This is a genomic window from Candidatus Brocadiaceae bacterium, from assembly GCA_012728835.1.
In the GTDB taxonomy this organism is placed as follows: Bacteria; Planctomycetota; Brocadiia; order SM23-32; family SM23-32; genus JAAYEJ01.
Genome location: JAAYEJ010000061.1, coordinates 1 through 57,671, shown reverse-complemented (window position 1 = coordinate 57,671; position 57,671 = coordinate 1). Strand labels below are relative to the sequence as shown.

Genomic DNA, 57,671 nt, shown 5'->3' with positions numbered 1-57,671 from the left:
GGAGATCGCCCGGCGGCTCGGCCTGCCGGACGAGGTCCTGTCGGCCGCCCGCGAGCTGCTCAACGCGCAGTCCGCCGGGGAGTACGGCACCATCCTCGAGGAGGTCCGGCTGGTGCGGCAGGATGCCGAGGAGCGCCGCGAGCGCGTCCTGTATCTGGAGCAGCAGGCCGCCCGCCTGAAGGCGGACTACGAGGAGACCCTCCGCCGACTCCGAGCCCAGGAGGACCGCCAGAGCGCCGACTTCGGCCTGCGCATGCAGGAGACGCTTCGCGAGCTGCACGAGGAGGCGGACCGCCTGGCCGAGGACCTGCGCCACAGCCACAAGGCCGTTTCCAGGCGCGTGCGGACGGTGCGCGACGGCCTGCGGGGATGCCTGGACGACCTGGCCGAACTGCTCCGGGGCCATCGCATCGAACGGCCCCTGCAGGCGGGCGACGACGTCTACGTCATTCGCCTCCATCGGTGGGGTACCGTCGAGCGCGTCCACACCCGCTCCGGCAGCGCCCGGGTGCGCGTCGGCGACGCACAGGTCGAGGTGCCCGTCGAGGACCTGCAGCCCTGGGGCCGGCACGCCGACCAGCCCTGAGGCGCCGGCCGCTACCGGTCCTCCCGCACCGGCAGCGCGTAGACCGGCTCGGCATACAGGACGCGGCCGTCCTCGTCCGAGGCCGGCAGCGGTTCCAGGCGCCTGAGGACCTCCACCGGCGGCACCTCGTCCGGCACCGCCGTCATGCCCGGCTCCGGCGCCAGCAGCCCGACGACCCGCTGCAGCGTGTGGCGCGCCTGCAGGTGCGCGTGCAGCGCCTGGTAGTAGTTGCCCTGCGCGGTCGTCAGCGCCGACCGGGCGTCCAGCACCTCCAGCTCCGTGTTCACCCCCTCCCTGACGCCGATGGCCACCAGGCGCAGGGCCTCGGCGGCCAGTTCCAGGTTGAACTCCTGGGACCGGACCATCGCGTCCGCATCGGTCAGGTCGAACAGGGCGTTCTTGATCTCTTCGAACACGTGCTGCTCGGCGTCGGCAAGGTCGATCAGGCTCTGGCGCACGGTGGCCCGCTGCTGGATCACCTCGCCCTCCCGGCGCAGCCCGTCGAAGAGCGTCCACGCCAGGCGCAGCCCGCCCTGCCACTGCCCGGCCCAGTCGTTCCGCGAGGAGTCGTGCGGATCGGGGCGCCCCCTCTTGAAGATGCCCCAGGCCTCCAGCGACGGCAGGTACGCGGACATCGCCATCTCCAGCGCCGCCCGCTGCATCAGGATGGTCAGTTCGGACCGGTAGAGTTCGGGCCGGTGCAGCAGCGCCGTGCGGACGGTCGTCTCGAAGTCCGCATTCACGGGCACGTACGTCAGGTCGCTGACATAGGCGACCTCGCTCTTCTGCGAGACGCCCATGAGGCGCATCAGGGCCGTGCGCGCCCGGTTCAGACGGTTGCGCTCCTGGATCACCTGCGCCTCGACGTTGGCGACCTCCACGCGCGCACGCAGCCGGTCGAACGGGATGGCCACCCCCCGCTCCTCGCGCGCCGTGACGTCCCTCAGGTTGGCCTGTGCGAACTCCAGCGCCTCCGTCTGCACCTGCAGCAGCTTCTCGGCCAGGACGACCTCGTAGTACGTCGAGACCGTCTGATAGGCCACGTCCTGAACGGCCTGCCGGACGACCTCGTCGCTCAGAAGCTGGTAGTAGCGGGCGGCGTCCAGCCCGGCGGCGATGGCCCCACCCTTGTAGAGCGGCTGTGTCACGTTCACCTGGTACGAGTAGTTGTCCCTGGGGCCCCGCGCCCCCGTCGCCGTGTTGACCAGCGCCCCCTCGTCCAGGCGCGTGTAGCCGGCCTCGACACGCACCTGGGGCAGGCCGTCGGCCCTGGCGGTGTACAGGCGCCCGCGCGCCTTCTCCCGCTCCAGCATGGTGCTCTGAAGCGTCGGGTTGTGCTCCAGCGCCAGCCGGACCGCCTCCTCGACGCTCAGGTCCCCGTCCACGCGCACCAGGCAGTCGTCGGGGTCCGCCTCGTCGCGCCAGCGTGCGTAGGAGACGCGTCGGGACCACTGCAGCTCGGAGTAGATCTCGCCCCGAGGCCGCAGGCACCCCGCCGCCGTCAGCACCGCCAGGCCAAGCAGAAGCATTGCCCCCGACCAGGGAGCCCTCACGCCCATCATCGCCCGTCCTCCGCCAGTGCGCCGTCCCAGAATACCCGCCGCATCGCCCTGGAATCGACGGACGGCGACCGGCTCGCGCCGCAGAACCCACAGGGAATGGCCCGCTCGTACTGCCTCCGAGGCACAACACGGATGTCCGCGGGCCGTCCGGGATGAGCGGCCTGCCGGACCCCCGAAGGCATGTTTTCTACTGAATGTGCGTTCGCACGTCAAGTCCGGGCGCGCGCTTGACCGCCCCGCAGGCCCCTGATATCCTGCATGGCGGCTTGGACGCCGTCGCGCGTCCCCGGCACGGGGCCGATCCGCGCCATGCAGCCTTCCTCCCTCGCGGGGTTCCTCATCGCCATGAAGACCGACGACATACGCAAACGGTTCCTGGAGTACTTCCGGGCCCGCGACCACCGCATCGTGCCGCCCGACTCGCTGGTGCCCGCCCACGACCCCTCCCTGCTGTTCACCGGCGCCGGCATGAACCAGTTCAAGGACGAGTTCTATGGCCGGGGCGACCGTTCCCTCAAGCGCGCGGCCACCTGCCAGAAGTGCCTCCGCACCGGCGACATCGAGAACGTCGGCCGCACCGCTTCTCATCACACGTTCTTCGAGATGCTCGGCAACTTCTCCTTCGGCGACTACTTCAAACGCGAGGCGATCGAGTGGGGCTGGCGGTTCATGGTCGATGAGATGGGCCTGCCCGCGGAGTCTTTGGTCGTCACCGTCTACGAGGGCGACGACGAGGCCGAGCAGGTCTGGCGCGACGTGATCGGCATCCCGCCCGAGAGGATCTTCCGCTTCGGCGAAGGCGACAATTTCTGGCCGGAAAATGCGCGCTCCCAGGGCCCCGACGGCCCTTGCGGGCCCTGCAGCGAGATGCATTTCGACTCCGGCGGCGGCTGCGGCAAGCCCTCCTGCGACCCCTCCTGCGGCTGCGGGCGGTTCATCGAACTCTACAACCTCGTCTTCCAGCAGTACGACCGCCAGCCCGACGGAACGCTCGAACCCCTGCCCATGCGGAACATCGACACGGGCCTGGGCCTGGAGCGCATCGCGCGCGTCCTGCAGGGCGTGCCCACGAACTTCGACATCGACATCTTCCAGCCGATCATGCGCCAGGTCGCCGAGGTCTGCCGTCGGCCGGCCGACCCCGGTCCCGGCGCCGTCGCCGGGATGCGCCGCATCGCCCAGATGCGCCGCATCGCCCAGATGCGCCGAATCGCCGACCACGCCCGCGCGGTCGTCTTCTGCATCGCCGACGGCGTGCTGCCCAGCAACGAGGAACGCGGCTACGTGGTGCGGCGCCTGCTGCGCCGCGCCGTGCGCGACGGCGTGCAGCTCGGCGTCGACGGGCCGTTCCTGACGCAGTTGGTCCAGCCGGTCGTCGAGGCGTTTCGCGACCCCTACCCCGAACTGGCCGAGAGCCGCGGGCACATCGAGAACGTGATCGCCGAGGAGGAGAAGGCGTTCCAGAAGACCGTCGTGCGCGGGTCCCGGCTGCTCGCGCAGCACGTGTCCGAACTCCGGCGCCGGAACGTCACGGCGCTGCCCGGACGCGACGTCTTCGACCTGTACCAGACCTATGGCTTCCCGGTCGAAATGACCGAGTCCCTCCTGGCCGAGGAGGGCATGGAGGCCGACGTGGACGGCTTCCGCAAGGAGATGGAGGCCCACCAGCAGCTCTCCAAGCAGGGGTCCGCCTTCGGCGGCGCCGTCTTCGTCACCGGACCGCTCTCGCATCTGCAGGACCGCCACCCGGCCACCGAGTTCGTCGGCTACACCGCCCTGGAGGCCGCCGGGACGGTCATCGGCATCGTCCATGAGGACGCCCTGCTCGACTCCGTCGGCCCGGGCGAGACCGTCGCGCTGGTCCTGGACCGCACCCCCGCCTACGGCGAGGCCGGCGGGCAGGTCGGCGACTGCGGCGTGATCGTCGCGGAGGCCGGCGGCGAAGGCGAGTTCCGGTTCGATACCGTGCGGCGCGAGAAGGGCTTCTTCCTCCATGTCGGCCGCGTCGTCTCCGGCCGCCTGGAGCCCGGCACGGCGGTCGTCTGCCGCGTCGAAGAGTCGAACCGCATGGCCATCGCCCGCAATCACACGGCCACGCACCTCCTTCACAACGCCCTGCGCGAGGTGCTCGGCAAACACGCCCGGCAGGCGGGTTCGCACGTCTCCCCCGAGCGGCTGCGCTTCGACTTCTCGAACCCGACCGAACTCGGCCCCGACCGCCTCCGCCGCATCGAGGACATCGTCAACGGGCACATCCTGGCCGACGACCCCGTCGTCGGCACGCAGATGAGCCTGGCCGAGGCCCGCGGGAGCGGCGCCATCGCCCTGTTCGGCGAGACCTACGGCGAGGTCGTCCGCGTGATCCGCATCGGCGACTACAGCCGCGAACTCTGCGGCGGCACGCACTGCGAAAGCACCGGCCGGATCGGCCTCTGCCGCATCACGCGGGAGAGCAGCGTCGCCGGCGGCGTGCGCCGCATCGAGGCCGTCACGGGCCTGTGCGTCCTGGACCGGCTTCGCCAACGGGAGGGACTCATCGCCGAGGTCTGCCGCAACCTGAACACGCAGGAGGACGACCTGCTGCGGCGGTCGGCCGAGCTGCCCGCCGAGCTGCGCACCGTCCAGCGGGAGATCCAGCAGGAGCGCCGGCGCGCCGCCCGGCAGGCGGCCGGGGGCAGCCTGCTCGAGGCCGCCGAGACGATCGGCGACGTCCGCCTCGTGCTGGCGCCCTTCGACGGCGCCCCGGGCGAGTTGCGCAGCGCCGCCGACGTCCTGCGCAAGGAGAACGCCGGGCTCGTCTGCGTGCTCACCGCTGCGGACGCCGGCAAGGTGGCCCTGGTGGTCGGCGTCTCGGCCGACATGGTCCGGCGCGGCGTCAGCGCGCGCACGCTCGCCCGGGCGGCCGCCGACGTGCTCGGCGGCGGAGGCGGCGGGCGCGACGACCTGGCCCAGGCCGGCGGCCCCAACGCGGACCGCCTGGACGAGGCCCTCGACGCCGTCCGCAAGGCCGTGGCCCAACTCCACCCCGCCTGACCCGCAGGCGAGAGCGGCGCACGGGAGCGCGAGGTCCTGCCAGGCAGGCGTTCACCGGTTCCCCGGGAGTCTGACCTCCTTCTCCCGGCATCCTGCCGTGGAGGAACGGCTGATCGTCGAACAGGTCAGCCAACGAACGGATGGCCTCGAGCCGCTACTCCTGGTCGGGCTCGAACCGGCCTCCCTGTGAACGCAGCCTCCGGCCGCTCACGTGCGGGCCGGCAGGGGGCGAAAAGAAGACGGCGCAGGCCGTAACTCGCGCCTGCGCCGTGGTTTAGCATGGTGGGTGGAAGCGGAGTCGAACCGCTGACACCAGGATTTTCAGTCCTGTGCTCTACCAGCTGAGCTACCCACCCATCGAACGCCCCCGATTCTACGCGCCCTCCGCCCCCCTGTCAAGCTGATCGGGGCGCCGTCCGGTCGGCGCGTTCACCCTTTGAGCAGCCGGAGGGCTTCGGACAGGTTGCGCACGGCGTGCACCTGCGGCATGCAGCGGGCGGCGTCTTCGGCGTTGCCGCGCGGCACAACGGCCTGTCGGAACCCGAGCTTGGCCGCCTCGCGCAGCCGCTCCTCCGCGCGGGCCACGCCGCGCACCTCGCCCCCCAGGCCGACCTCGCCCACGGCCATGGCGTCGCCCGGGAACGCCCTGCCGCTGAAACTCGAGGCCAGCGCGAGCACCAGCGGCAGGTCGGCGGCCGGCTCGAGCACGCGCACGCCGCCCGGCACGTTCACGAACGCGTCGCAGCGGCCCAGCTCCAGCCCGGCCCGCCGCTCCAGCACGGACATCAGCATGCTGAACCGGCGGTAGTCGACCCCGCTCACTTTCCGCTCGGGGGTGCCGTAGGCGCCGGGGCCGACCAGCGCCTGCATCTCCACCAGCAGCGCGCGGGTGCCCTCCATGGCGGCGGTCACGACCGATCCGGTGGCCGTCGGGTCGCGCTCCGCCAGCAGAAGCTCGCTGGGGTTGGCCACCTCCTCCAGGCCCTGGGCGCCCATCTGGAAGACGCCGATCTCGTTGACGGTGCCGAACCGGTTCTTGGCCGCCCGCAGGATGCGCAACGCGTGGAAGCGCTCGCTTTCGAAGTAGAGCACCGTGTCCACCAGGTGCTCGAGCGCGCGCGGCCCGGCGATGAGCCCCTGCTTGGTGACGTGCCCGACCAGGAACAGCGCGCAGCCGGCCGCCTTGCACACCTCGGTCAGGGCGACCGCGCAGGCGCTGACCTGCCGCAGGCTGCCCGGGGGCGAGTCCAGGTCGGCCGCGTGCACGCGCTGGATGGAGTCCACGACGACCGCCTGCGGCCCCTCGGCCGCCAGGAGGGCCAGGACGGCCTCCAGGGACGTCTCCGACGAGACCGCCAGCGCCGATCCGCCCAGGCCCAGCCGCTCGGCGCGCATGCGCACCTGGGCCAGGGACTCCTCGCAGCTCACGTAGAGGCAGCGCGCGCCGGCGTCGGCCATGCGCCCGAGGGCCTGCAGGAGCAGCGTGGACTTGCCGATGCCCGGGTCGCCCCCCAGGAGCACCGCGGCGCCCGGCAGCACGCCGCCGCCCAGGACGCGGTCCAGTTCGGCCAGGCCGGACGGGATGCGCACGTGCGCGTGCACGGGCACGCTCGCGAGGGGCACGGACGGGCCGGCGCTCCCGGCCGCCCGGGCCTCGGGCACCGCCTGCGGACGGGCCTCCTGCAGGGTGTCCCACTGCTCGCAGTTCGGGCAGCGGCCGCTCCAGCGGTGGAAGCTGCCGCCGCATTCGCTGCAGACGTAGACGGTGCGGGCCTTCGCCATGGGCCTACTCCGCCGCCCCGGCCGAGGCGAGAAAGGCGCCGACCTCGTCGCCCCGCGGGATGCCGGCCCGCCCGCCGAGCTGCCGGCACTTGAGCGCCGCCGTGGCTGCGGCGAACGGCAGGATCCGCGCCAGTTCCCACCCCTGCGAAAGGCCGTAGGCGAACGCACCGTGGAAGACGTCGCCGCAGCCCGTCGTGTCGACGACCGGCACACGATACGCCGCCTGCCGCAGTTCCCCGCCCTTCCAGACGGCGAAGGAACCCTCGGCCCCGCCCGTGGCGACGGCCGCGGCCGCCCCGCACGGCGCAATCTCCTCCCACAGCGCCCGCGCGCCGTCCTCCAGCCCGGCTGTGCCGTAGCGGCGCCGGGCGAACTCCGCCGGCACGATCACGTGCGTGCCCAACGGCAGCAGTTCCTCGACGCCCCGGCCCAGCCCCTCCAGGTCCATGACGACCGGCACGCCCGCCTCGCGGGCCGTGCGCGCCGCGTGGACGGCGGCCTCGGGCTGGAAGTTGTCCACGTGCAGCACGCGCGCGGACCGGACCACCTCGGCGGGCACGTCCTCCGGCACGGCCACGGCCGCCTCGTCGCACGCGGCCAGGATCATGCGCGTGCCGCCGGCCGGGCAGGCGACGATCAGGGACGTGATGACGGACGCGCCCGGCACGCGGCGGATGAACCGCGTCTCCACGCCTTCGCGGTCGAAGTCGTCGACGCAGAACTGGGAGAACTGGTCGTCCCCGAGCGCACCCAGGTAGGCGCAGCGCCCGCCCAGGCGCGCGGCCGCCACGAGGCCGGTGGCCACCAGCCCGCCGCCCTGCGTGCGGAGCGCGCGCACGGGCACCTTGTCATCCGGTCCCGGGACCGCGTCCACCTCCGTGACGATATCGAAGGCACAGCACCCGACCCCGACGACGTCGAACCGGCTCCGGTTGGCCACTCGCACATCCTCCGCATCGCGATGGGGCGTGTATCATAACCGGGGCCGGCCGGCATGCCAAACGGTTGCGCCCACCGAGGCACGACGAACGGGCAGCCCCGGGCGGCCTCGCCCGGCGGCGGGGGGTGCTACTCGGGCTCGAGTTCGGCGCCTTCCAGGCGCAGGGTGAGCCCCTTGAGGAGATCGTTCTCGGAGATGCGGGCCACGGCCACGCCGTCGCGGTTCGTCACGTTCAGCACGGGCACGCGCATCGCCGCCCAGTCCGCCAGGGGCAGCAGGGGCACCGTCAGGGTCGAACGCACGGGCCGCAGCACCAGGTCCTTCTCCAGCCGGTTCAGTCCCAGGCCGGCAGCGCTCAGGGGCGCCCCGAAGACGGCGGCCCCGCGCGACGAGAACCGGCCGTCGTTCCCCTCCGTCGTGTCGCAGTAGGGGCTGGCGCTGCAGCTATCGCCCGCCGTGACCTGGTAGTCCCGGTAGCGCTCGACGTTGTGGAGCATGTCGATGCCGAGGTAGGCGGCCACGAAGTCCCGCCACATGTTCTGCGAGAACCACACGATGTCGTCGGGGCCGCTCGTGTGGCGGTCGCCGTAGGGCGTCGCGGTGGCAACGTGGGCGTTCTCGACGTCACGGCGCAGGCGGTTCATCTTCCAGCGCGGCATCTTGAGCGCGCTCAGGAACAGGTAGAGCAGGCCGTTGGTGGTGTAGACGGAGTATGCGTTCCACCCGGTCAGTTCGCCGGCCGGCAGCGGCTCGTCGGTGCGGGGGTCGGCCATGCCCTCGGTCGTGCGCGCCAGGGTCACGGCGTAGTGGTCGCCGACCCAGCCCTCGTCCTCGATGGTCTTGATGCCCTTGGAGGTGAAGGCGCGCCAGCGTTCGGCCTGCGAGCCCTTCAGGCCGCACTTCTGCTCCAGCTCCGCGAAGGCCCAGAGGGCGGCGTGGGACTTGAACGCCAGGTAGACCTGCTCCGGCCCGTACTGCAGCGCCGGGCCGGCGTCGTCGATCGCGTTGGCCACGGCCCGGTCGGGCACGCCGTTGCCGGAGGAGTCGCTTCGAAAGATGAACTCCGCCAGCCGACGCCCCAGGGCCACCTTGCCGGCCGCCTCCTCCAGGTTGCCGGTGAAGCCCGCCCAGGCGGTCAGCAGCAGCAGGTAGTCGGCGTTGGCCTCCACGCCCATGGGGCGGCTCTGCGTCGGGCGCCCGACCACGTGGCAGGCCCCCAGGTCGCGGCTGAGGAACGCGCTGCCCTTCCCGACCGCACCCAGCAGGGCGGATCCGTCCTTCTCGAGTTCCGCCCACTGGTCCAGCAGCATCTTCAGCAGATCGGGCCAGAGGGCGAAGTAGAGGAGCGCGTTGTTGTACTCGACGTCCACCGCGCTCTGGCGGCAGCCGGGGCCCTCGCACACGCTGAACCAGTCCCGGCCGTCCTTGCGGGTCGTCCACCAGGTGTCGGCCAGGAACGAATGGAACGCCAGGGCCGCCATGTCCGACATGCTGCCGCCCAGACTCCAGTCGGTGAACAGGCGGTCGAGGAAGTCGCACTTCGTCTCGACCTCCTCCCGCTCGACGCACGCCCACTTCAGCAGGTCCGCATGCGAGCCGAAGACGCTCCGGTACTTGAACGGCGTCTTCTCGCCGGCCACCTCCAGGACGGGCTCCGGCGCCCAGGCCGACCACGTCAGGGCCAGGCGGCCGGACGGCTCGGCCGTCAGGTCGAAGCGGCGGCGCAGCCCGGCCGCAGCGAACGGCTCGGCGTCGAGGCCCTGCACGCGGCACTCGGTCCGGGCGTCCAGCGGCGTGTCCGAGCAGCATCCGGGCGGGACGCTCGCGAACGAGTAGCCGAACCCATCCTCGGCGCGCACGGTCTCCAGCCCTTCGCCGCGGAGTTCGAAGACCAGTTCGCCGGCCGGCAGCGGCGAGTCCGCGCGCATGCGGCGGAATCGCTTCAGGGGCCGCACCTCCACGTCGACATAGTATACGGGCGCCGTCGAGATGCGCACCTCGCGCGGGTAGAAGGGCGCCCGGATGCGCATGCGCAGCTCGATCCAGAGGCCGGGGTGCACCGCCCGGTACTCGATGGTCGTCAGGGTGTCGAACTGCTCGACGAACGGGAAGTGGGGCGCCCGCGACGTGAACGGCAGCGCCCAGACCTCGCCCTCGGGGGTCTTCACGCCCACCGTCAGGTCCAGGGGCCGTTCGCGCCAGTCGCCGAAGGCATTCTGGTAGACGCAGTGGTCGTGCGGGTCGAGTATCAGGTTGAAGCGACCGCCGAACGTGGCGGCTGCGTCTGTGATCGGGTGCATGTGGGGCTCCTCGGCCCGGCGCGGTCGGCCGGGCTCAGTGGGAGGGCAATGACGGTCCGGAGGGGGCCGGCGCGGGCACTCGGCGGGCCACCCCGAGCGCTCCAATGTACACCATCGCGGGCCGGATTCAAAGCGGAAACGCGCCGGCCGGGCCGGCGCTGGACGCACCGCCTCAGGCTGCTATAATCGCGGCCGGCAGTCCTGCGAACGCGGTGCCGAAGGAGAGCGATTCGATGGCCGACCGGTTGAGGCTTGGGGTGCTGATCAGCGGCGGCGGGCGGAGCCTGCAGAACTTCATCGACCTGTCCGAGACCGGCCGGCTCCGGGCGCAGGTGGTCAAGGTCGTCAGCAGCCGGCCCGACGCCGGGGGTCTGGCGCGCGCCCGGCGTTGCGGGATTCCCGCCTGCGTCGTGCGCCGCCGGGACTTCGCCACGGCCCAGGCATTCGCCGACGCCGTCACCGCCGAACTGCGGGCCGAGGACGTGCACCTGGTCGCCCTGGCGGGATTCCTCAGCCTCTACCGCATCCCCGCCTGCTACGCCGGGCGGGTGATGAACGTCCACCCCGCCCTGCTGCCCTCCTTCGGCGGCCGCGGCTTCTACGGCGACCGCGTCCATCGGGCCGTGCTGGAGTGCGGCTGCAAGGTGAGCGGCTGCAGCGTGCACTTCGCCGACAACGAGTACGACCAGGGCCCCATCATCGTGCAGAGGGCCGTGCCCGTGCTCGAAGACGACGACGAACACACGCTGGCCGCACGCGTGTTCGAGCAGGAGAAGGCGGCCTACCCGGAGGCCGTCAACCTGTTCGCCGAAGGCCGCCTGAGGATCGAGGGCCGGCGCGTGCGCGTGCTGCCGGCAGGCGCTCAGGCATCCCCATAGCGCGCGCCCGGCCCTGCGTACGTCCGTGCCCGTCCGTGCGTGCGTCCGTGTGCGGCGGCGGGTATAATCCCGCCGTGGGAGTCTCGTGCCATTCATCCCCCGGGAGGCATCGATGGGCGGGCCGTTGCGAGCCGTGGTGTTCGACCTGGACGACACGTTGTACGACTGCACGGGCACGCTGGTGGAGGCCGCCCGCCGCAAGGCCGCGGCCGTGCTGGTCGAGGCCGGCCTGCCGATGAGCGAGACCGAGGCGGTCGCTCTGCAACGGAAGCTGGCCCTGATGCATGGGCCCCACTTCCTGGTCTTCGACGAGATCGCGCGGCAGTACGGCCTGGAACCGGACGCGGTCGACCGAGCCTACCGCGCCTACAACAGCGACGAGGTGGACCCGATCCAGCCGTTCCCGGGGGTCATGGAGACACTCGCGAAGCTGCGCGCATGCGACATCCGGCGCTTCCTGGTCACCAGCGGCACGCACCGGCGGCAGTCGGCCAAGGTGCGGCAACTGGGGCTGGAGGACGCCTTCGACGAGATCGTGATCAACGACGTGGACCGGGGCGCGCTGCTGAGCGAGAGCCTGCGCTACCTGCTCCGCCGACACCGGCTGCGGCCCGACGAAGTGCTGCTGGTAGGCGACCGGCCCCAGGAGGAGATCCGCGTGGCCAACGACCTGGGCATGACCACGGCCCAGGTGCTGCAGGGGCGGTTCAGCAACTTCGCCCCGCGCGACGAACACGAACGCCCGAACTACCGCGTCACGGGCGTCTTCCAGGTGCCCACGCTGCTGCGCCTGGCCAACATGAACAAGCCGCCGCACGTCCTGCGGATCGTGGCGATCGGCGGCGGCACCGGCCTGCCCATCGTCCTGGAAGGCTGCAAGACCTACTGCGCCCACCCCGTGGGCATCGTCACGGTGACCGACAGCGGGCGGTCCAGCGGCCAGTTGCGCACCGAGCTGGGCATGCTGCCGCCCGGCGACGCCCGCAACTGCCTGGTCGCCCTGAGCGAGCCCGGGGAGCGCGAGCGGCTGCTCAACCGCCTGTTCCAGTACCGCTTCCGCCAGGGCAGCTTCAACGGCATGAGCCTGGGCAACCTGCTGATCGCCGCCATGTCCGACCTGGAGGGCAGCTTCGAGCAGGGCATCCGCGAACTGAGCCGCCTGCTGAACATCCGGGGCCGCGTGCTGACCCCCACGCTGGAGGACTGCCAGCTCTGCGCCGAACTGACCGACGGCACAGTCGTCCAGGGCGAGGCGAACGTCCACTCGCCCCACCACGCGCCCGTCCGCCGCGTCCTGCTGAAGCCCCCGGCACCGGCGGCCTGCCAGGAAGCCATCGAGGAGATCCAGGAGGCCGACATCGTCGTCCTGGGCCCCGGCAGCCTGCTGACCAGCGTCGTCGCAAACCTCCTGGTGCCCGGCGTACGGGACGCCCTGGCCCGCACGAAGGCCACGCGCATCTACGTCGGCAACATCGTGACCCAGCCGGGCCAGACCGACGGACTGAACGCCCGTGCCCACCTGCAGACGTTCCTGGGGTACGTGGACGCCGGCAGCGTGGACGTCGCCCTGTTCAACGACCACTGCCCCGACCAGGAGGTCCTGGCGCGCTACCGGGCCGAGGGCGCAGAGATGGTCCTGGCCGACGACGACCTGCACACGCTGGGCGTGCCGGTGGTCACCGACAACCTGGTGGAAGACCTGGACGGAAGGCGGGTGCTCTGGGAGAAGAAGGACCTGCTGCGCCACCATCCGGACCGGCTGGCCAACGCCATCTGCCGCATCTACTGCGACCGGATGCACGCGTGATGCGTCAGTGAGTGGCCTGCCAGAGCGCGTCCCGCATCTCGGCCGCAGCGGCGCGCACGGCATCGCGCCAGGCACCCTCGCCGTGGCGCCCGGCATGCGGGCCGTGCCGCCAGGCGAAGATGATGCCGCGCGAGGAGTTCACGACCGCGCCCTCGCCGGCCGCGTCGAAGGCCGGCAGCACGTCGTCGATCCCGCCGCCCTGCGCGCCGTAGCCGGGCACCAGCAGCAGCGTGTGCGGCATGAGCGCGCGCAGCCGGGCCAGGTCGTCCGGGAACGTGGCACCCACAACGGCGCCGACCGGGCTGTAGCCGCCGGCCCCCGTGTGCGGCGCGCCCCAGACCTCCACGAGCGCCGCCACGTGCTCATGCAGGAGCGCCCCGCCGCAGCTCAGGTCCTGCAGCTCCACCGCCGACGGGTTGCTGGTCTTGACCAGCACGAACAGCCCGCGCCCCGTCGCTGCGGCGGCGTCGACGAACGGCCGCACGCCGTCGCTGCCCAGGTAGGGATTGACGGTCACGGCGTCGACCACGAAGTCGGCCGAGATGGCGGCCGAACCGCCCAGGTGCGCCGCCGCGTAGGCGGAGGCCGTGCCGGCGATGTCGCCGCGCTTGATGTCGCCGATGACGATCAGGCCCCGCTCGCGCGCACATCGGATCGTGGCGGCATAGGCCGCCATGCCGGCGCAACCGAGTTGCTCATAGAATGCGATCTGCAGTTTGACGGCCGCCGCGATGTCGGCCACGGCGTCGATCACGCCGCGGTTGAACGACTCCACGCACTGCGCCCGCCCCTCGCAGGTGGCGTCCGGCCGCAGCTCGGCCGGCAGCCGGTCCACGCGCGGGTCCAGCCCCACAACGACCTGGCTCCGCTTGCGGCGGCATGCGTCCAGCAACGCGTCCGCGAAATGACGCTCACTCACCGGCCTCCTCCCCTGCCTGCCGTCGAGATGCGGCGGAAGCAATGGATGGATTCTACGCGGGCCGGATCGACCTTTTCAACGGGAACGGGCCGGCGAGCCGAGCCGGCGAGCCGGGCCGGCGAGCACGGCACGGCCTTTGCACGGGCACAGGAGTCTCAACGTGCGACGCCGCGCAGAGGGCGTGCGCACGTGACCGGAGGATGCCGAATGCGCATGCTTGTCGCCTCGATCGTCGGGCTGGTCATGCTGGTCTGCCTGTTCGTCTATTGCCCGCCCCTGCGGAATCTGGCCGCAAGCTACGTCCACGCCGGGGACGACACGGCGCAGACGGCTCCCGTCGACGGCAACCAGCTCCAGGCGCCGGCGCCGGCGCCGGCGTCGGCCGCCGACCATCAGAAGCCGGGTTGATCGGCGTCCCGCCGCACGGCCGGGCACGCCGCAGGGAGTTCGGTCCCGGGGCCTCGCCGTTCCACATGGCCGGAGGGTCGATGTGCGTCGCCTGTTCGCCTTCGCACTGATCGCGGGTACCGTCTGCGCCGTCGTCTGGATGGCGCGCCTGCATGAACGCATCGACCTGTCCGCGATCGGCGGCCCTGCGGCGTCCCCCCGCGCCCACCCTCAGAGGCTCCCGCCCGCCGCGGCCGCCGCGGCCGCCGCGGCCGCCGCCGACGCCGCCGACGCCGCCCGGCCCGCAGCGCCGCCGGCCGGCACGGCCCCGGCCGCGGCTGGGGACCCGATCGTCCTGCCGCCCGTCCTGCGGCACGTTCAGTTCGGGATGCCCTCGGGACAGGTCCGGCGCGCCTACTCGGTGGGGTGGGAGCGCGTCCGGTCGGGTGAGCTGATGCTCGCCCACTACCCCGGGGAGGACCGCACGACCACGGTGCGGTTCCACTTCTCCGGGGACTCCCTCTACCGGGTGGAGCTGGGCGTGGCTCCGGCCGAGGGCCAGTCTCGCGGCGAACTCTATGACACGCTCCAGGCATTCTACGCGGCGCAGTATGCGCATGCCCGCGAACGCTCGGCGACCCGGTGGTCCGACGGAACGGTGATCGCGCAGATCGGCATGGCGGAGAACGCCGTGGAGGTCACGTTCACCTGCCCGGCCGCCCGCCGGTGACCGGGGCGGGTCAACGCCCCTCGGCGGCCGCCGCAGCGGCCTCGGCGGTCGTGTGAAGGCGGACCACCGCGGCCCTGTAGAGCCTCCCGCACATCGGTTCGCCCAGCGCGCCCGGCTGGTTCAGCACCCCGGTCGCCGCATCGTCCTCGCCGCCGGCGAAGAGGTAGAACCCCAGCAGCAGGTGCGCGCCGGCATCGGTCGGATCGCGCATGGTGTTCCGTTCAAGATCCTCAAGCAGCATGCGCGCCCGGAGCGGCCCCCCGAGGACCGTCGGCCAGTCCACGCGCATCCGTTGCAGGTCCTCCAGGCCCTCGACGCCGCGTCGGACCATCTCGACCGCCGCGCCGTAGTCCTCCAGCAGCATCAGGGGCACGGCACGGCCCAGCAGGAACACGGGCTCCTCGCCGAACTCCCGGGCCGCCTGCTCGAAGGCATCCGCCGCCTCGGCGTCCTTTCCCAGACGCAGCCTCGCCTCGCCCACGACGAAGGGCATGGGCACGCGCGCGGGCCCGCCGAGCGTCTGTGAGAGGCGCGAGACCAGCAGGCTCAACGCCTTGGGGACGGGCGGCGCCTCGGCCTCCGCCGCCTCGCCCGGCTCCTGGTCGGGCGCACCGTCCGGGGCATCCGGAGCCGCCGCGGCCGCGTCCGCGTCCGCCGCGGCCTCCGCCCCGGCGGCCTCACGCACGCGCACCTCCCACGCCATCTGCGCGGCGGCCCGCTCCAGCAGGGCCCTGTAGTGGGACACGTCGCCGATCGAGGCGTTCGGGATCACGTGGCAGACGACCCTCGGCGGGCCGCCGGCGGGGTCCTGCACGGTCAACTGAAGCATGCTGATTCCGGGGTAGTAGGCGACACCGCCTGCGGGATCGACGAAGAACGCCCCGGGGAGAGACGGCACCCAGAGGCGGTCCGGCGTGAGCACGCTCGGCGCCGGGGCCTCGGGCCCCGGAACGCGGCGTCGCGGAGGCCCCACGAGTCCCCGGCGCACGCCGTCCGGGTCCACCTGGGTCGGCGGGGCTTCCTCCTCGGGGGGCGGCTCGGCGGCCCCGTCCCCGTCGGCGCGCACACGGGCCGGCAGCAGGACGCAAAGGAACGCCCACACCGCCGCGCAGAGCCACACGCTACTCGTCCCGGGTCGCCTCATCGGCCGTCTCTCCGGCCGTCCGCCGTTGGGCCCGCATACGGCGTTCGGCAGCCAGCAGCAACCGCCCCACCGTCAGATCGCCTCCGGACGTGTCGTAGGCCACCCAGAGCACGTCCCTGGCCTCTTCGGCCCGACCCGCGATCAGGTACATGAACCCGAGCAACAGACGCGGTTCGGGCTCGACCGACGGCTTCACGGCGGCCTCGATGGCCGAGATGACCGCCGGAAGAACCTCCTCAGACCCGAACGCCTCAGCCGCGTCCAGCCGCAGTATCTCCATGGCGGGCAGCGCCTCCAGCCCGAACCGGACCATCCGGCCGGCGCCGGCGTAGTCGCCCTGCGCGGCCAGCGCCAGGCCCAGGGCGAGCCGCGGCGCGGGCGCACGCGGATCCTCGCGGATCGCCTGACGGAACGCCCTGGCGGCCGCCTCGAAGCGCCCGCCCTTCAGATCGAGTTCGCCCAGGGCGAAGCCCGCCCGGACGAAGTCCGTGCCGCCGAGCATGGGGGACAGGCCGGACGGGAACATCTCACCCCCGGCCGGCGCCGCCGGCTCGGGCACGGCGGGCGCCGCCGCCCCGGGGTCCGGCTCCGGAGCGGGCAGCGGGTCCAGGTACAGGTACTCCCGGTAGGCGTCGCCCCCCACGTACTCGTCGGAGTAGGGCCGATACGCCCCGTCATCCCAGTAGCCGTACGAATCGTAGTACCGGGTGTAGGGGTAGACGCTGTAGTAGCGGTACCGGCCCGAATGCGGCGGCAGGTAGACGCGCGGCGGCGGAAGGGGCGCGATGCCGTCGTTGTAGCCGTAGCGATGATGGTAACGGAACCAGTAGGGATAGGTGCCCAGCCGGTCGAGCGGCTCGGCGGGTGGGCGCCCGTGGCCCTGGCGAGGGATCGACGGCGGGTGCGTTCCGCCCACCACCACCCCGCCCCCTCGTCCCTGCCGCGCGTCCGGGCCCTCGTCTGAGGCCCGAACCTCCGAGGCCCCGAGCATCCACAGCACAGCCAGCACCAGAAGCGATGTCATCGCCGCACGCATGGACGTATCCCCCCAGTGTAGTGGGTTCCTCTCCCCGCATTGTACCCCATTCGAGGCGCGGGGGCTACCCCCTCGCCCCCCCGGGCAGCGGGTTGCGCGCCCCGGCGGCAACGGCTATAATCCGACCCGTCCGCGATCTTCGTGACCCGTTTCGAGCCGGCCGATGAACCATCTGGACGCCGCACGCGAGATCATCCGGCTGGAGATCAAGGCCCTGGAGATCATGTGCGGCCGGCTGGGGGAGGGCTTCGAGCGCGCCGTGGAACTGGTGGCCGCCTGCGGCGGCAGCGTCGTGGTCACCGGAGTCGGCAAGGCCGGGCTGATCGGGCGCAAGATCTCCGCCACGCTGGCCAGCACCGGCACGCCGAGCCACTGGATGCATGCCGTCGAGGCCCGCCACGGCGACCTGGGGCGCGTCCGGCCCGAGGACGTCGTCCTGGCCCTGAGCAACAGCGGCGAGACGGAGGTCGTGCAGCTCCTGCCCTCGCTCAAGAAGCTCCACGTGCCGCTGATCGCCCTGACGGGCCGCCCGGGGTCGACACTCGCCCGGCACGCTGAGGTCGTGCTGGACATCGGCGAGGTCGAGGAGGCCTGTCCGCTCGGCCTCGCCCCGAGTTCCAGCACGACGGCCATGCTCGTGCTGGGCGATGCGCTGGCGCTGACGCTGTTCCGTATGCGCAGGCTCCGGCCGGAGGACTACGCATTCTACCACCCCGGGGGCGAACTGGGGCGGCGCCTGATCAAGGTGCGCGAGGTCATGCGCAGGGGCGCTCGGAACCCCGTCGCCTCCGCCGACGTGACCGTGCGAGCGGCGCTGAAGGTCATGAGCGGAGAGGGCCGACCCGGCGCCGTCAGCCTCGTGGACGAAGCCGGGGTCCTGGTGGGGTTCTTCACGGACGGCGACCTGCGCCGCCTGCTGGAGGAGGACGGGGCGGAGGTGCTGGAACGGCGCGTCCGCGACGTCATGACGCCCGGGCCCAGGACGGTCTCCCAGGAGAGCCTGGTCGCCGAAGCCTACCGGATGCTGCGCGACTTCCGCATAGACCAGTTGCCCGTGGTGGACGGGGCCGGGCACCCCGTCGGCCTCATCGACGTGCAGGACTGGCTGGACATCGAACGCGGTGCCGCCATGCCGGACCACCCCCCTGTCTGAAGGACGCCGACCGTGCAACCCGATCCCGCAGGCCGCGCCCGCAAGGTACGGCTGCTCATAACCGACGTGGACGGCGTGCTCACCGATGGCCGCATCTTCCTGGGCCCGGACGGCCCGGAGGGCGCCTTCTTCTGCGTGCAGGACGGCACGGCGGTGAAGTACCTGCGCCGGGTCGGCATCGAGACGGCGTTCCTCAGCGGCCGCCGGAGCACGGCGGTCGCCGCCCGCGCGCGCATGCTGGGCATCCGGCTGATCGCCCAGGGCGCCCGGGTCAAGATGGAGGCATACCGGACGCTGCGCCGACGCGCGGGGGTGACCGACGAGCAGATCGCCTACGTCGGCGACGACCTGCCGGACGTGCCCGTGATGCGCCAGGTGGGCCTGGCCGTCGCCGTAGCCAACGCCGTGCCGGAGGTCCGCCAGGTCGCCCACGTGGTCACCGAACGTTGCGGCGGCGACGGCGCGCTACGCGAAGTCGCCGAGTTCGTGCTGAAATCCCAGGACCTCTGGCGCAGCATCCTCGCGCGCTACGGTCCCGAGTCACCTGAGAGCGGACAGGAGTCGTAGGAATGAGTCTCCGGAAGATCAGCAAGTGGATCGAGGCGCACGCCGAGGAGATGGTGCAGCTCCAGACCGAGCTGACGGCGATCCCCGCCCTGGGGCCCGAGAACGGCGGGACGGGCGAGTGGGCCAGGGCGCGCCTGCTGGAGGAGTACCTGCGCAGCCACGGCCTGGACGACATCGACCATTACGACTGCCCCGACCCGCGCGTGCCGGAGGGGTCGCGGCCGAACTTCGCCGTCTCGCTGCCGGACCCGCAGGACGGGCCGGCCCTCTGGCTGCTGACGCACATGGACATCGTGCCCCCCGGAGAGCGGCTGCCCGACGGCTCCTGGAAGGGCTGGGCCGGCGATCCGTACACGCTGCGACGCGCCGACGACCTGCTGATCGGCCGGGGGGTGGTGGACAACCAGCAGTCCCTGGTCGGGGCCGTCTTCGCCGCACGGGCGCTCCTCGAAACGGGCGTCGCCCCCGCGCGGCCGGTGCGGCTGCTCTTCGTCTCGGACGAGGAGACCGGCAGCCGCTACGGCCTCGGCTACGTGGTCCACACGGCCGACGAGCTGTTCCACACCGACGACCTGATCGTCGTGCCGGACTGGGGCAACCCGGAGGGCGACCAGGTCGAGATCGCCGAGAAGTCCCTCCTCTGGTTCGAATGCAGCGTCACCGGCCGCCAGGCCCACGCCTCGCAGCCCGGCCGGGCCGTCAACGCGTTCCGGGCCGCCGCCGAGCTGGTCTTCCTCATCGACCGGGCCCTGCACATGCGCTTCGACCGCGTCGACCACCTCTACGACACGCCCGCGTCGTCCTTCGAGCCCACGCGCCACGGCGCCAACGTGCCGAACATCAACACGATACCCGGCAATGAGACCTTCGCCTTCGACTGCCGGGTGCTGCCCTGCTACGAGCTGGACGCCGTGCTGGCGTGCGTCGAGGTCGAATGCCGGCGCGCGGACGCCATCCACAAGACGGAGACGAGGCTGATCGTGCAGGCGCGGCAGGACGCACCGCCGCCGACGTCGGCCGATTCGGAGGTCGTGCGCCGCCTGCAGACGGCCGTCGAGGCCGTGCATGGGTTCAAGCCCAAGCCCGTCGGCACCGGGGGCATGTCCGTCGCCTCGCCTCTGCGGGCGCGCGGGCTGCAGGTCGCCTGCTACGGCACGACGCTCAACACCGCGCACGGACCGGAGGAGAGCTGCTCGATCGCCGCCATGGTGGCCGACGCGCGCATCTTTGCCCACATGATGGCCACGTAGCCGGACGGAACACGGACCGACACGGACGGGCTGCCCGGGGAGGGGCGGCGGGCTACTGGGGGCGTCCGAAGCAGACCAGGGTGAGGTCGTCGCTCTGGGAGGCGGCGCCGGCGTGCTCGCGGATCGCTTTCTGGATGCTCTTGACGACCGACTCGGGGGTGGGGTCCGCTTCGGCCATGGCGCGGCTGAGCCGCTTGTAGCCGAACAACTCGCTGCTCTCGCTCATGGCCTCGATGATGCCGTCGCTGAAGGCGCAGATGACCTCGCCCGGCTGCACGTCGATGCCGGCCTCGGGGAACTCCGCCTCTTCGGTGATGCCGACGGGGAAGCCGGTGGCGCTCTCGACCCGCTCCACGGTGCCGTCGGCCCTGCGCACCATGGGATAGCAGTGGCCGGCGTTCGAGAGGCGGATCGTGTGGTTCTGCCAGTCGAGCAGCAGCAGCAGCACGGTGACGAACATGTCCTCGGCGGAGGCCAGGGCCACCTCGTTCAGCTTGCACAGGAGGGTGGGCGGGTCCGTCTGGCCGCCGGCGAAGAACCGCACGTTGCTGGCCATCTTGGCCATCATGAGGGCGGCCGTGATGCCCTTGCCGCTAACGTCGCCGACGACGACCATCACGCGGCCGTTGGGCAGCTCGACGAAGTCGTAGAAGTCGCCTCCCACCTCGAGGGCCGTCCCGTACCAGTCGACGAACTGATAGCCGTCGGCCTGGGGGGGCTCCTTGGGCAGGAAGCTGTTCTGGATCCTGCGGGCGTTGCGCAGGTCCTGTTCGAGGCGCTCGCGCTGGACCAGGCGGGAGTGCAGGCGGGCGTTGGCGATGGTCAGTGCGGCCTGATTGGCGATGCCGGCCAGCAGGGCCAGGCCCTCCTGGTCGTAGTTGGTGGCAATCCGCTGGGTATCGAGCAGGATGAAGCCGAGCACCTCCTCCTCGTACATGAGCGGCGCGCACATGACCGAGCGCATCTCGAAGTCCATGATGCTCTGGCTCTGGGGGAAGCGCTCGTCGTTCATCGCGTCGCGGGTCAGAACGGCTTCCTTCTTCTCGATCACCAGTTCGAGGATCGTGCCGCTGATCTGGAGGCGTTCCTCGTCGGACGCGCCGGGCTTGGCCATCTTCACGGCTCGCGGGGTCAGTTGCCCCGTCTCGGGATCGCGCAGGATGATGTAGCCGCGGGCCGTCTCCGGGAAGACCTCGAAAAGCTTCTCGAGTATCTTGTTGAGCAGTTCGTCCTCATCGAGCGCCGCGCCGATGGACTGGAATATCTCGATCAGCGTGCGAAGGCGGAAGTTGGCGGCGGCCAGTTCCTCGGCCGTCGTCTCGGCGCCCACCGTCGGACCGGCGGTGTCGTAGCCCACCCCGACCGAGGAGAGAACGGACGTGCTGGTGCGCTCGTCGTCCTCGATGTCGAACAGCGTGCTGTCGGAGACGTCGGCGTTCTCCTCCACCTTGATCTTATGGAAGACGAACACGCTGTTGCCGACGCGTATCTCGTCGCCGTGCTTCAGTGTGCGGGTGCTGCTCACCTGCACCTCGTTGAGGAAGGTGCCGTTGCTGCTGCCCAGATCCTCCAGGAAGAACTCGCCCCGCTCATTGCTGAGGATCCGAGCGTGCCGCTTCGACGCGGTCAGGTCGTCGAGCCGGATGTCCATGTCGATGCCCCGGCCCAGACACGTGACCTTCTTCAGGGCGACCTGACGGCCTGCGCCGTCGCCTTTGGCGATGATCAGATGAGCCATGGCGTTCTGAACGAGATCAGGAGCATAGAGAAGCCCGAAGCAGGCCGAACCCGTTTCGGCCCCCGAGACCCGGTGAATGCCCGAGCGAGCGACACCGTCGCGGGCGATTGTACCAGCGTATCGCGTCGATGCAAGCGCAAAACCGAGCGGCCGCCGGTCAGGGGCTCGTCTCCCCGTCCTCCGGCGCCGCCTCCTGCCCCTGCGCAGGCGCCAGAAGCGCGTCCAGCAGGATCACGGCCACACCCACGCAGATGGCGGCATCGGCCACGTTGAACGTGTGCCAGTGCAGCCGGTCCCGCCAGTGCAGGTCGATGAAGTCCCGCACGAATCCGTGCGAGACGCGGTCCACCAGGTTCCCCACGGCCCCGCCGGCCACAAGGCCCAGCGCCGCCATCAGGTGGGTCCGGCCCCTGTCCGTGGTGAACAGCAGGAACCCGATCACGCCGAGCGCCGCCAGCGACGCGCCGACGTAGAATACCGGCGTGCCCGGCCCCAGGCCGAGTACGCCGTGCAGGTTGCCCGGATGGCTGACGATGCGCAGGACCTGCGGGATCAGATCCAGATCCGCAAGGCCTTCATCCGGATGGTGCCAGAGCCATGCCTTGGTCAGTTGGTCGAGCAGGAAGGTGACGGCCGCGAGGATCCAGAACAGCCTTCGCCCCTTCAGGGCTGTGCACGATCGACTCACGAGGCTCCTTGCCCGGCCGAAACCGTTGGCTGGGGGCGACGCCTACAGGCCGCCGCCCTGCTCCTCCATCTCCTGCTGACACCCGATGCAGAGGCGCGCGAACGGGAGCGCCTTGAGGCGCTTGCGGCTGATCGAGCCCGCGCAGTGCTCGCAGAGGCCGTAGACGCCCCGGTCGATCTTGTCCAGCGCCAGGTTGACCTCGCAGAGTTCGGAGTCGCTGTTCTGGAGGATGCGGATCTTCAGGTCCCGCGCGAAGTTGTCGGATCCGCGCTCCGCCATGTGCTCCGCAGGGACGTCCGAGAGTTCCTCGGCGGCTTCGCCTCCGCTCTTCAACGCATCATTCTGCAGATGATCCACGCTGTCGGCCAGCTTCCCGCGCAACTCGAGAAGCACCCTGCGAAACTGGGCCAGCTCCTTCTTGTTCACGCGTTGCCCTCTTCTCTCTCGCCCCAGGCCGCACCGGCCCCTCACGTCCGCCGGAACGCTCAGTCTATCCGAACGGAAGAAGGCGCTTCAAGCGCGCTGCCGGCCCTACACACCTAACCCCCCCGCCAGCCACATGTTAGGCAGCAGCCACCGCCCGGCCTTCGCGGCCCGGCGGCGTTCACAGCCCCGGCAGGCCGACCTCCATGCCCGGCGGCGCCAGGCGGCGCGACCGCTCCATCGCCAGGGCCGCCGGCTCCGGCAGCCCGAAGGCATGGAACGCACCGGCCAGGAAGTACCACCCCTCGTAGTCCGTCGGCGCGGCCCGCACGGCCATCGCCGCGCTGCGGACGCTGAGCTCTGCCAGCCGGAGCCTCAGCAGACCGTCCAGGTCGTCGCGGGCCGCCCACTGGCCGCTCGTCAGGGACACGTCCCACAGGGCGTCCGCACTCGTGGGCGCAAACCGCTCCACGAGCCCCGCCTCGGCGATCCCATGCCGCACGATGGCCTCCGCCGTCGAGCGGTCCTCGACCTTCTCGACCATGGAACTCAGGTGCCAGAGCCGCGCAAAGGCCAGTTCGCCGCGCAGTTCGTCAATCTGCAGCATCATCAGAACCACCAGGCCCACCAGCACGACGACAGAGCCGAGGCGCAGGCCCGCCGCTGCCGGCATGCTCATCGGGGCCGACCGTTCCGGTTCCTCGGGCTCGTCGGCCCGGCGCCCGTTCCCGTTGAAGCGGGTCGTGGAGTCCGAACGTCCTCGCACGCAGACGGCGGCCACAGCGAGTGCGGCCACGGCCGCCAGCATGAAGGTGATCGCGGGCTTGTGGAGTCCGTAGTCGACCAGGCTGTGCAGCGCGATCGTGATCAGCGCCACCAACAGGCCGGCGGCCATGGCCCGGCGATGCGGGGCGCTGCGCCGCCACCGGCGGCGGACGGTGGCCAGGAGCGTCACGGCCGCCAGCAGAACCAGAACGGCCGCCGGAAGTCCGCCTTCAGCAAGCAGTTGCGCGTAATCGTTGTGGGCATGCGCCCAGCGGCCGAACTGGATGCCGCCGGTCTGGAAGATGGGGAAGACGTGCTGATACGCACCGAACCCGACGCCCGCCAGCGGAGCCGTGCGGAAGACCTCCAGCGTCGCCCGGGTGGCCTCCGTGCGGCTGTCGGCTGCCGGATCGAGTTCGGCCAGGGTGCCCATGCGGTCGAACACGGGACGCCAGCCGACCCAGACGAGGCCGCCGACGACCAGGAGCGCCACGGCGGCCATCAGGCGCGGCCGCCGGCCGCCCCGGGCCAGCAGCACGCCGGCGACGCCCGCCGCGCCGAACGCGACGATCAGGGAGCTGATTCCGCCCCGGGAGAGGGAGACCCACACGCTGGCCGTCATCACCAGCAGGGCGAAGCCGATCAGCACGACGCGGTTGGCCGCACGCGTCGAGAGCCAGGCGACACGCTCGCGCCAGGTCTGCGCGCCATGCATGCGCACCATCGAGGCGGCCATGAGCAGCCCGAGCGTGACCCCTACCATCAGGTTCATGAACGCGGCGTAGTGGTTGCGATTCGTGAAAGGGCCGAACAGCGAGCCGCCGAAGCGCGGCACGTGGAACCAGAGGAGCAGCCGGCTCCCGCTGAACTTGTGGGCCATCCCCACCGCTGCCATGATGAACCCGCTGACGGTCAGCGCAACGGCCGTCCGACGCAACTGAGCCGAGGACTGAATGCCATTGGCCAGGACCAGGAAGACGCAGACGTACGCCACCAGCAGGTAGAGGCTGCGCAGGGTCGCCCCGGGGGCGGCCGAGACGCCCGCCCACTCGGGCTGCTCGTCCGCACCGCCCAGAAGGTAGTCGTCTGCACCGGCCGTGCGCATGGCCTCGAACGTCTGCACACGGGCCTCCCGTGCCTGGGCGCCCAGGGGGTTGAGGCGCGCGGTCAGGCCGCCGGGAAGCGGGAGCATCTGGAACAGCACCAGGCCCACCAACAGCAGCAGGCTGACGGTCGTCAGGGGGGCCCGCAGACGCGCGGCCGGGCATCGGATGACGCTCAGCAGCCACAGGCAGGTGCCGGCTCCGACCAGGAGGCTGACCAACAGGTACGCCCAGGGTTCGGCAGCGCCGAAGAGCCATGGCGCAGCCACAACGGCGGCGATCACCGCGAAGAGCCCCGCGCCGGACAAACGGTCCTTTCTGTCGTCCACGAGTCCATCCCCCCTACCGCGAGAGAGAGTCATGTCCCGCCGAGCACATCTACTCGATCGGTTCCATCGGTTCGCCCCGCACAAGCCGGCCCGGATTCGCACAGAGGAGCTGTGCGGCGCGTTCCGGCCCCACCAGGGACGCCAGACGGTCGCGCACCGGGGCAAACGACGGGCTGCGGGGCCCGGATGCCGAGTGCGCGTCGCTGGCCACGACGTGCGCCAGTCCACCCGCCAGGAAACGTTCGGCCGCGCGACGGGCGGACCGGCCGAACTCCCCCAGCAGCGCCCCGGCCGTCACCTGCGCCAGACAGCCCCGCTCGACCAGCTCGGCCAGGTACTGCGGGCGGCGCACGAGGGGCGCGTGACGCTCCGGGTGGGTCACAACGGGCGTGATGCCCCGCACCTGAAGCTGGAAGACCAGATCGGCCAGGGGCGGCAGGCCCTGCTCGGGCAGTTCCAGGAGCAGGTAGACGCCGCCATCGGCGACGGTCATCAGGTTGCCGGAGTCGAGCATCGGCAGCAGATCCGGCTGCAGGTGCACGTCGCCTCCCGGCAGGATCGACAGCCCCAGACCGCGTCGGCGGGAGGCGTCCCGGAGTTCGGCCACCCTCTCCAGGATCAGGGGGCGCGGCACGTTGTAGACGGGGTGTGCCATGTGAGGCGTGGCCACGACGGTCTCGACGGACTCGGCCACGTAGGCCTCGCACATGCGCAACGACTCGTCGAGGGAGGCCGCCCCGTCATCCACCCCCCACAGCAGATGGCTGTGGACGTCCGTGATGCGCCCGACGTCGGTCGATTCCATAGGCCTCTCCGACCCGCCGGGCGTGCGCCCACGCCGTGCGGGTGGTCCTCAGCCGGCCAGCGGATCCCCGTCAATAGGCCTTCCGGTAATCGCCATAATAACGCGAATAGCCGTAGTAGGCGTAGTCCGAGTAGTAGTACCCGAGCCGCGCCAGGTGCACGTCGTTGAGCACCCCGCCGAGGATGCGGGCGCGCACGCTCTCCAACTGACCCCGCATGCGCCGCGCGGCCGCCCGGGTGCTGACGGCCGACTTCGCGACGACCACCACGCCGTCGCTCATCGACGCCGCAACGGAGGCGTCGGCAACGAACAGGACGGGCGGCGTGTCGATGACGATCCGGTCGTAGACGCCCCGCGCCCGGCCGAGCAGATCGCGCATCGCCTGGGAGTCCAGCAGTTCGGCGGGGTTCGGCGGCGTCGGGCCGGTCGTGAGCACGCTCAGATACTCGAGCGGCTTGCCGTCGACGTTGGCCTGCTGAACGACCTCCTCGAGCGGCTTGTCGCCCACGAGCACGTTGCTCAGCCCAACCTTGTTCTCCAGCGAGAAGGCCCGGTGCACCATGGGCTTGCGGAAGTCGGCGTCGATCAGGAGCACGCGCTTGGCGCCCAGGGCCATCACGACGGAGAGGTTGCAGGAGGTCGTCGTCTTGCCCTCGCCGGGCTGGGCGGACGTGACGGTGAGGACCTGGCTGTCCTCCGGCGGGGCGGCGAAGAAGAGGCTCGTGCGGATGCTGCGGTAGGCCTCGCTGGCGGAGGACATCGGGCGCAGGGCGGCGATCTGGCTGCGGAAGGCGAACGGCGGAACCTCTCCGTCCTCCTCCTCCAGCGTCGGCACGAAGCCGAGCGCCGGCACACCCGCATACTGCTCCAGATCCTCCGGCATCTTCAGCGTGTCGTCCAGGTGCTCCAGCAGGAGCGCCAGCCCGCCCCCCAGGAACGTGCCCAGGAAGATCGAGAGCAGGATGATACGCGCCCGCTGCGGCCGGATGGGCAGGCGCGGCACAACCGCCTCCTGCACGATCTCCACGTTGGTGCGCGCGTAGTCGCCGGTCAGGTCGACCTCCCGCATCCGCTCGACGAGCACGTCGAACAGCCGCTGATGCCGCTCCACCTCCCGGATCAGCCGGTTGCTTGTGGCCGATTCACGCGAGAGTTCCAGCGCGTTCCGGTTCTGTTCCTCATACTCGGCCAGCAGTTGATCTTCCTCGTGCTTCAGCATGTCGAGCTGCTTGGTGGCCGAGACCACGATGCTGTCCACCGCGGACCGCAGTTCCTCCGCCAGCAGGTCACGTTCGGCCAGGGCCGCCCGCAGTTGGGGATGCTCGGGGCCGTAGACGTCGCCCAGGCCCTGCACCTTCTGCTCGGCGGCCAGCAGCCGCTCGTGCAGAGACTGCACGCCTTCGTCAGCCCGCACGCCGGGCAGACTGAACACATGGCCGCCGAAACCGTCGTCGCCGCCGCCGGGCGCCTCCGCCAGCACCTCATCCCGGACCATCGCCTGGGCCTGCAGTTCGATCCGGCGAAGCTGGGTCTCGGTGAGGCGGTCGCTCAGACGCCCCAGACGCACGAGCACGGGGTTCTGGCGGTCGGACGTGTCCAGCGTCGGCAGGCGCACCTCCTCGCGGAACTCCTGGAGTGCCGCCTCGGCCTGGAGGAGCTTCTGCTCCTGTATGCTCTTCTGTTCTTCCAGGAAGGCGAACGCCTCGCTGCTGCTCCGCTGTCGGCGCTCGATGTGATACGCGGCGAACGCACGGGCTACGGCGTTGACCACCAGGGCGGTCTGCGCCGCATTCGTCCCCTCGGAAGAGATGCGGAGCAGCGACTCGGTGTCGCGATCCACCGACACCTGGGCCATGCCGCGCAGGCGCTCCCAGGGAGCGGGCGGCGAACTCGGCACCCCTCCCAGCAGCGCGGAGATGGTGTTTCGGACCTCGGTGATGAGCCCGCGCAGCCCACCGGGAGGCGCCTCTGTCGCCTCGCCGGCGCCCTCCAGCATCTCGCGGATTCCCGGCTGCTCCAGCGCCTTCTCCATCACGGCCTGGCTCCGCAGCATCTCGCGCTGCGTGGCATAGAAGTACCAGTCGCGCGAACCGCCCTGCGCCTGCGTGATGTCCTCGAAGCCCATCACCCGCGGCCCCTGCAGCTCGATCAGCACGGAGCCCTCCGCCCGGTAGATGGGCGTGGCGCGGAATGCATGGACGGTGCCCAGCGTGACCACGACAACCAGACTCGTGAGGATCACCCAAAACCGCCGGCGAACGATGCCCAGGTAGTGCCGCAGGTCCAGACCGTCGCCCAAGGGCTCCTGGGTCGCATAGACCGGCTCGGCGCCGGGTTGTGTTGCGTCCGACATAGCGCTCCGTGTCTCCTCGCAGGCCGCTACGGCACCACGCTGGCGCTCGCCGACATGCTGGTGTTCAGGCTCGGCCGCCAGATTTCCGATGCCTTGCCCCAGAAGTCCGTGCCGACCACCAGCACGTCGCCAGGCTGCAGATACAGGGGGGGCAGGTCGCCCTTGACCACCTTCTTCAGGTTGATCTTGAACGCCTCCTCGCCGGTCTCCCGCTTGCGCACCAAGTAGCAGTTGGCGGCCCGGCCCGTGTTGGTCAGGCCTCCCGCCATGGCCACGGCGCGCACGGCGTCCACCGTCCGCCCGCTCTCGACCTTGAACGCGCCGGCACTCCGCACGTAGCCGAGAACGTAGACGTACCTCTCCACGCGCGGCGGGACGGTTACGATGTCACCCGCACGCACGGGCAGGTTGACCAGGAGGTTGCCGCGGTCGATCAGCTCGCGCAGGTCGATGCGCGTGAGCTGCCCCCGGGTCCCCGGCTCCCGGGGACGCATCAGCACGACCTCATCGCCGGCGTCCCGGGCCAGCCCCCCCGCCTCCGCAAGGCACTCCAGCACGGTGCTGGGTCCGCGCTTCAGAGGGTAGACCCCGGCCTTCCCGACCGCCCCGGCGACCGTCACGTAGGCGCTCCGGTACTCGACGACCTCGAGGCTGACCTGCGGGTTGCGCAGGTAGCCTTCGGCGTAGGCCGCACGCACGCGGTCCTCCACCTGGCGCACCGTGCACCCCCCCACGTCGAGTGCACCGACATAGGGAAGCGCGATGGTGCCGTCTCCGGACACCGTCAACTGCAGACTGGTCGAACCGTCGGCGGTCTGAAGCCCGAAGATCTGGATCCTCAGCACGTCGCCGGCCCCCAGGCGATACTCCTGATCCCCCTCGGGCCTCTCCTCCTCCCACGCGGCCAGCACGGACGCCAGCTGGCGCAGGCGGCGGTCCTCCTCCACCCGCTCGACGGAGGCGCGCGCGTCGCTCCAAGGCTCGCCCTTGATGGTCGCACCCAGGTCCAACTGGCTGCAACCGGCGGCCACGAACGCCAAAACGGCCGTGCACAGCAGACGGGACCGCCCGAGAGGATTCATGGCAGACAAACACCCCCGGCGCTATTCACGAGTAACGCGACACGCGCCGGAAGGGCAACGTCCGGCGGAGAGGGCCGGCCCGGCGGGGCCGGCCCAGATACGGCCGTAACGACACGCGGTGTACCCTACGGGCTGACGCGGCGACGACGGTGGCGGTAGTAGGCGTAGCCGCCCGCCCCCGCACCGACACCGGCAACGATCAGAATCGGCGCCAGGATGTCGGAATCACTCTCGCCATCCTCTGCCGGGGCACCTTCTTCGCCGGCAGCCGCCAGAAGGGTCAGCGCCGCGACCTGCTGGGCGGGCGTCAGCCGGGCATACGTGCCCTGCCCGCGGGGGATGACGATCCGCGTCGGTTCGGCGGTCGCCTTCGCATCGCGGCTCACGTGCAGATCCACGCGCGCCCGGTCGTTCACCACCAGCACATAACGCCCCACGTCGAGCGCCGGCAGCTCGACCATGCCCGCCTCGGCCGTCCGCACGCTCGCCAGGAAGTCCTTCGCACCGACCTGCCAGACCCGGATGAATACGCCACTCCCGACGTTCGTCATGTCAGAGTACATCACCTGCGCCCGCAACGGCGACGGAGCCACAGTCACAACGCCCTCGGCAGCCGCCGCCCCACCGCTCAGAGCCGCCACCAATCCAAGAACCGCCAGCAAGCCTTTCACGCCACTCACCTCAACACCTCCACTTCTCCTGAACCTCAGACCGACGTCGCGCCCCCAATGCCACCGGCGCAGAGCGCCTCCCAACCATCAGCAGTCAGTCTACCCGTCCACTGCAGGCGTGTCAAGCACTGTCTGGCGGAATTTCCGCGCAGCGCGTGCAGCCGAACGGATGCTGTCACTCCGGCACCCGGGCGCAGGAAGTGCCCGGCTGCGGCGGCGGCTGAGCCCCGTGCCGTACGTCTGTCCCACGGGCGCTCGGGTCGCACTCCTGCGGAGCCCGCCACACGAATGGCGGACAAGCCCTGTCCTCCCGAGGGCATACAGAGGCTACCACGCAACGGGCGGCGACGTCCAGCGCCGGACCATCCCTGAACATGACCGTGCATTTGTGGCTGCGGCAACAACCGGACATTTCTATCTGCCGTGTATAGCGGACATTTCTATCTGCGGTTGACATTCGCGAGAATTCGACTTGACAAAACCGATCGGGCGCGGTAGATTCCTCTACTGCATACGCTTCGGCAGAGTTGGCAGCGGCCGGAGCGGCCGGTGGCCTCGGCGAGACGGATCTGCCGAGACTTGCACACGGGGGCGGCAAGCGGAACGGATCGCCTGAGGATATGGTGCGCGGGTCGCGCGGTCACAACATCGCGTGCGCCTGTGGAGGAGATGGGCAGGGAACCGGCTGCGCATTGGGATGAGCGCGCCCCCCTGTTCGTACGGAGGGGATGACGTGATCTACGCGGTGACGTTCGCTCTTGCCTTCGGCCTTGGGCTCGTCGGCACTCTGGGGGCGCGCGCAGCGGCGCCAAGACTGGGCATCGTCGATCGCCCGGACGGCTTCCGAAAGCTCCACGCCGCACCCATCCCCCTGCTTGGCGGTGCCGCCATCTTTGCCGCCTTCTTCCTGGCATTGCTGGCCGCCCGGCACCTCGGCCGGGCCACCCTGTGGACGCCCGTCTTCCGGGGCGACGGCCTGCTGACCCTCCTCGGCGGCGCGGCACTGGTCGTGCTCGTCGGCATCTGGGACGACATCCGCGACCTGCGCCCCGCCGTCCGCGTGCTCTTCATGACCGTCGCCGCCGCGCTCATGTACGCCCGCGGCTACAGCATCGCGTCCATCAGCAACCCCTTCGGGCCGGCCATCGAACTCGGCGCCTTCGCCCTGCCGCTCACCATCTTCTGGTTCCTCGGCTGCATGAACGCCCTGAACCTGATCGACGGCCTGGACGGCCTGGCCGGCGGCGTCGCACTGTTCACCACCGCCACCATCTGCCTGCTCGCCCTCATGCTCGGCAACACCCAGAGCGCGCTGCTCGCCCTGGCGCTGGCCGGCGCCGTGGCCGGGTTCCTGCCGTTCAACTTCCCCCCGGCCTCCATCTACCTCGGCAGCTCCGGCAGCCTGCTGCTCGGCTTCCTCATCGCCTGCTTCGGCGTCAGCGGCTCCCACAAGGGCGCCACCGCCGTCGCACTCCTCATCCCCGTCATCGCCCTCGGCCTGCCCGTCATGGACACCTCCCTGGCCATCCTCCGCCGATGGGCGCGCGCCCTGCCCGTCTCCTGCAGCGACCGGCAGCACATCCACCACAAGCTGCTCGACATGGGCCTGAGCCACCGCACCGCACTGCTCGTCATGTATGGCGGCTGCATCGTGCTCGGCCTCTTCGCACTGGCCATCGCCGTCAGCACCCACGCGCAGACCGGCGCCCTGCTGGTCGCCCTGGCCGCGTGCGTCGTCCTGGCCGTCCGCATCATCGGCCGGCACGAGGTCGCACTGGTCAAGACACGCATCGTCGACGCCGTCCACACGCGCCGCGAACGCCGCCGCTGCCTGACTGCCAGCCACGTCGCCGCCGGCCGCATCGCCCGCACCGCCGACGTCGACGACCTCTGGCAGCTCGTCGTCGACACCGCCCGCGCCCTGCAGCTCGACGCCGCCGAGATGGCCCTGCGGCTCAACGGCCGCCGCGTCCACCGCTCGTGGACGTTCGGCGACGACGCCGACTTCGAAGAGGCCGCCTGGGACGCCGCAGAGTCCGCCCACCACGGGCCCGGCGCCCTCTGGTCCGCCGTCTACCCGCTGACGGTCGACGGCCGGGCCGTCGGAAGCCTGCACGCGCGCAAGTCCACCAACGGACGCGCGCTCGGCCCGTCGGTGCCGCACGCGCTCGACATGCTCATCGCCGCCCTGCGCGCGCGCGTGGCCGAGCTGCACGCTGCCGGGCCCGCCGGCCCCTCCGCGGGGCACGCCGCCCCTCCGGGCGGTCCCCATGCCGGTGGGGACGCCGCCCCCGAGCCGCCCGTTCTGCAGCCCGTTGGCGATGCCGTCGATTCATAGTATACTGTCCCGCATCGCCCGTAGAAGCACCGGAAACGAACCCATAAGCGTCCCTTGCTGAAAGAGCCCGCACCCCCGTGACCGAGCCGCTGGACACCGCTGCCGTGCCCGCAACCGACGCCGCGGCGTCAACGGACGCCGTTGCGGCCTCAGGCACGGACGCGGCGCCGGCCGCCACGCCGCCGCCCGTTGGCGGCGCGCCCGTTGGCGGCGCGCCCGTCGGCGGCGCGCCCGTCGGCGGCGCGGCGCCGGTCGGCAGCGAACCGTCCCTCACGACCCGGGTCGTCAAGGGCGCCGGCTGGGTCTTCGCCGGCAAGCTCGCCCGCGGGTCTGTCGCAACGCCGCTGGAAGGCGCCTCTTTCGGGAAGCCATTGGGACGTATCTCGAAGGTGGGCCCGACATGAAGAAGGTCTCCGTCATCTTCGGCACCCGCCCCGAGGCCATCAAGCTGGCCCCGGTCATACTCCGCCTGAGGCGGGAGGCTGGCTTCCAGGTCAACGTCTGCGTCACCGGGCAGCATCGCGACATGCTCGACCAAGTCCTTGACGTCTTCGAAGTCGAACCCGACGCCGACCTGAACCTGATGCGCCCGGACCAGGGCCTTGCCGCGCTCACCGCGCGCATGATCGAAGCCTTGGACGGCTATCTGGGCGCCGTCGAGCCGGATTGCGTGCTGGTGCAGGGCGACACGACGTCGGCCCTATGTGGAGCACTCGCCGCGTTCTTCCGTCACATCCCCGTCGGGCACGTGGAAGCCGGCCTCCGCACGGGAGACATGAACGCGCCCTGGCCCGAAGAGGCGAACAGGGTGTTGGTCTCCCGGCTGGCGCACCTGCACTTCGCCCCCACCGAGGCGAACCGGCAGAACCTGCTGGCCGAAGGGGTCCCGTCCGAACACGTCGCCGTAACTGGCAACACAGTGATCGACGCACTGCTGCTGGCCGTCGACAAGGTTAGAAGGGGCGCGGTGCCGATCGATCCCGCGCTCCGAGAGCAACTCCAGTCGCTGGATGGCCGCCGTCTCGTCCTCCTGACGGCACACCGCCGGGAGAGCTTCGGCCCGGGGATGCGCAGCATATGCCGTGGTGTCCGAGCACTGGCATCCGCTCACTCTGACACCGTGTTCATCTTTCCGGTTCACCTGAACCCTCACGTGCGCGAAGTGGTCTACCCTGTTCTGGGCGAACTGCCAAACGTCCGCCTTCTGGAGCCCCTCGACTACTTCTCGTTCGTTGGGCTACTGGATGCCGCAACGCTGATCCTGACGGACTCCGGCGGGCTCCAGGAAGAGGCACCGACCCTGGGCAAGCCGGTCGTGGTCATGCGGGAGAAGACAGAGCGTTCCGAAGGGGTCGCTGCGGGGACCGCCGTGCTCGTCGGCACGGATGAGGCCCTAATCATCGAAACCGTTTCTCGGCTGCTGGCTGAGGACGATGCATACACAGCCATGGCCCGTGCGGTGAACCCGTACGGGGATGGCCAGGCCAGCGACCGAATCTGTCGTCGACTGAGCATTGCGGGGCAGGGAACTTGATCGGTCGGATCCGCCAGCAACGAGATCTTCTCCTGCCGAAAGGCTCCCTTCGCGCCCGGCTTGCACGGGGAGCTTTCTGGACGATCATGGGCACGGGCATCGCCCATGTCCTGGGGGCAATGTCGTCCATCGTGGTCGCCCGGATCCTGGGCAAGACGGGTTTCGGCGAACTGGGTATGATCCGCAGCACCGTCGGCATGTTCGGGGTGTTCGCGGGACTCGGGCTCGGCCTCACGGCGACGAAGTACGTGGCGGAATTCAGGGACACAGACCCCACAAGAGCAGGTCGCATCCTCGGAATGTCGACTGTCGTTGCTGTCGGCTCCGGGGGTTTCTTCTGCACATTGGTCTTCCTGCTGACGCCATACCTTGCCGCGCACGCAATCAACGCACCCCACCTTGTGACTGAACTGCGCATCGCCTGCCTGCTGCTGCTGTTCAACGCACTCGGTGGCGCCCAGAGGGGTGCACTGGCCGGGTTTGAAGCGTTTGGGACCGTCGCCACGCTCTCTCTGGTACAGGGGCTCCTGAGCTTCCCGCTGATGCTTGTCGGAGCCTACTACTGGGATCTGCGCGGTGCCGTCATCGCCGTGACAGGCACGGCGGCAATGGGCTGGGCATTGAACCATGCAGCGGTTCGTGTCCAGGCCCGCAGGAAGGGCGTCCCCCTGACCTACCGCCACGCAACCAGAGAGATGCAGATTCTCTGGCGTTTCTCCGTGCCTGCAGTCATGGGTGGTGCGATGACCGCCCCCGCCACCTGGGGAGCACACGCGATTCTCGCGAACCAGCAGGGCGGATACTCCGAGCTTGGTCTGTTTGCCGCCGCGAGCCAGTTCAAGGGAGTCCTTCTGCTGGTGGCAGCACCGCTGGGTTCTGTTCTGCTGCCGATGCTGTGCTCGCGCGAGGGCGAAGCGAGTGACCGGTTCAAGCGTGTGAACATGGTTCTCACATGGGCACTGGGGGTCTTCCCCGCACTCGTACTGATTGCCCTGCCCGAACTGGTGAGTCTGGTGTTTGGACCGGGATACGCCAGCTTGCATTTCAACCGCGCGGTGGTGGTCGTCACACTTGCCGCCTGCGTCCTCATGTACAAGCAGGGACTGGCACGGGTTCTTGCCTCGCGGAGTCTCATGTGGTGGGGTGCACTCAGCAATGCGTTCTGGGCGCTTCTCCTGATAGTCGGGACACTGGCCATGCGCAGTTGGGGCGCAACAGGACTGGCTGCGGCCTACGCTCTGGCCTACGCCGTCAATACGGCAGTCTTCGTCCCGTTCTACGTGCGCAGGATGCTTGTTCCACGCAGCACGATCGTCTCTTTCGAGGCCGGTATCGTCTGGATGGTCATTCTCGTGTTAGGCTTCGCCACGCTGTGCAGAGCACCATTCGTGCCGCGTCTCCTGGCTCTGCCGCTGGCCACGGCAGTTGTCTTGTGGGCGTTCGTCCGCATCTCGGGCTGGGCCAGACCACGCAGCCCCCTGGCTGAAGAAGGCCGAATGAAGGCGGCGCCCATATGCTGAATGTCGCGAACACGGTCGTTGCCTCCGGTCTTTGCAGTGGCTGTGGCGTCTGCACTGCTCTCTGCCCCGTTGGCGTGCTCCAGATGAGGATCGCGGCCAATGGCGACCTGACTGCGTGTGACGTCGGCGGTTGCGTGGATTGTGGTGTGTGCCTTTTCGTGTGCCCGTTTGCCGAAGGAATCCATGGTTCCGTCCCGGAGAACAAGGCCCTCTTCGCTGACGAGGGGGCGGTTCGCGACCCTCGGCATCCTGCTGTTGGGTGGCATCGCGCCTGTTTCGCTGGCCACTCTGCGAAGGACGGGCATAGATCGTCAGGTGCATCAGGAGGCCTTCTCACCTGGCTGCTCGAATCCCTGCTTAGCAATGGCATGATTGACTGCGCCGCTGTTGTCAGGTTTGCGGGTGGACAGGACAAGCCTCTTTTTGAGTTTCGTGCTGCAGAATCGGTGGCAGATATCCGAAGGGCCGCTGGCAGCGTCTATCAGCCGGTTGAGCTATCGGGTGTGCTTCAGGAGATTCTGCGCGCCCCGGAGAGGCGTTGGGCCGTCGCAGGCGTTCCCTGCCTCTGCACTGCTGTCCGAAGAGCGGTCGGGAAGAAGCCCGCGCTGGCCCGGTCCATACCATACGTCCTGGGCCTCGCGTGCGGGATGTACCAGAACGTCATGTACACCGAGCTTCTCCTTGCCGAAAGCGGGGTCAAGACTGACGAGACGGTCGCCGTCCGCTACCGCGTGAAGGATACAGAAGGACCGCCGGGCGATTTCTGCTTCGTCGCGACACGCAGGGACGGTTCGGAAGGGCGGCCGATTCCTTACAGAGGCCTTCCGTTGTTCCTCGGCAGAAACGGGTATTTTCGACTGGACGCCTGCAACTTCTGCCGAGACGTCTTCGCCGGAGCAGCCGACGCCTGCTTCATGGACGCCTGGCTGCCCGAGTATGCACGCGACCCCCGGGGCACATCCCTCGTTGTCATCCGAAACGCCGGACTTGAGGCCCTCGTTGCCGGCGGCGTTGCGTCCGGAGACCTCGTTCTCGCTCCGGTCACTGCGGGCGATGTCGCCCGCAGTCAGCAGGGAGCCCTTCGCCGAAAATGGCGGCTCGCCAGAACGAGGACAGCGTTCGGCGTGTCCCATCGCCCGCAGCATGCCCCCAGAATCAGCCTCTCCGATATGCTATCCTGGCACCTTAATCGTTGGACACAACGCCGCAGCAAAGCCGCCTGGCGGTATTACGGCAGACGGCACGGACCGACTGCCTTCTGGCTGTCCATTGCCGACTTGCTCCTGCTCCAATCTGTTCTGATGCCTATTGTGATGCGTCTCGAGTCGCTTGTTGCGCGCTTCGTAGGCCTTCTGAAGCGATCACCGGATAGCAGCGCAGGAACCCGACAGGAATGCACACCATGAGAAAGCCCGCGTTCGTGATGTTCGGCATCGGTGGCGTCTACAACTACGGGTGCGAGGCCATCGTGCGCGGAACCGTCGAGATACTTCGCCAGGTCTCTCCTGACAGCCACGTCCGCTATCTTTCACAGCGGCCGACGGAGGACGCAGCGGCACTGTCTGACTGCGCCGTTCAGGTCGTCGGTTGGCAACAACGCGCCCGGTGGCATCCACTGCACATATGCAGGGGCACACTTCGTCGCATTGGCGCCCCCTATCGATGGATTCCGCCTGCTCGCCTCTCGTGTTTCCACAAGGACGATTGTGCCCTGTGGATCGGCGGGGATACGCCCGACATCGGCCTGGGCCCGTTCCGCTCCGATCAGACTGTAGCGCATTTCGATCTGCCCAGAGCCATCGCACGCCGAAGCGCAGGGCTTGTGATCTGGGCCACATCGGTCACCCCATGCCCCGGGGCAGCGGAGGCTTACAGGAGCTTGCTCAAGAGAGCAACTTTGGTGACCGCGCGCGAGCCTCTGACGCACCGATATCTGAGCGATCTGGCCGGCCACGACAAGGTGAAGTCCGTCGCAGACCCTGCGTTCCTGATGCCCGCTGCATCCGTCAATGGGGACTTCCCCTGGACGGATCACGCCAAACCCACACTCGCCGTGAACCTGAGCCCTTTGTCCGTCCGGACGGCATATGGACCGAATGGGATGGCCGGTGCGCTGCAGGAACAGACGGACTTTGTCGCAACCATGATGCGGAAGTTGGATGTACGGGTGGTCCTGGTCCCTCACGTCGTGGCACCCCATACGGAGGGCGACGACGACTGCCGTTACCTGGCCCGCATGCACGAACGCTTGCGGGCAGCGTGCCCCGAGCCGGATGCGGTCACCGTTCTGCCGGGTGGCCTGGGCGCCCGGCGGACGAAGGGGGTGATCGGCCAGTGCGACGCTCTTGTCGCGGCGCGCATGCACTGCGCGATTGCGGGGGTCTCGAGTGGCGTGCCAACGCTCTTTGTATCCTACAGCTCCAAGGCCAAGGGGATGGCTCAGTACGTGTATGGCGACCTCCAATGGCACATCGGGCTCACCGAGCTTCCTGCGGCCTCGACAATCGAGAAGATCGCATTGCTTCTGGAGCGCCGCTCTGCTGTCAGGGAGTACCTCCGCGATTCCGCGAATCAATTCCACGAGGATGCGTTCAGAGGAGGAGCCTTCCTGGCCGAGTGCCTGCAAGGTCAGGACGTATGCGGCAAGTAGAGCGGCAGAGAATCGGTTCACCTGGGAGCGTGCTTTCGAAAGGCCGCTCGACATTGGGGGGTCGCACTTGAGATGGCGACATATGACATCGATGGGTTGCCTTCGGAGCACAATCAGGGTACGGTTCGTACGGGTGACCGGCGTGCGGAACGTCTTGGAGTGCTGACGGCATGAGGATACTCCTGATCACACAAACGTTCCCGCCGGAAATGCGTGCGGAGGCATTCTGTGTGGGCAAGCTCACAATGGCTCTTCAGGACAGCGGACATCACGTCTCGGTCGTCTGTCGCAAGCCGAGCCACTTGCCTCCTGACGGTGCTCAAGATGCAGGGCTGTGGGCCCGGCTGCCAGTGCCGGAGCAGCCGGCTGAACCGCAGGCCCGTTCCATGCGGAAGCTGGGGGCGCTGGCCGCACGGATGCGATTCCTGAGCCCAGGCATCGGCGGGTTCCTGCCGAAGCTCTACAGGCACTCGAGAGCCATCCTTGAGCGGGACTCCTTCGACTGGATCGTCACTGGTTCCCCGTCGTCACCAACCGCTCATCTGGGGTGGGCACTCAAACGCAGATACGGTGTGCGTTGGGCGTGCCTCTTCAACGACCCCTCACCATGGTGCTTGAGCCCTGCGCCTTATGCCTCCGGCAATGCCGAAGGCTTGTGCGATCGGTTTCAGATATGGCGGGCACGTGCCTGCCTGACACACGCTGACGCAATACTAGCCCCTACCAGACGCCTTCTGCAGCTCATCGCCCGTGGCTACGCACTGGACGTTGACCGCAGGGGGATTGTCGTCCCACACATAGGGTGGCGCAGTCGGCAACAGGACGCGCTGCAGTGCAATGGCTGCCATCACGTAGTGCACCTAGGTTCCCTGGTGCATCACCGCAGTAGCCGATTGCTTGCCGCCACCCTGATCGCTCTGAACGAGCAGATCAGGGATCGGAGACTCCCCGCTGCCCTCCGGTTCTTCGGTCCATCCTTGGACGGAAGGTGGTTGGAGGGAGTGTTTGGAGGTGATGCAGATGCCGTGCGATACTGCGGAACGCTTGGCTATGCCGAGTCGCTGGAGACGATGCAGAAAGCAAGCGGGCTGATGCTCGTGGAGGCCGTGATGGAGACCGGCGTGTACTTGCCCTCCAAGTTGGCCGACTATGCGGCCTCAGGCCGGCCGGTGCTGATGTTCAGCCCGCCGAATGGCACTGTGGCGGATCTCGTGGGGGGGTTCTCGCACCCCGGCTTCCTTGGCCAGGACCCCGACGTGGCGTCCGCCAGGATCATCCAGTTTCTCGAACGCGCGGTGGCCGGGGAGGACCTGAGCGGATACCGCTTCCCGACAGCGGATGTGTTCGCGCCCGAGAGTGTGGCCGGGGCGCTCATAGGCGGACTTGAGTCGCTGAGGTGAACCATAGCACAGCCCTCATTACGACACGGATGGCGACTGCGACAGACCCGAGCGGCAATCGTGTTTCAGACAAGGCTGCACGCGACGTCCTTGTCTGCCTGCTGTTGGAGGGTGAAGCCCTCGCAGCAGCGGTGGGACTCTCGTCTCTCTGGGTTGGTGGCGAAAGGCGCCAGCAGAATCAGAGGGCGCGTTTGGCCGAACCTACGGACCTGCCCTATCATGCAGGCGGGTTTGGTGCGGCTGGCAGACGGACGGACCGTGCCGCTCACGACACGCTAACGCGAAACGTTGTTCCGCCCGAGGCCAGAACGCTCTCTTGGACATGTGCGGGCTTCACGAGAACACTTGGTATATAGCATGCAGATCGCCCAGGACAAGCCCACGCAAGCGAGGATGCTTGCAGTTGCTGACGATGCTCCCCATCCCGCGTTCAGCAGCCCATGGAGAGTCCGGAGCTGCGTGGCAATCAGGTCGTTCATCGTCCTGCAAGTGCTGCAGGCTGCGGTTCTGCTCGTATTCCTGCAGCCCCGGCACATGCCGCTGCTGATCGGTGGAGGCATCTGTTCATGCGTCGCATACGCGCTGCTGATACGACGTGAATTCCTGCTGAACGCATATGGGTTTTCGCCCTTTCTGTTCTACCTCACGACAGGGTTCTTCCGCCTCGGGCTCGCCCCCATCTACCTGGGCATTGCGGGGCTCCTTGGGCATGACGAAGTGTTCACATTCGTGAGATTCCATGCCCGGCCACACATCATGTACGGCTACGGCATCATGCTCGTCGGCGACATCTGCTTTGTGGCAGGCTATCACTTCCTGAGAACACGCAGGGGATTTGCTTCGTCGTCTGCAGAGACGAGAAGACTGCCAAGCGTTCGAGACATGGTGCGGCTGGGGTGCCTCCTGTTGGGGCTGGGTTGGTCCCTCCGTCTGGGCCGGATGGTGGGCCTTGACCTCCGGGCCTTTGGCTCTCTCTTCGCCATATTTGAAAATGGCATTCCCGCAGGCGCGCTGGTTCTCTTCGTATCCGGCGAACACAATCCACGAGAGCGGGTTGTGCTCTGGACGGTGGCTGCAATGAGTGTGCTGGGCGATATGGGCATGGCGCTCGGCGGCTTCATGCGGCAACGCGTCATTGTCGCGTTGCTCCCCGTCGTCTTGGGTGCTCTGTACCTGCATGCGCACCGAAGGCGCCGTCACTCCACCGCACTTACTCTCAAGCTTCTGTTCCCGGTGACATGTATGCTCGTAGTGAGCCTGTTCGTCGTTCTGGTTCTGTTCCCACATATGCATTTGCGCCGCCGTCATCGGGAGAACCCACGGCCAGCGGTGGAAACGCTGATAGAGGTCGCCGGCGCCTATTTGGGAGAAGATGCCGGTGAAAGCCAGTCCCTGCTATCGTTCCCGGATGGTGAGTCCTGGTCGTTCATCCGCCGCAACCAATGGATCACGGCTGCCGCCTGGGCATCTGCAGAGGTACGCGCACGCGGAACGATCCGGGGTCGCACGCTGCTGGACAGCTTCAGAGCGCTGGTTCCCCGCCTGTTCTGGCCAGACAAGCCACTCATAGCCCCCGGCCGCGATTTTGCGGTGTTGCTCGGTCAGGCGAAATCCTCTGACACTGCGACTACCTCGACTGGACTGGGGCTCGCGGCCACCCTGTACTGGAATGGTGGACTCGCCATGCTGCTGGCCGGTATGTTCCTCAACGGTCTTCTGTTCGCACTGGCCTGGCAGGCATTTGGCCCCTTTTTGGTCTCGAACCCCTTTGCATCCATCGCGTCGATGAGTCTGATCGTAGCGGGCCTGCGCCATTTTGAATCGGCTTTCTCCGGCGGGATCACGTACTACGCCCAATTGTTCATCGTCTCCTACACCCTCCTCTTGCTGACCAAGCGCGCTTTCTGCGACCTGGAAGCGCGTTCTGTTCGTCAGTCTTCTCACGAGCCTTTTGGCCCGGAAACGCGTCATGAACGCGCGGAGTGATTCTCCCAAGCGCACCCCGGGAAACGACGGAGCTTCCCTCATGCTGCGGATACTCCTTCTTGGAGCTGATTGGCACGGGAGCGATGCGCTGGGGCTTGCACGCGCCTTCCGCCGGCTCGGTCATGCCGTGAGACACGTTGCCCCGGACCGTTTCGTGCCGAACCTGGGGCGTGGGCTGGGACCACGCGTCGTGCGGCGAGTGATCCGCCCTATGTGTCACATGGCGTTCCAGCGGGCAGTGCTCGATGAAGTCGAGGTCTTCCGGCCGGATTGTGTTCTGGTCTTCAAGGGGAACGGCGTATCCCCTGCCCTTCTGCGGGATCTGCGCGCGCGTGGCCTCTGTCTTGTCAACTTCTACCCGGATGTCAGCTTCTTGTGCCACGGCAAAGACGTGCGAGAGGGTCTTGCCCTGTACCACCACATTTTCACGACCAAGTCGTTCGGGATCGCGGATATGCAGCGCATCCTGGGTCTTGAGTCAGCAGAGTTTCTTCCCCATGGTTTCGACCCTGACATCCACCGACCCCTGTGCGTGAGACCTGACGACATGGAGGCCCTGGGTGCCGATGCATCGTTCATTGGCACCTGGTCGCCCAAGAAGGAAGCCATGCTGGCTTCGCTGGCTGCGGTGTCCCCCCACATTAGGCTGAGAATATGGGGCTCGCAGTGGGAGAAGGCAACGGCCCCCCAGATCCGTGGAGTCGTAGGTGGAAGACATCTCCTTGGCGACACGTACCCGCTGGCGATAGGAGCGTCGCGTATCAACATTGCCATTCTGTCGGAGCAGCGCGAAGGGGCCAGTTCCGGCGACCTGACCACCTCGCGGACCTTCCACATACCCGCCAGCGGGGGCTTCATGCTGCACGAGCGCACGCACGAACTGCTGCAGTTCTATGACGAGGGAAAGGAGGTCGCCTGTTTCGGATCGGCAGAGGAACTGGTTGAGAAGACGCGCTATTACCTTGACAACGAGGAGGAAAGGGAGGCCATTCGGCTCGCCGGCCATCGGCGGTGTGTTGCGGAGAACAGTCTTGACGGCAGAGCCACTCGCATCGTGCAGTGGTTTCGGGAGCAGCATGGGGAGCAACCAGGAGACCATTTCGGGAAGGAGTGATGGTACGACATGCGGCCGAGACTCGGAGTTGTGATCAGCCACCCCATCCAGCACTTCGCGCCCGTGTACCTGGAGCTTGCATCGCGCAACAATATCGGTCTTCGCGTATTCTATGGTTCCGACGCAGGTGCTCGGAGCTTCCACGACAGAGGATTCGGTCGCGATGTCCAATGGGACATCGACCTGCTGAGTGGCTATGACTCCGTCATCCTGACTCCCGGCGCCCCCGTGGGCGGTGCACACTCCCGCCGACTGAACTCCCCCCGCCTGACTGAGGAACTCAACCGATACGACCCCGACGTCGTTTTGCTGTACGGCTATGCCTCACGCATGCAGTGGCGCGCATGGAACTGGGCCAGAATGCAGCGCAAAGGCATTCTGTACTTCAGCGACACGAATGTCATCCAGAATCGCTCGTTCGCAAGACGCATGCTGAAGAGGATCGCGCTCAAGGTGTATTTCGGCAGAGTGTCGGTCTTCCTTGCCGTCGGTGATCGCAACATTGATTATCTTCTGCAGTATGGTGCTTCGCCGGAACGCATCATCCGATGCCCACTGACCGTCGATATCGGTCGATTCAGGCAGGTTCTGGAAGGCGACTGGCAAGAACGCCGGCAGGGGATCCGCCGGCAACGCTTCGGGTTGCCGGCGGGCAGTGGGTTCGTTGTGGGATTCGCGGGTAAGATGACGTCCATCAAGCGGCCCCGGGATGTGTTGGAAGCAGTCTGCAGGCTCAAGGGCCAAGGCCGAGTCGTCCAAGCTCTCATGGTCGGGAGCGGCCCATTGCTGGAGGACATGAAGCGCTACGCAGAGCAAGGGGGAATAGCGGCGCAGATATCCTGGACCGGCTTCATCAATCAGTCGGAGATCCCGACCATGTATGCGTCGTGCGATGCTCTCGTGCTGTCCTCTGACCGTGACAACCACCCACTAGCGGTCACCGAGGCCGCAGCCTGCGGCCTCCCGGTCATCGTGTCCGACCGTGCCGGGTGCGTGGGGCCAACGGACACGGCCCGTCACGGCGAGAATGCGATCGTGTACCCTTGTGGTGACGTAAAGGCGCTGGCCGCAGCAATCACCCGCCTCATGGACGATCCGGTTGAGTACGCGCGCATGGCCCAGCGTAGCCTTGAGATCGCCGAAACGCAGGACGTGCCTGTAGCGGCGCAGGCAATCGAACAAGCCGTGTTAACAGCGCGCATCTGCAGGACGTAGGAGCCCTCGAGGAGGCTTGGACGAGAGCCAATGCGCGTCGCATACCACCAGCGCAAACGCGGTGCAGGTCGCAGCATTGAGCGTGTATTCGCCGCCGTGCGGAGCGCCATGCCCAAGCGCGTGGTCTGCCAGGGCGTAGAGTGCCCACGGCCGAGCCGGGGCGTTCTGCCGCGGTTACACAACATGGCCCATGCGGCGCGCATCCGGGGCGAACTGCACCACGTGACCGGCGATGTGCATTACGTGGCTCTCGCCCTGCCCGCGGGACGGACGATTCTGACGATCCATGACTGCGTCTCGTTGAATCGCCTGAAGGGGTTGCGCAGGGACGTGCTCAAGCTCTTCTGGTACAGCCTGCCCATACGCCGCTGCGCGCTCGTCACGACCATCTCCAGCTTCTCGAAAGATGAGCTACTCAAGAACGTTGATGCCAACCCGGACAAGATCCGGGTCGTCCACGACCCTCTTCCGAGCGGCTTTGAACCCTGCTCAGCCAAGTTCGACACCAGGAAGCCTGTGCTGTTGCACGTTGGCACGAAGGAGAACAAGAATCTGGAGCGTGTCGCCAGGGCACTCGAGGGGATCACCTGCCGCTTGGAGGTTGTCGGCCGCGTCGATGAAAGGCAGCGGGCCATCCTCGCGGAATGCCGCATCGACTGGAGTGAATCGTATGGCCTGACGGATCAAGAGTTGCTTGCGACGTACAGGCAGTGCGACATGGTCGTCTTCGCCTCTACATATGAAGGGTTCGGCATGCCGATCCTCGAGGCTCAGGCTACCGGACGGCCGCTTGTGACGAGCAACATCTGCTCGATGCCCGAAGTCGCTGGGGAAGGTGCTTGCCTCGTCGACCCGTTCAGCGTGGCTTCCATCCGTGAGGGTGTGCTTCGAGTGTGTGCCGACTCCGCGTACCGAGAGGATCTGGTTGCCGCAGGCTTGGAGAACGTGAGGCGCTTCCGGCCGGAACGCATTGCAGCCGACTATCTGGCTCTGTACGAGGAGGTTCTTCCGTGATCTGCTCGGATGGCCCCCATGGGATGACCGCTCTACTCAACTTCGTTGCCGCAGACCAGGGGGGCGCGCTCACGTATGCACGCAACGTCTGCACAGAGCTTGCCCGCGTCGATTGCCCCGGGCGGTTCCTCGTACTGCTCTGCTCGGACGCCTGGAACCGGTTCGAGGCCTGGCCGGCGACGCCGCAGGTCGAATACTGTGTCCTCGCCTGGACCAAGCGATCCGCTTTGCACCGCCTCTACTTCGACCGTCACGGGCTGAAGCGGCTGGCTCGCAGGGAAGGCGCCGGCAGCCTGTATTCGCAGGTCTTTGCCGTCCCCAGGTTCCCCGGACGGCAGGTGCTCAACCTCCGGAACGCGATCCACTTCGACGAGACGTATCGGCGGCGATTCGCCGAGTACTCCACAAGGACGGCTCGGCTGCGGGCGGCCGTCCGCCGTCGCATGGCGCGCCGATCCATCCGGCAGGCGGACGTGGTGATTGCGCCTACGCAAGCGATGCTCGACACGGCGCGGGCGCAGTGTCCCCCGCGCGATGGACAACTCTGGCAGGCCGTCTACCATGGATTCGACCGCGTCGCGTTCCTGAACGGCCGCCCGTTGAACGAACGTCAGCGGGCGATGCTGGATGCCTGCCCCCCCGGCGTGCCGCGCCTCCTGTTCGTCTCGGCCTTTTGCGAGCACAAGAACGTGGACACCCTGTTGCGCGCGTTCGACGTTCTCCGGTCGGGCGGCAACGACGGGCGCCTCCTCCTGACGTTCCCCAAGGAGAAGCTGGACACACCGGGCGGGCATCGAGCCCGCGACGCCTTGGCCGAATGCCGCTTCCAGGACGACATCGTGTTCCTGGGAGGTGTCCCGTGGCCGGAACTCTGGAACTTGTACGCGGCGGCGGACGTCTTTGTCTTCCCCTCCTACCTGGAGAGCTTCGGCATGCCGCTGGTGGAGGCGATGGCGTCGGGGCTGCCCGTCATCGCCTCCGACACGGCCGTGCATCGCGAAGTGTGCGGCGACGCGGCCGTCTACTTCGACACCTTCGAGCCCGAGGCCCTGGCCGACCGGATGGAGTCAGTCCTCGCCGACTCGGCCCTGCGCGCCGAACTGGCTGAGCGGGGCCGCCGCCGCAGCACGGACTTCAGTTGGGAACGCCACGTCCACGAGATACTTCGGCTGCTGGACACACCTTGTGCCTCGGCCTGGCCTGGTGTTGCATGCGGCGGGCAGGTTCGAGACGGAGATCACTGTGCATGAAGCCGGGCAAGTTCGACATAGACTCGGAAGCTCTGGCCCAGAGGATAGACGCGCATGTGCGCTACGGCCTCTATGACATCAACGAGTGGATTCTCCAGCAGATGGAAATCCATGCGGGTCTGTCCATACTGGAACTCGGTTGCGGCACAGGGAAGCAGACATTACCGCTGGCCCGGATGGTCGGTACCGAGGGGACGGTTGTTGCAGTGGACATCGCGGAGACGGCACTCCGAGCGCTGCAACGCCGGGCTCAGGAACTCAGAGTCGATGGGCAGATCAGGCTCTGGGCCCTCAGTCTGGACGACCTTCGGTGCGTTCCATGCAAGGAGCTCTTCGACCGCGCGCTGGCGAGCTACTCCCTGTACTATGCCAGAGACCCCTACGCGGTCATCCAGACAGTGCAGGACGTTCTTCGACCGAGTGGGCTCTTTTTCTTCTGCGGCCCGGGCCGGGGAAACAACGCCGAGCTCCTGCGTTTCATCTGCTCCCTCCGGGGTACGGAGCTTGAGGACGACCCGGTGCACGTCCTCATGGAAGACAAGGCGCCTCAGATGGCTGGGGCATACTTTCGTCACGTTGAGATATCCACTTTCGTCAATCCGCTCCGATTTGACTCAGTCGATTCGCTTCTTCGATACTGGCGCTCGCACAACCTCTACGAGGAGCAACTGGAGCGCGATTTCGCAGGAGCGGCGGAAGCACACTTTCAGAGGCATCGGTCGTTCGAGACGGTGAAGCGCGTCATCGGCGTGAAGGCGACCAAGTGACACCCTTTTTGTGGGAGTAGTCCCATGCACCCCCTAGTACAGATTCACCCGACTGCTGAAGTCGCTGCAGATGCGGCAATCGGGAAGGGCACGAAGGTCTGGCATTACGCACAGATTCGGAGCGGCGCGGAAATCGGCGAGAACTGTAACCTCGGCAAGGGCGTGTACATCGATGCAGGCGTGAAGATAGGCAACGGTGTCAAGATACAGAATGGCATCTCCGTGTACGCGGGCGTCCAGGTAGAGGATGATGTTCTGCTCGGCCCCAACTGCACGTTCACGAATGACCTCTACCCGCGTGCGTTCCCGGTAGACTGGAAGGTGATCCCGACACGTTTGAGGAAGGGCTGCTCCATCGGGGCAAACGCAACCATTGTCTGCGGCGTAACCATCGGAGAGTACTCGCTCATAGCCGCCGGAGCTGTCGTGACCGAAGACACGCTTCCCTACTCGGTGATGCTGGGGAATCCCGCCCGGCTCAAAAGCTTCGCGTGCAAGTGTGGACGGGAGCTCCGCAAGATCCACGGCGCCGGTGACCTTCTTCGCCTCACGTGCTCCTCCTGTGGACGCGTGCTGTCGCTGAGATTCGAGCTTCACGAGCCGCAGTGAGCGGCAAATCGGCACGTAACCGCTGCCGTGTCAGAACGTCGCTCTGTTCGCTGTGGCCGAAGGGAGAACCGGTATGTCAACACAATCAGGTGCAATCGCGAGGCCAGATCTCGCCGTGTTCATCCCCACGCTCAACGAGGCGATGAACGTACATCGTGCTATCGAGTCCGTCCTTGGCTGGGCCGCGCAGGTGTTTGTCGTTGATTCGCTCAGCAGCGATGACACGGTCCGCATCGCTCGATCCTACGAGGGTGTGCAGGTCTTCGAGCACCCCTTCGAGAACTACAGCAAGCAGTGGAACTGGGCGCTCGACAACCTGCCCATCGAGACGGAGTGGGTGATGATCCTGGCGGCTGACGAATCCGTGCCCGAGAAGACGCGGGATGAGATCGCGGCGGCGATCCAGACCGCCCGCGGGGAGGTCGCCGCGTTCACGCTCTGGTGGAAGTTCATCTTCATGGGCAAGTGGCTGAAGCACACATGCCGGAAGGTCCATAGCATACGTATCTGGCGGACCGGGCGCGGGCGGTTCGAGGACCGGTCTGTCAACGAGCAACTGATCGTCGACGGCGAGGTGCGCTCCCTCAAACAGCCCCTGATCCACGACGACCGCAAGGGCATCAGCGCCTGGGTCTGGCGGCACAACCGCTACTCCACCATGGAGGCCATCGAGTTCTTCCGCCGGAAGGAGAAGGTAACGGGCGCGCCGTCCGGGCGAAAGGTCGCCTGGCGCCGGTTCCTTTTCGAGCGGGTGTGGCCATGGGTGCCATGCGGCCCCTTGCTGCTGTTTCTGTATCGTTTCTTTTTCCGCCTGGGATTTCTGGACGGAAGAGCAGGTCTGGACTACGCACTCCTTAAGCTATTCTTCTCCCTCATGATCTCCCTCAAGAAGAGGGAGTACCGACTCACCGGCGCGGTGTCGTCTCAGGATGCCATGATGTGATGTTGCGTGCAGCGCGCGGAGTTGCACGGTGTGCCCAAGGCAGTATGCCACACCATCTCTGACACTTCACAGGGCATGACGACGATCAAGGACAGTCGGGTTCTGCGGCCTGTTCTACTGACCGCACGGTTCTGGTACTACCTGGTCGTGCAGTCACCGGCGATCTGGGGGTGCGTGCGTTCACGGCAACGGAAGCCCTGGCGCACGGTCTTCGCGGACGTGCTGGCCCTGTGGGCCCACTGGCGCATGTTCCCGTTTCACTACTTCCGGTACCGCCTGTATGAAGGGCGCGGGCAGACCCGTGCTGACTTGAGGGAGTACATTCCGGAGTTCTACTTCTACCATGTGTTCCTCCCCAAGCTGCACGACCCGGCCTACACTGCGCTGCTCCAGAACAAGATCATGCTGCACAAGATGCTGGCCATGAAGAGGGTGCCGACGCCGAACGTCCTGATGTGGACGGAGGGGGGGGGCCTGTTCGATGCGACCTGCTCGCCGTTGGACCCGGCCCGCGCCGAAGGGGCGCTTCAGCCCTGCACCCGGGTCTTTGTCAAACCGGCCGGCGGCATGGGCGGCGAGGGGATCCGCGTCTTCACACGCACCGCAGCGGGTGTCCTGGAGAATGGCAACGGGGACGTGCTCGATTCCCCTTACCTGGGCCGCCTGTGCTCTGAAGGCGACTTCGTCGTCCAGGAGGGACTGCAGCAAGTCGAAGAACTCAACAGGCTGCACCCGCGCTCGGTCAACACGCTGCGCATCCTCACGCGCACGGAAGGCCCGGCCGTTTGCCCGCTGGTCGCCATCCTCCGCATGGGCCGTGGAGGGACGATGGTGGACAACAGCGCACAAGGAGGACTGAGCTGTGAGGTCGACCTGGACTCCTGGAGGCTCCGTGGGCCCGCGCACTCGGAACACCCGGTAGCCGACTACGCGGAGCATCCGGACACAGGTCTGCCCTTCACGCAGGAGTTGCCCCTGAAGGACGCTGTGCGCGGCCTGTTGGAATCGGCCGCGAGCCTGTTCCCGAAGAGCCGGCTGCTCGGTTGGGACGTCGCGCTGACGGTCTCCGGGCCTGTGGTGATCGAAGTGAATGTACACGCGGGGATTGACCACCTGCAGATCACGTGCCAGCGGGGCCTCAAACACGACCTGGGAATCGAAAGGTGATCCCTCCCGCATGTTGAACCGCCTGAAAGCGCTGTACCTGCGCAGCCCGGGGGGATTGCAGCGGGCCTATGCCGCCGTGCCGTACGCCTGGCGGCTGGGGGCGCCCTATCGCCGCACCCGGCGCCTGCTGGAGGCGTCCGAACGCTGGTCGGCCGGCCAACTGCGCGCCCTTCAGGACGAACGCGTCCGCGAACTCGTCGCCTTCGCCCACGAGCACGTGCCCTACTACCGCCGCACCATGGACCGGCTGGGCCTGTCGCCCGCCGACTTCGCCGGAGTCGACGACCTGCCGAAATTGCCCCTGCTGGCCAAGGACGACGTGCGCCGCCATGCCGACGATCTCCGCGCCCGCTGCGTGCCGCCCCGCCGCACCCACTTCGCCACCACGGCCGGCTCCACCGGCGAACCGCTCGGACTGCACTTCCACAACGACTGCTACGGCACCGAATGGGCCTTCATGCTCGACCAGTGGCGCCGCGTCGGCTTCCGACCCGGCGACCGCAAGGCGACGTTCCGCGGCCGCCATTTCGAGGTGCGCCCCGACCGCTTCCACCGGGACAATCCCGTCTACCACGAGCGCTGCTTCTCGATCTATCACCTGACGCGCGAGGCCCTGCCGCACTACCTGGCGGCGTTCCGGGCCTTCCGGCCGCGGTTCGTGCATGGCTACCCGTCGGCGGTCGCGCGCTTCGCGCAACTGGTGCGCGAGGCAGGCGCCGACCTGCCGCCCCTGCAGGCGGTGCTCTGCGGCTCGGAGCAGATCTTCCCCCATCAGCGGGAACTGATCGGGGAGGTGCTGGGCTGCCGCGTCTACTCCTGGTACGGCCAGACGGAGAAGGTGATCCTGGCCGGCGAATGCGAGCACGGCGCGCGCTACCACTGCTACCCCCAGTATGGCGTCACGGAGATCGTGCGGCCGGACGGCGCCCCGTGCGCGCCCGGCGAGGTCGGCGAGCTGGTGGGCACGGGGTTCATGAACCGCGCCATGCCGCTGATCCGCTACCGCATGGGCGACCGCGCGGCCTGGGGCGAGGGCGATTGCGCATGCGGGCGGCAGTATCCGATGATCGACAAGCTGGCCGGGCGCGAGCAGGACCACGTGGTGACGCAGTCGGGCCGCCTGATCCCGATCACGGGCATGTTGTTCGGCGCGCACATGGACGAGTACACGCAGATGGAGAAGGTGCAGCTCGAGCAGCGCGAGCCGGGGGCGGCCATACTGCGCGTCGTGCAGGCGGCCGGCGCCACCGCCGAGGAGCTGGAGCAGATCCGGCGGGGCTTCGAGGCCATCTGCGACGGCGAATGCCGCTTCACCATCGAGCGCGTGGCCGAGATCCCGCCGACCGAGGGCGGCAAGTACCGCTACATGATCCAGCACCTGGACGTGCGCGCGCACACCGAGCCCCCACAACCCGCACCCGCTGAGACAAGCCAACAATGAGACAGATCCTCCAGAACCTCAAGTCCGGGGCCACCGAACTGGCCGAACTCCCCTGCCCCGCCGTCCGGCCCGGCCACGTGCTCATCCGCACGCGCGCCAGCCTCGTCTCGGCCGGCACCGAACGCATGCTCGTCGAGTTCTCCGAGGCCGGCCTGATCGGCAAGGCCCGACGCCAGCCCGAAAAGGTCCGCCAGGTCCTCGATAAGATCCGCGCCGACGGCCTGCTGCCCACGCTCGAAGCCGTCTTCGCCCGACTCGACGAGCCCATGCCGCTCGGCTACTGCAACGCCGGCGTCGTGCTGGACGTGGGCGCCGGGGTGGACGACCTGCGCCCGGGCGACCGCGTGGCGTCCAACGGCCCGCACGCCGAGGTCGTGTGCGTGCCGCGCAACCTGTGCGCACGCGTGCCCGAGGGCGTGAGCGACGAGGCGGCGGCCTTCACCGTGGCCGGGTCGATCGCCCTGCAGGCCGTGCGCCTGGCCGCACCGGCCGTGGGCGAGCACGTGGCCGTGCTGGGGCTCGGGCTGGTGGGCCTGCTGGCCGTGCAGATCCTGCGCGCGAACGGCTGCCGCGTGATGGGGACCGATTTCGTGCCCGAACGCCGCGCGCTGGCCGAGCGGTTCGGCGCGCAGACGGTGGACCTGGCCGCCGAGGCGGACCCCGTGGAAGCGGCCATGGCGGCCACGGCCGGACGCGGGATGGACGCGGTGCTGATCGCCGCGGCGACCGACAGCGATGCGCCCGTGCGCCAGGCGGCGAAGATGAGCCGCCAGCGCGGGCGTGTGGTGCTGGTGGGCGTGGCCGGGCTGAAGCTGAACCGGGCGGATTTCTACGAGAAGGAGCTGAGCTTCCAGGTCTCGTGCTCCTACGGCCCGGGCCGCTACGACCCGGCCTACGAGCAGGGCGGGCGGGACTACCCGTACGGGTTCGTGCGCTGGACGGAGCGGCGCAATATGGAGGCCGTGCTGGCGCTGATGGCCGAGGGCCGGCTGGACGCGGAGGCGCTGGTCTCCGAGCGGATGCCCTTCGCCGAAGCGGCAGAGTCCTACAGGCGCCTGGCGGGCGGCCGGGCGATCGGAACGGTGTTCACATACGGCGAGTCGGAGCCGGACCGGGCGACGGCGGTGGCCGTGACACCCGGCCGGGGGCTGGCCCGGCAGGGCCAGGGGCCGGGCCACGCAGGCGGCGTCGCGGTGGTGGGGGCGATCGGCGCGGGGCAGTTTGCGCGCTACGTGCAGTTCCCGCTGCTCAAGCGCGCGGGCGCGCGGCGGCTGCGCGTGGCCGACCTGGACCCGGTGGCGGCACGGCACGCAGCCGGCAAGTTCGGGTTCGAGACGGCCGGGACGGACTACCGCGAGCTGCTGGCCGACGAGGCGGTCAACGCGGTGTTCGTGACCGTGCCGCACCATCTGCACGCGCCGATCGCGGCCGAGGCGCTGGCGGCGGGCAAGTGCGTGCACGTGGAGAAGCCGCTGGCGATCGACCTGGACGGCGTGCGGCGGGTGCGCGAGGCGCTGGCCGGGGCGGCCGGCTGGGTGACGGCCGGGTTCAACCGGCGCTTCTCGCCGCACGCGCGCCGCATGCGCGAGCTTCTGGCCGCGCGCACGGGGCCGCTGAGCATGACGATGACGGTCAACGCCGGGGCGATCCCGCCGGACCACTGGATCCAGAACCCGGCGGTCGGCGGCGGGCGCATCATCGGCGAGGGGTGCCACTTCGTGGACACGCTGCGCTTCCTGGCGGGCGCGTGCATCGAGCGCGTGCGCGCGGCGGCGGTGAGCGGCAGCCCGGACGGTGTGGACGAGGACAAGACGGCGCTGGTGCTGGACTTCGCGGACGGCTCGCTGGGCGTGATCAACTACTTCGCCTCGGGGCACAAGGCGTACCCGAAGGAGCGGCTGGAGGCATTCTGCGACGGCAAGGTACTTGCTCTGAACAACTTCCGACAACTGCGCGGGCACGGGTGGCGGCGCTTCCGCCGCATGGTGCTGCGCCGCCAGGACAAGGGCCACCGCGGGGCGGTCGAGGCGTTCCTGCGGGCGGTGGCATCGGGCGGCCCGGCGCCGATCCCCTACGACGAGGTCGAGGAGGTGACGCTGGCGACTTTTGCGGCCGTGCGGTCGATGCGCGAGGGCGGGCGCACGGTGCCGCTGGAGGAACTGCGGGCGGAACTGGAGGCGGCGGGGCACTGACATGCGTATCCTGTTCCTGAGCCACTACTTCCCGCCGGAGGTCAACGCGCCGGCCGTGCGCACGCACGAGCACTGCCGCGAGTGGGTGCGCGCCGGGCACGAGGTGCACGTGCTGACGTGCGTGCCGAGCCATCCGCAGGGGCGGGTCTACCCGGGATACCGCACGCGATTCGGCGTGCAGCATGAGACGGTGGACGGACTGCGCGTGCACCGGGTGTGGACGCACGTGGCGCCGAACCGCGGCGTCTGGCGGCGCACGATCGGCTACGTCAGTTTCATGCTTTCGGCTGCGGCGGCGGCCCCCCGGCTGCCGCGTCCGGACGTCATCGTGGCCACATCGCCGCAGTTCTTCTGCGCCTGCGCGGGCGGGCTGGTGTCGAAGCTGTTCGGCCGCCCGTGGGTGTTCGAGCTGCGCGACCTGTGGCCGGACTCCGTGGCGGCGGTCGGTGCGGTGTCGGCACGGGCGGCGCTGCGGTTCTTCGAGCACGTGGAGCTGTCGCTGTATCGCGACGCGGCGGGGATCGTGGCGCTGACGCACGCGTTCCGCGACAACCTGTGCGCGCGCGGCGTGCCCGGCGAGAAGGTGCACGTGGTGACCAACGGCGTCGACGCCGACTGCTGGCCGGCGGACGCCGACCGCGGCGCGCTCCGGGCGTCCCTGGGGCTGAACAACGGCTTCGTGGCGGCCTACGTGGGCACGCACGGGATGGCGCACAACCTGGAGACGCTCCTGGAGGCCGCGCGCCTGCTCAGGGACGACGGCGTCCGGTTCGTGACGGTCGGCGACGGCGCCGAGTTTGCGCGCCTGCAGCAGTTGCGTGGCGCGATGGGGCTGGACAACGTCGAGATGGTCGGCCAGGTGCCGCGCGACGCGGCCCAACGCTACCTGCTGGCCGCCGACGCGAGCCTGGTGCTGCTGCGCAGGAGCGACCTGTTCACGACGGTCATCCCCTCGAAGATCTTCGAGGCCATGGCCGCCGGCCGGCCGATCATCCTCGGGGTGGACGGCGAGGCGCGGCGCATCGTAGAGGATTCCCAGGCAGGCATTTACGTAGGGGCGGAGAACCCCCGCGCGCTGGCCGACGCCGTGCTGCGGCTGCGCGCCGACCCCGAACTCGCCCGCCGGATGGGCGAATGCGGCCGGCGCGCCGTCCGCACCCACTACGACCGGCGGGCACTGGCCACGCGCATGCTGCGCATACTCGAACACGCCGCCCGGCCCGGCCGGAGGAGGTCTTGATGCGGGTCCTTCACGTCGTCGGCGCACGCCCCAACTTCATGAAAGCCGCGCCCGTCCACCGCGCGCTCGCCGCACGCGGCGCCGAACAGCAGCTCGTGCACACGGGGCAGCACTACGACGAGAAGATGTCGCGCATCTTCTTCGTGGAACTCGACCTGCCCGCGCCCGACGTGGACCTCGGCGTCGGCTCAGGCACGCACGCCGCCCAGACTGCCGACGTGATGAAACGCATCGAACCGGTGATCGACTCCTATGCGCCCGACTGGGTGCTCGTCTACGGCGACGTGAACTCCACCGTCGCCGCCGCGCTCGTGGCGGCCAAGCTTCTGCGCCCGGTCGCGCACGTCGAGGCCGGGCTTCGGAGCGGCGACCGCACCATGCCCGAGGAGATCAACCGCATCGTCACCGACCACGTCTGCGACCTGCTGTTCACGCCCTCGCCCGACGGCGATGAGAACCTGCGCGCCGAGGGCGTGCCGGCCGAGCGCATCCGGCGCGTCGGCAACGTCATGATCGACACGCTTGCACGGCTGCACGGGGCCGCCGGCGAGCGGCCCGTCCTGCGCGACGTCGGGCTGCTCACCGACGGCGCCCCGCGGCCCTACGTGCTGGTAACGCTCCATCGCCCCTCCAACGTCGACGACCCCGCGCGCCTGCAGCGCATCGGCGGCGTCCTGGAGGAACTGGCCGGCCGGATGGCCGTCGTCTTCCCCGTCCATCCGCGCACGCGCGACCGCCTCCAGCGCGCGGGCCTGCGCCTCGACGGCGGCGGGCTGCGCCTGATCGAGCCGGTGGGCTACCTGGACTTCCTGCACCTGCAGTCGCACGCCCGCGCCGTGCTGACCGACTCCGGCGGCATCCAGGAGGAGACCACGTGGCTCGGCGTGCCGTGCTTCACCCTGCGGCCGAACACCGAACGGCCCATCACGATCACCGAGGGCACCAACCGGCTGGCCGGCGCGCACATGGAGACCCTCGCCGCCGAGGTCCTCGAAGCCGCGCAGAGCGGCCGGCGCGACGAACGCCGCCCCGCCCTCTGGGACGGCCGCGCCGCCGAACGCATCGCCGACGTGATCCTGCAATGACACGGGCAGACGGGCATGGATGACGCAGCGTGCACGCTCCGGGCGGGCCGGCTCCTGCGCACCGTGCGCCACCTCACCCCCCGCCAGATCCTGTGGCGCGCCCGGAACATCGTCCACGCGGCCACGGGGCGCCTGCTGCCGCGTCGCATGCCGGCAAGGCTCCGGCGGTCGGCCCCGCGCTGGGGGGCCGTCGACTGGATCGGTGCGCCGCTGCGCGCCCTTTGCGAACTGCGCGCCGCGCGCCCCCTGCCCTATCCGGGGCCGCCGGACGAGATACTCGGGCGCCGGTTCCGCCTGGCCGGCGAGACCTACGACTTCGGCGAGACCGTGGACTGGCACCGGGCCGACCTGCGCACCGGCCGCCCGCTGGCGGGGTTCGAGCTGCACTACCAGCATTACCTCGAGACGCTCGCGGCCGCCCGGGCCGAGACGGGCGAGGGCCGCTTCGCCGGAGCGTGGGCACATCTGACCGCCTCCTGGATCGCGTCCGTCCCGCCCCACCCACGGGAGCGGCGTTTCGGCTGGAGCCCCTACGTGATCTCCGAACGCCTGCGCGTCTGGCTGGCGTCCGGCGGCCGCCTGCGGGATGCCGTGCCCCCCGACGCCCTGCCGCAGCTCGAACGCAGCCTCGCCGAGCAGACGGCCTTCCTGGCCGCGAACCTGGAGTGGGACCTGCAGGCCAACCACCTGTGGCAGAACCTGTGCGGCCTGCTGGTCGCCGCCGCCTGCATGGACGGCCCGGCCGCCCGCGGCGTCCGCCGCCGCCGGCTGCCCACGCTGGCCCGCGTCGTCCGGGAGCAGGTGCTCGCCGACGGCATGCACGAGGAACGCAGCTTCGCCTATCACGTCAAGTGCATGCGCGACCTGGCCGAGGTCCTGGCCGTCGCCGAGGCAGGCGCCTTTGACGACGATCCCGGCGCACCGGCCTGTCTGGAGACGCTGCGGCATGCCGCCGGCGCCATGGCCGGCATCGTGGCGGGCACGCTCGAGACCGTCCGCGCGCTGCCCCTCATGAACGATGGCGAGGAGGTGCCCCCTGATGAGGCCCACCAGTCCGTCGCCGAGATCGCCCGCTTCGCCGAGATAGGCCGCCCGACCGCCGACGAACGCCTGCGGGGCAGCGGCTACCTGGCCGCGGCGGTCGGCCCCTGGAGCGCCGTCTTCGACGTCGGCCCACCGGGGCCCGGCCACCAGCTCGGCCACGCGCACGCGGACCACCTCGGCTTCGAGCTGTGGCACCGCGGGCGCAAGCTCGCCTGCGACGGCGGAAACGTGACCTACAACCCCGGTGAGCAGAGACAGCGCGACCGGGGCACCGCGGCCCACAACACCGTGCGCCTGGACGGGCAGGACTCCATGGAGACGTGGAGTTCGTTCCGCGTGGGCCGGCGCCCCCGCCGCTGCCGAGGCCGAATCCTCCGGCAGGACGCCGACGGCATCTGCTGGGAAGGCGAGCACGACGGCTACGCCCACCGGCCCGGCCGCCCCGTCCACCGGCGCACCTTCACACTGGAGCCCTGGGGGCTGGCCGTGCTGGACCGGGTCGAGGGCTCGGGCACCCACGGCGTCGAGAGCTTCCTGCACCTGGCGCCGGACGCCGTGCTGGAGCCCTCGGAAGACGCCCCTGCCCTGCCGCCCGGGCCGCTGCCGGATGCCCTGCGGGACGGCGTTCGCCGCGCCTGGCGCTGGCGCCTGCCGGACGGCTCGGCCGGCCGCATCATCGCGCTCTGGCCCGCCGCTGCCGATCTCTCCACCGGGGACGAGCCGTCATCCTGCGCGCCCCGCCAGAACCACGAACTCCCGAGCCGAGCCCTGCGCCTCTCCGGCGCCGCCCTCCTGCCCTTCGCCGCCGCCTGGCTGCTTCTGGATGCCGACGCCCCGGCGCGGTGAGGCCGGTCAGGACGCCGGGGGCTATCCCGTGGCTGGAGGGGCACGCTCCGTCGTGCCCGCGCCTGCAATCACCGGCCGCTCGCCATCCCCGGCCGCGACGGAGCGCGGCCCTCCACTTGCACGGACAGTTCACGCCGCTGGAGGGGCACGCTCCGTCGTGCCCGGTCCGTGCGTCTGCCCGCACCCGGCCATCCCCGGCCGCGACGGAGCGCGGCCCTCCACTTGCACGGACGGTTCACGCCGCTGGAGGGGCACGCTCCGTCGTGCCCGGTCCGTGCGTCTGCC

Annotated in this window: 45 protein-coding genes and 1 tRNA gene (1 of these 46 running past the window's edge); 30 read left to right on the top strand and 16 right to left on the bottom strand. The window is 69.0% G+C overall.

What is annotated here, in order from left to right; translation table 11 throughout:
- Nucleotides 1-586, top strand: the 3' portion of a protein-coding gene (locus GXY85_09285; protein ID NLW51014.1) for a DNA strand exchange inhibitor protein. Its footprint begins 1,517 nt before the window's first position; only the last 586 of its 2,103 coding nucleotides appear in the window; its start codon lies off the left edge, out of view; it ends in the stop codon at nucleotides 584-586.
- Nucleotides 587-597: 11 nt separating this feature from the next.
- Here GXY85_09285 and GXY85_09280 read toward each other — a convergent pair whose 3' ends face one another.
- Nucleotides 598-2,148, bottom strand: coding sequence for a TolC family protein (locus tag GXY85_09280; GenBank protein ID NLW51013.1), 1,551 nt, complete (start codon nucleotides 2,146-2,148; stop codon nucleotides 598-600).
- Between the two features lie 309 nt (nucleotides 2,149-2,457).
- Between GXY85_09280 and alaS the strand changes: the two genes are divergently transcribed.
- Nucleotides 2,458-5,181, top strand: coding sequence for an alanine--tRNA ligase (gene alaS, locus GXY85_09275; GenBank protein ID NLW51012.1), 2,724 nt, complete (start codon nucleotides 2,458-2,460; stop codon nucleotides 5,179-5,181).
- A 280-nt stretch (nucleotides 5,182-5,461) separates the two neighbouring features.
- On the opposite strand, the gene GXY85_09270 is transcribed toward alaS, so the two are convergent.
- The 4 genes from GXY85_09270 to GXY85_09255 all read right to left on the bottom strand — a co-directional run bounded on the left by GXY85_09270 (nucleotide 5,462) and on the right by GXY85_09255 (nucleotide 10,203).
- Nucleotides 5,462-5,537 (bottom strand) — tRNA-Phe (locus GXY85_09270).
- A gap of 73 nt (nucleotides 5,538-5,610) precedes the next feature.
- Nucleotides 5,611-6,963, bottom strand: a complete 1,353-nt coding sequence (gene radA / locus GXY85_09265) for a DNA repair protein RadA (GenBank protein NLW51011.1) — start codon at nucleotides 6,961-6,963, stop codon at nucleotides 5,611-5,613.
- A 4-nt stretch (nucleotides 6,964-6,967) separates the two neighbouring features.
- On the bottom strand, nucleotides 6,968-7,903 hold the full coding sequence (locus GXY85_09260; GenBank protein ID NLW51010.1) for a carbohydrate kinase family protein: 936 nt from the start codon (nucleotides 7,901-7,903) through the stop codon (nucleotides 6,968-6,970).
- Nucleotides 7,904-8,031: 128 nt separating this feature from the next.
- Nucleotides 8,032-10,203 carry a hypothetical protein gene (locus GXY85_09255; GenBank protein NLW51009.1) on the bottom strand — a complete coding sequence of 724 codons (2,172 nt, stop codon included), beginning with the start codon at nucleotides 10,201-10,203 and terminating at the stop codon, nucleotides 8,032-8,034.
- A 233-nt stretch (nucleotides 10,204-10,436) separates the two neighbouring features.
- Here GXY85_09255 and purN point away from each other — a divergent pair, with 233 nt between their 5' ends.
- Together purN and yvcK are read left to right on the top strand one after the other, a co-directional pair.
- The gene (gene purN / locus GXY85_09250) at nucleotides 10,437-11,081 is read left to right on the top strand and encodes a phosphoribosylglycinamide formyltransferase (GenBank protein NLW51008.1); all 645 of its coding nucleotides are present in this window, start codon (nucleotides 10,437-10,439) and stop codon (nucleotides 11,079-11,081) included.
- Nucleotides 11,082-11,193: 112 nt separating this feature from the next.
- A complete protein-coding gene (yvcK, locus tag GXY85_09245; GenBank protein ID NLW51007.1) occupies nucleotides 11,194-12,888 on the top strand; it encodes a uridine diphosphate-N-acetylglucosamine-binding protein YvcK in 1,695 nt (564 codons plus the stop codon).
- Nucleotides 12,889-12,892: 4 nt separating this feature from the next.
- Here the strand turns inward: yvcK and pyrF are convergent, their stop codons facing one another.
- A complete protein-coding gene (pyrF, locus tag GXY85_09240) occupies nucleotides 12,893-13,807 on the bottom strand; it encodes an orotidine-5'-phosphate decarboxylase (protein ID NLW51006.1) in 915 nt (304 codons plus the stop codon).
- A gap of 207 nt (nucleotides 13,808-14,014) precedes the next feature.
- Between pyrF and GXY85_09235 the strand changes: the two genes are divergently transcribed.
- Nucleotides 14,015-14,215, top strand: coding sequence for a hypothetical protein (locus GXY85_09235; GenBank protein ID NLW51005.1), 201 nt, complete (start codon nucleotides 14,015-14,017; stop codon nucleotides 14,213-14,215).
- An 82-nt stretch (nucleotides 14,216-14,297) separates the two neighbouring features.
- Nucleotides 14,298-14,924: a hypothetical protein gene (locus GXY85_09230; protein NLW51004.1), complete on the top strand. Its 627-nt coding sequence runs from the start codon at nucleotides 14,298-14,300 to the stop codon at nucleotides 14,922-14,924.
- Between the two features lie 10 nt (nucleotides 14,925-14,934).
- Here GXY85_09230 and GXY85_09225 read toward each other — a convergent pair whose 3' ends face one another.
- Together GXY85_09225 and GXY85_09220 are read right to left on the bottom strand one after the other, a co-directional pair.
- Nucleotides 14,935-16,068 carry a hypothetical protein gene (locus tag GXY85_09225; GenBank protein ID NLW51003.1) on the bottom strand — a complete coding sequence of 378 codons (1,134 nt, stop codon included), beginning with the start codon at nucleotides 16,066-16,068 and terminating at the stop codon, nucleotides 14,935-14,937.
- Entirely contained in the window at nucleotides 16,046-17,104 is a 1,059-nt protein-coding gene (locus GXY85_09220; protein NLW51002.1) for a tetratricopeptide repeat protein, read from the bottom strand. Before GXY85_09220 ends, GXY85_09225 begins: the two co-directional genes overlap by 23 nt.
- A gap of 163 nt (nucleotides 17,105-17,267) precedes the next feature.
- On the opposite strand from GXY85_09220, the gene GXY85_09215 reads away from it, so the two are divergent.
- The 3 genes from GXY85_09215 to GXY85_09205 are packed head-to-tail and all read left to right on the top strand — an operon-like array spanning nucleotide 17,268 to nucleotide 20,074.
- Entirely contained in the window at nucleotides 17,268-18,257 is a 990-nt protein-coding gene (locus tag GXY85_09215; protein ID NLW51001.1) for a KpsF/GutQ family sugar-phosphate isomerase, read from the top strand.
- 12 nt (nucleotides 18,258-18,269) lie between these two features.
- The gene (locus tag GXY85_09210) at nucleotides 18,270-18,824 is read left to right on the top strand and encodes an HAD hydrolase family protein (GenBank protein NLW51000.1); all 555 of its coding nucleotides are present in this window, start codon (nucleotides 18,270-18,272) and stop codon (nucleotides 18,822-18,824) included.
- Between the two features lie 2 nt (nucleotides 18,825-18,826).
- Nucleotides 18,827-20,074: a M20 family metallo-hydrolase gene (locus GXY85_09205; GenBank protein ID NLW50999.1), complete on the top strand. Its 1,248-nt coding sequence runs from the start codon at nucleotides 18,827-18,829 to the stop codon at nucleotides 20,072-20,074.
- A gap of 52 nt (nucleotides 20,075-20,126) precedes the next feature.
- On the opposite strand, the gene GXY85_09200 is transcribed toward GXY85_09205, so the two are convergent.
- The 8 genes from GXY85_09200 to GXY85_09165 all read right to left on the bottom strand — a co-directional run bounded on the left by GXY85_09200 (nucleotide 20,127) and on the right by GXY85_09165 (nucleotide 30,040).
- Entirely contained in the window at nucleotides 20,127-21,812 is a 1,686-nt protein-coding gene (locus GXY85_09200) for a SpoIIE family protein phosphatase (GenBank protein ID NLW50998.1), read from the bottom strand.
- A 157-nt stretch (nucleotides 21,813-21,969) separates the two neighbouring features.
- Nucleotides 21,970-22,500 (bottom strand): signal peptidase II, encoded by a 531-nt coding sequence (lspA, locus tag GXY85_09195; GenBank protein NLW50997.1) that lies wholly within the window; start codon nucleotides 22,498-22,500, stop codon nucleotides 21,970-21,972.
- A gap of 42 nt (nucleotides 22,501-22,542) precedes the next feature.
- Complete coding sequence (locus GXY85_09190) at nucleotides 22,543-22,926, bottom strand: hypothetical protein (protein NLW50996.1); 384 nt, start codon at nucleotides 22,924-22,926, stop codon at nucleotides 22,543-22,545.
- 178 nt (nucleotides 22,927-23,104) lie between these two features.
- The gene (locus GXY85_09185; protein ID NLW50995.1) at nucleotides 23,105-25,120 is read right to left on the bottom strand and encodes an O-antigen ligase family protein; all 2,016 of its coding nucleotides are present in this window, start codon (nucleotides 25,118-25,120) and stop codon (nucleotides 23,105-23,107) included.
- 49 nt (nucleotides 25,121-25,169) lie between these two features.
- On the bottom strand, nucleotides 25,170-25,925 hold the full coding sequence (locus tag GXY85_09180) for a phosphotransferase (protein NLW50994.1): 756 nt from the start codon (nucleotides 25,923-25,925) through the stop codon (nucleotides 25,170-25,172).
- 70 nt (nucleotides 25,926-25,995) lie between these two features.
- A complete protein-coding gene (locus GXY85_09175; protein NLW50993.1) occupies nucleotides 25,996-28,278 on the bottom strand; it encodes a polysaccharide biosynthesis tyrosine autokinase in 2,283 nt (760 codons plus the stop codon).
- A 26-nt stretch (nucleotides 28,279-28,304) separates the two neighbouring features.
- Nucleotides 28,305-29,360, bottom strand: a complete 1,056-nt coding sequence (locus GXY85_09170; GenBank protein ID NLW50992.1) for a hypothetical protein — start codon at nucleotides 29,358-29,360, stop codon at nucleotides 28,305-28,307.
- A 125-nt stretch (nucleotides 29,361-29,485) separates the two neighbouring features.
- On the bottom strand, nucleotides 29,486-30,040 hold the full coding sequence (locus GXY85_09165; GenBank protein ID NLW50991.1) for a hypothetical protein: 555 nt from the start codon (nucleotides 30,038-30,040) through the stop codon (nucleotides 29,486-29,488).
- A gap of 724 nt (nucleotides 30,041-30,764) precedes the next feature.
- Between GXY85_09165 and GXY85_09160 the strand changes: the two genes are divergently transcribed.
- The 21 genes from GXY85_09160 to GXY85_09060 all read left to right on the top strand — a co-directional run bounded on the left by GXY85_09160 (nucleotide 30,765) and on the right by GXY85_09060 (nucleotide 57,386).
- On the top strand, nucleotides 30,765-32,369 hold the full coding sequence (locus GXY85_09160) for an undecaprenyl/decaprenyl-phosphate alpha-N-acetylglucosaminyl 1-phosphate transferase (GenBank protein NLW50990.1): 1,605 nt from the start codon (nucleotides 30,765-30,767) through the stop codon (nucleotides 32,367-32,369).
- A gap of 77 nt (nucleotides 32,370-32,446) precedes the next feature.
- Nucleotides 32,447-32,773, top strand: a complete 327-nt coding sequence (locus tag GXY85_09155) for a hypothetical protein (GenBank protein NLW50989.1) — start codon at nucleotides 32,447-32,449, stop codon at nucleotides 32,771-32,773.
- Nucleotides 32,770-33,903 (top strand): UDP-N-acetylglucosamine 2-epimerase (non-hydrolyzing), encoded by a 1,134-nt coding sequence (gene wecB / locus GXY85_09150; protein ID NLW50988.1) that lies wholly within the window; start codon nucleotides 32,770-32,772, stop codon nucleotides 33,901-33,903. The genes GXY85_09155 and wecB (GXY85_09150) overlap by 4 nt, the downstream gene beginning before the upstream one ends.
- A gap of 86 nt (nucleotides 33,904-33,989) precedes the next feature.
- Nucleotides 33,990-35,423: an oligosaccharide flippase family protein gene (locus GXY85_09145; protein ID NLW50987.1), complete on the top strand. Its 1,434-nt coding sequence runs from the start codon at nucleotides 33,990-33,992 to the stop codon at nucleotides 35,421-35,423.
- Nucleotides 35,417-36,829: a 4Fe-4S ferredoxin gene (locus GXY85_09140; protein ID NLW50986.1), complete on the top strand. Its 1,413-nt coding sequence runs from the start codon at nucleotides 35,417-35,419 to the stop codon at nucleotides 36,827-36,829. The genes GXY85_09145 and GXY85_09140 overlap by 7 nt, the downstream gene beginning before the upstream one ends.
- Nucleotides 36,826-38,073, top strand: a complete 1,248-nt coding sequence (locus tag GXY85_09135) for a polysaccharide pyruvyl transferase family protein (GenBank protein NLW50985.1) — start codon at nucleotides 36,826-36,828, stop codon at nucleotides 38,071-38,073. Before GXY85_09140 ends, GXY85_09135 begins: the two co-directional genes overlap by 4 nt.
- Nucleotides 38,074-38,243: 170 nt before the next feature.
- Nucleotides 38,244-39,473 carry a glycosyltransferase family 4 protein gene (locus GXY85_09130; protein ID NLW50984.1) on the top strand — a complete coding sequence of 410 codons (1,230 nt, stop codon included), beginning with the start codon at nucleotides 38,244-38,246 and terminating at the stop codon, nucleotides 39,471-39,473.
- A gap of 357 nt (nucleotides 39,474-39,830) precedes the next feature.
- Nucleotides 39,831-41,459: a hypothetical protein gene (locus GXY85_09125; GenBank protein NLW50983.1), complete on the top strand. Its 1,629-nt coding sequence runs from the start codon at nucleotides 39,831-39,833 to the stop codon at nucleotides 41,457-41,459.
- A 40-nt stretch (nucleotides 41,460-41,499) separates the two neighbouring features.
- Nucleotides 41,500-42,573: a glycosyltransferase gene (locus GXY85_09120; protein ID NLW50982.1), complete on the top strand. Its 1,074-nt coding sequence runs from the start codon at nucleotides 41,500-41,502 to the stop codon at nucleotides 42,571-42,573.
- 30 nt (nucleotides 42,574-42,603) lie between these two features.
- Nucleotides 42,604-43,788, top strand: a complete 1,185-nt coding sequence (locus tag GXY85_09115; protein NLW50981.1) for a glycosyltransferase family 4 protein — start codon at nucleotides 42,604-42,606, stop codon at nucleotides 43,786-43,788.
- A gap of 30 nt (nucleotides 43,789-43,818) precedes the next feature.
- The gene (locus tag GXY85_09110) at nucleotides 43,819-44,802 is read left to right on the top strand and encodes a glycosyltransferase family 4 protein (GenBank protein NLW50980.1); all 984 of its coding nucleotides are present in this window, start codon (nucleotides 43,819-43,821) and stop codon (nucleotides 44,800-44,802) included.
- A 23-nt stretch (nucleotides 44,803-44,825) separates the two neighbouring features.
- Nucleotides 44,826-46,052 (top strand): glycosyltransferase family 4 protein, encoded by a 1,227-nt coding sequence (locus GXY85_09105; protein NLW50979.1) that lies wholly within the window; start codon nucleotides 44,826-44,828, stop codon nucleotides 46,050-46,052.
- Entirely contained in the window at nucleotides 46,049-46,819 is a 771-nt protein-coding gene (locus GXY85_09100) for a methyltransferase domain-containing protein (protein ID NLW50978.1), read from the top strand. The genes GXY85_09105 and GXY85_09100 overlap by 4 nt, the downstream gene beginning before the upstream one ends.
- A 24-nt stretch (nucleotides 46,820-46,843) precedes the next feature.
- Complete coding sequence (locus GXY85_09095) at nucleotides 46,844-47,428, top strand: N-acetyltransferase (GenBank protein ID NLW50977.1); 585 nt, start codon at nucleotides 46,844-46,846, stop codon at nucleotides 47,426-47,428.
- A gap of 142 nt (nucleotides 47,429-47,570) precedes the next feature.
- Nucleotides 47,571-48,371: a glycosyltransferase family 2 protein gene (locus GXY85_09090; GenBank protein NLW50976.1), complete on the top strand. Its 801-nt coding sequence runs from the start codon at nucleotides 47,571-47,573 to the stop codon at nucleotides 48,369-48,371.
- A gap of 30 nt (nucleotides 48,372-48,401) precedes the next feature.
- Nucleotides 48,402-49,538, top strand: a complete 1,137-nt coding sequence (locus GXY85_09085; protein ID NLW50975.1) for a hypothetical protein — start codon at nucleotides 48,402-48,404, stop codon at nucleotides 49,536-49,538.
- Nucleotides 49,539-49,548: 10 nt separating this feature from the next.
- Nucleotides 49,549-50,979: a phenylacetate--CoA ligase family protein gene (locus tag GXY85_09080; GenBank protein ID NLW50974.1), complete on the top strand. Its 1,431-nt coding sequence runs from the start codon at nucleotides 49,549-49,551 to the stop codon at nucleotides 50,977-50,979.
- Nucleotides 50,976-53,171: a zinc-binding dehydrogenase gene (locus GXY85_09075; GenBank protein ID NLW50973.1), complete on the top strand. Its 2,196-nt coding sequence runs from the start codon at nucleotides 50,976-50,978 to the stop codon at nucleotides 53,169-53,171. Before GXY85_09080 ends, GXY85_09075 begins: the two co-directional genes overlap by 4 nt.
- A 1-nt stretch (nucleotide 53,172) precedes the next feature.
- Nucleotides 53,173-54,411 (top strand): glycosyltransferase family 4 protein, encoded by a 1,239-nt coding sequence (locus GXY85_09070; protein NLW50972.1) that lies wholly within the window; start codon nucleotides 53,173-53,175, stop codon nucleotides 54,409-54,411.
- Nucleotides 54,408-55,496, top strand: coding sequence for a UDP-N-acetylglucosamine 2-epimerase (non-hydrolyzing) (wecB, locus tag GXY85_09065; GenBank protein ID NLW50971.1), 1,089 nt, complete (start codon nucleotides 54,408-54,410; stop codon nucleotides 55,494-55,496). The genes GXY85_09070 and wecB (GXY85_09065) overlap by 4 nt, the downstream gene beginning before the upstream one ends.
- Nucleotides 55,497-55,511: 15 nt before the next feature.
- On the top strand, nucleotides 55,512-57,386 hold the full coding sequence (locus tag GXY85_09060) for a hypothetical protein (protein ID NLW50970.1): 1,875 nt from the start codon (nucleotides 55,512-55,514) through the stop codon (nucleotides 57,384-57,386).
- The last annotated feature ends 285 nt before the right edge of the window (nucleotides 57,387-57,671 follow it).

Bases quoted from the DNA above. Each gene is read 5' to 3' on its own strand.
- GXY85_09280 (NLW51013.1), bottom strand. From the start codon at position 2,148: ATGATGGGCGTGAGGGCTCCCTGGTCGGGGGCAATGCTTCTGCTTGGC.
- alaS (NLW51012.1), top strand. From the start codon at position 2,458: ATGCAGCCTTCCTCCCTCGCGGGGTTCCTCATCGCCATGAAGACCGAC.
- radA (NLW51011.1), bottom strand. From the start codon at position 6,963: ATGGCGAAGGCCCGCACCGTCTACGTCTGCAGCGAATGCGGCGGCAGC.
- GXY85_09255 (NLW51009.1), bottom strand. From the start codon at position 10,203: ATGCACCCGATCACAGACGCAGCCGCCACGTTCGGCGGTCGCTTCAAC.
- purN (NLW51008.1), top strand. From the start codon at position 10,437: ATGGCCGACCGGTTGAGGCTTGGGGTGCTGATCAGCGGCGGCGGGCGG.
- yvcK (NLW51007.1), top strand. From the start codon at position 11,194: ATGGGCGGGCCGTTGCGAGCCGTGGTGTTCGACCTGGACGACACGTTG.
- GXY85_09235 (NLW51005.1), top strand. From the start codon at position 14,015: ATGCGCATGCTTGTCGCCTCGATCGTCGGGCTGGTCATGCTGGTCTGC.
- GXY85_09225 (NLW51003.1), bottom strand. From the start codon at position 16,068: ATGAGGCGACCCGGGACGAGTAGCGTGTGGCTCTGCGCGGCGGTGTGG.
- GXY85_09220 (NLW51002.1), bottom strand. From the start codon at position 17,104: ATGCGTGCGGCGATGACATCGCTTCTGGTGCTGGCTGTGCTGTGGATG.
- GXY85_09215 (NLW51001.1), top strand. From the start codon at position 17,268: ATGAACCATCTGGACGCCGCACGCGAGATCATCCGGCTGGAGATCAAG.
- GXY85_09205 (NLW50999.1), top strand. From the start codon at position 18,827: ATGAGTCTCCGGAAGATCAGCAAGTGGATCGAGGCGCACGCCGAGGAG.
- GXY85_09200 (NLW50998.1), bottom strand. From the start codon at position 21,812: ATGGCTCATCTGATCATCGCCAAAGGCGACGGCGCAGGCCGTCAGGTC.
- GXY85_09180 (NLW50994.1), bottom strand. From the start codon at position 25,925: ATGGAATCGACCGACGTCGGGCGCATCACGGACGTCCACAGCCATCTG.
- GXY85_09175 (NLW50993.1), bottom strand. From the start codon at position 28,278: ATGTCGGACGCAACACAACCCGGCGCCGAGCCGGTCTATGCGACCCAG.
- GXY85_09170 (NLW50992.1), bottom strand. From the start codon at position 29,360: ATGAATCCTCTCGGGCGGTCCCGTCTGCTGTGCACGGCCGTTTTGGCG.
- wecB (NLW50988.1), top strand. From the start codon at position 32,770: ATGAAGAAGGTCTCCGTCATCTTCGGCACCCGCCCCGAGGCCATCAAG.
- GXY85_09145 (NLW50987.1), top strand. From the start codon at position 33,990: ATGGGCACGGGCATCGCCCATGTCCTGGGGGCAATGTCGTCCATCGTG.
- GXY85_09140 (NLW50986.1), top strand. From the start codon at position 35,417: ATGCTGAATGTCGCGAACACGGTCGTTGCCTCCGGTCTTTGCAGTGGC.
- GXY85_09135 (NLW50985.1), top strand. From the start codon at position 36,826: ATGAGAAAGCCCGCGTTCGTGATGTTCGGCATCGGTGGCGTCTACAAC.
- GXY85_09130 (NLW50984.1), top strand. From the start codon at position 38,244: ATGAGGATACTCCTGATCACACAAACGTTCCCGCCGGAAATGCGTGCG.
- GXY85_09125 (NLW50983.1), top strand. From the start codon at position 39,831: ATGCAGATCGCCCAGGACAAGCCCACGCAAGCGAGGATGCTTGCAGTT.
- GXY85_09120 (NLW50982.1), top strand. From the start codon at position 41,500: ATGCTGCGGATACTCCTTCTTGGAGCTGATTGGCACGGGAGCGATGCG.
- GXY85_09110 (NLW50980.1), top strand. From the start codon at position 43,819: ATGCGCGTCGCATACCACCAGCGCAAACGCGGTGCAGGTCGCAGCATT.
- GXY85_09105 (NLW50979.1), top strand. From the start codon at position 44,826: ATGACCGCTCTACTCAACTTCGTTGCCGCAGACCAGGGGGGCGCGCTC.
- GXY85_09100 (NLW50978.1), top strand. From the start codon at position 46,049: ATGAAGCCGGGCAAGTTCGACATAGACTCGGAAGCTCTGGCCCAGAGG.
- GXY85_09095 (NLW50977.1), top strand. From the start codon at position 46,844: ATGCACCCCCTAGTACAGATTCACCCGACTGCTGAAGTCGCTGCAGAT.
- GXY85_09090 (NLW50976.1), top strand. From the start codon at position 47,571: ATGAACGTACATCGTGCTATCGAGTCCGTCCTTGGCTGGGCCGCGCAG.
- GXY85_09080 (NLW50974.1), top strand. From the start codon at position 49,549: ATGTTGAACCGCCTGAAAGCGCTGTACCTGCGCAGCCCGGGGGGATTG.
- GXY85_09075 (NLW50973.1), top strand. From the start codon at position 50,976: ATGAGACAGATCCTCCAGAACCTCAAGTCCGGGGCCACCGAACTGGCC.
- GXY85_09070 (NLW50972.1), top strand. From the start codon at position 53,173: ATGCGTATCCTGTTCCTGAGCCACTACTTCCCGCCGGAGGTCAACGCG.
- GXY85_09060 (NLW50970.1), top strand. From the start codon at position 55,512: ATGGATGACGCAGCGTGCACGCTCCGGGCGGGCCGGCTCCTGCGCACC.